General features: G+C 71.3%; 47 protein-coding genes and 1 pseudogene (1 of these 48 running past the window's edge). 24 read left to right on the top strand and 24 right to left on the bottom strand.

Annotation, left to right across the window (positions count from 1 at the left end):
• The 4 genes from ACWIHY_RS02665 to ACWIHY_RS02650 form a co-directional block, all read left to right on the top strand.
• Window positions 1-1313, top strand: partial view of a thiamine pyrophosphate-binding protein gene (locus ACWIHY_RS02665; RefSeq protein WP_454373718.1) — the 3' portion only. Its footprint begins 370 nt before the window's first position; 1313 of the gene's 1683 nt are visible here — the last part of the coding sequence; its start codon lies off the left edge, out of view; its stop codon occupies window positions 1311-1313.
• 12 nt (window positions 1314-1325) lie between these two features.
• Window positions 1326-2555: a formyl-CoA transferase gene (gene frc / locus ACWIHY_RS02660; protein ID WP_454373717.1), complete on the top strand. Its 1230-nt coding sequence runs from the start codon at window positions 1326-1328 to the stop codon at window positions 2553-2555.
• Entirely contained in the window at window positions 2555-4702 is a 2148-nt protein-coding gene (locus ACWIHY_RS02655) for an acetate--CoA ligase family protein (protein WP_454373716.1), read from the top strand. Before frc ends, ACWIHY_RS02655 begins: the two co-directional genes overlap by 1 nt.
• 119 nt (window positions 4703-4821) lie before the next feature.
• Window positions 4822-6210, top strand: a complete 1389-nt coding sequence (locus ACWIHY_RS02650; RefSeq protein ID WP_454373715.1) for an OFA family MFS transporter — start codon at window positions 4822-4824, stop codon at window positions 6208-6210.
• Window positions 6211-6219: 9 nt separating this feature from the next.
• Here ACWIHY_RS02650 and ACWIHY_RS02645 read toward each other — a convergent pair whose 3' ends face one another.
• The 17 genes from ACWIHY_RS02645 to ACWIHY_RS02565 form a co-directional block, all read right to left on the bottom strand.
• Window positions 6220-7248 (bottom strand): sugar phosphate isomerase/epimerase family protein, encoded by a 1029-nt coding sequence (locus ACWIHY_RS02645; protein ID WP_454373872.1) that lies wholly within the window; start codon window positions 7246-7248, stop codon window positions 6220-6222.
• Window positions 7249-7274: 26 nt separating this feature from the next.
• Complete coding sequence (locus tag ACWIHY_RS02640) at window positions 7275-8684, bottom strand: alkaline phosphatase family protein (protein ID WP_454373714.1); 1410 nt, start codon at window positions 8682-8684, stop codon at window positions 7275-7277.
• Complete coding sequence (gene eboE, locus ACWIHY_RS02635) at window positions 8681-9850, bottom strand: metabolite traffic protein EboE (protein ID WP_454373712.1); 1170 nt, start codon at window positions 9848-9850, stop codon at window positions 8681-8683. The genes ACWIHY_RS02640 and eboE overlap by 4 nt, the downstream gene beginning before the upstream one ends.
• 16 nt (window positions 9851-9866) lie before the next feature.
• A complete protein-coding gene (locus ACWIHY_RS02630; protein WP_454373711.1) occupies window positions 9867-10718 on the bottom strand; it encodes a TatD family hydrolase in 852 nt (283 codons plus the stop codon).
• Window positions 10718-11497 (bottom strand): EboA domain-containing protein, encoded by a 780-nt coding sequence (locus ACWIHY_RS02625; protein ID WP_454373710.1) that lies wholly within the window; start codon window positions 11495-11497, stop codon window positions 10718-10720. The genes ACWIHY_RS02630 and ACWIHY_RS02625 overlap by 1 nt, the downstream gene beginning before the upstream one ends.
• Window positions 11491-12408 carry a sugar phosphate isomerase/epimerase family protein gene (locus ACWIHY_RS02620; protein WP_454373709.1) on the bottom strand — a complete coding sequence of 306 codons (918 nt, stop codon included), beginning with the start codon at window positions 12406-12408 and terminating at the stop codon, window positions 11491-11493. Before ACWIHY_RS02620 ends, ACWIHY_RS02625 begins: the two co-directional genes overlap by 7 nt.
• On the bottom strand, window positions 12405-13655 hold the full coding sequence (locus ACWIHY_RS02615) for a UbiA family prenyltransferase (RefSeq protein ID WP_454373708.1): 1251 nt from the start codon (window positions 13653-13655) through the stop codon (window positions 12405-12407). Before ACWIHY_RS02615 ends, ACWIHY_RS02620 begins: the two co-directional genes overlap by 4 nt.
• Window positions 13652-14788, bottom strand: a complete 1137-nt coding sequence (locus ACWIHY_RS02610) for an inositol-3-phosphate synthase (protein WP_454373707.1) — start codon at window positions 14786-14788, stop codon at window positions 13652-13654. The genes ACWIHY_RS02615 and ACWIHY_RS02610 overlap by 4 nt, the downstream gene beginning before the upstream one ends.
• A gap of 147 nt (window positions 14789-14935) precedes the next feature.
• A complete protein-coding gene (locus ACWIHY_RS02605; protein ID WP_454373706.1) occupies window positions 14936-18676 on the bottom strand; it encodes a ThuA domain-containing protein in 3741 nt (1246 codons plus the stop codon).
• Window positions 18677-19043: 367 nt separating this feature from the next.
• Window positions 19044-20048, bottom strand: a complete 1005-nt coding sequence (locus ACWIHY_RS02600) for a sugar phosphate isomerase/epimerase family protein (RefSeq protein ID WP_454373705.1) — start codon at window positions 20046-20048, stop codon at window positions 19044-19046.
• 14 nt (window positions 20049-20062) lie between these two features.
• The gene (locus ACWIHY_RS02595) at window positions 20063-21331 is read right to left on the bottom strand and encodes a Gfo/Idh/MocA family protein (protein ID WP_454373704.1); all 1269 of its coding nucleotides are present in this window, start codon (window positions 21329-21331) and stop codon (window positions 20063-20065) included.
• A 58-nt stretch (window positions 21332-21389) separates the two neighbouring features.
• Window positions 21390-22430, bottom strand: coding sequence for a substrate-binding domain-containing protein (locus ACWIHY_RS02590; protein ID WP_454373703.1), 1041 nt, complete (start codon window positions 22428-22430; stop codon window positions 21390-21392).
• Between the two features lie 82 nt (window positions 22431-22512).
• On the bottom strand, window positions 22513-23556 hold the full coding sequence (locus ACWIHY_RS02585; protein ID WP_454373702.1) for an ABC transporter permease: 1044 nt from the start codon (window positions 23554-23556) through the stop codon (window positions 22513-22515).
• On the bottom strand, window positions 23553-25100 hold the full coding sequence (locus ACWIHY_RS02580) for a sugar ABC transporter ATP-binding protein (RefSeq protein WP_454373701.1): 1548 nt from the start codon (window positions 25098-25100) through the stop codon (window positions 23553-23555). The genes ACWIHY_RS02585 and ACWIHY_RS02580 overlap by 4 nt, the downstream gene beginning before the upstream one ends.
• A gap of 141 nt (window positions 25101-25241) precedes the next feature.
• Window positions 25242-26423, bottom strand: a complete 1182-nt coding sequence (locus tag ACWIHY_RS02575) for an ROK family protein (RefSeq protein ID WP_454373871.1) — start codon at window positions 26421-26423, stop codon at window positions 25242-25244.
• Between the two features lie 188 nt (window positions 26424-26611).
• Window positions 26612-27286 (bottom strand): GntR family transcriptional regulator, encoded by a 675-nt coding sequence (locus ACWIHY_RS02570; RefSeq protein ID WP_454373700.1) that lies wholly within the window; start codon window positions 27284-27286, stop codon window positions 26612-26614.
• Between the two features lie 188 nt (window positions 27287-27474).
• Window positions 27475-28422, bottom strand: a complete 948-nt coding sequence (locus ACWIHY_RS02565) for a beta-ketoacyl-ACP synthase III (RefSeq protein WP_454373699.1) — start codon at window positions 28420-28422, stop codon at window positions 27475-27477.
• A gap of 162 nt (window positions 28423-28584) precedes the next feature.
• Between ACWIHY_RS02565 and ACWIHY_RS02560 the strand changes: the two genes are divergently transcribed.
• From ACWIHY_RS02560 to fdhD, 5 genes are read left to right on the top strand one after another with little or no spacing between them, the layout of a single operon-like run.
• Window positions 28585-29625, top strand: coding sequence for a 2-dehydropantoate 2-reductase (locus ACWIHY_RS02560; protein ID WP_454373870.1), 1041 nt, complete (start codon window positions 28585-28587; stop codon window positions 29623-29625).
• Window positions 29622-31553: a molybdopterin oxidoreductase family protein gene (locus ACWIHY_RS02555; RefSeq protein WP_454373698.1), complete on the top strand. Its 1932-nt coding sequence runs from the start codon at window positions 29622-29624 to the stop codon at window positions 31551-31553. Before ACWIHY_RS02560 ends, ACWIHY_RS02555 begins: the two co-directional genes overlap by 4 nt.
• Window positions 31544-33625 carry an NAD(P)H-dependent oxidoreductase subunit E gene (locus ACWIHY_RS02550; protein ID WP_454373697.1) on the top strand — a complete coding sequence of 694 codons (2082 nt, stop codon included), beginning with the start codon at window positions 31544-31546 and terminating at the stop codon, window positions 33623-33625. The genes ACWIHY_RS02555 and ACWIHY_RS02550 overlap by 10 nt, the downstream gene beginning before the upstream one ends.
• Entirely contained in the window at window positions 33622-34479 is an 858-nt protein-coding gene (locus ACWIHY_RS02545; protein WP_454373696.1) for a 2Fe-2S iron-sulfur cluster-binding protein, read from the top strand. Before ACWIHY_RS02550 ends, ACWIHY_RS02545 begins: the two co-directional genes overlap by 4 nt.
• A gap of 34 nt (window positions 34480-34513) precedes the next feature.
• A complete protein-coding gene (fdhD, locus tag ACWIHY_RS02540) occupies window positions 34514-35353 on the top strand; it encodes a formate dehydrogenase accessory sulfurtransferase FdhD (RefSeq protein ID WP_454373869.1) in 840 nt (279 codons plus the stop codon).
• 199 nt (window positions 35354-35552) lie between these two features.
• Here fdhD and ACWIHY_RS02535 read toward each other — a convergent pair whose 3' ends face one another.
• Together ACWIHY_RS02535 and ACWIHY_RS02530 are read right to left on the bottom strand one after the other, a co-directional pair.
• On the bottom strand, window positions 35553-35966 hold the full coding sequence (locus tag ACWIHY_RS02535; protein ID WP_454373695.1) for a (2Fe-2S) ferredoxin domain-containing protein: 414 nt from the start codon (window positions 35964-35966) through the stop codon (window positions 35553-35555).
• Window positions 35967-36090: 124 nt separating this feature from the next.
• Window positions 36091-37140, bottom strand: a complete 1050-nt coding sequence (locus ACWIHY_RS02530) for a bile acid:sodium symporter family protein (RefSeq protein ID WP_454373694.1) — start codon at window positions 37138-37140, stop codon at window positions 36091-36093.
• A gap of 130 nt (window positions 37141-37270) precedes the next feature.
• Between ACWIHY_RS02530 and ACWIHY_RS02525 the strand changes: the two genes are divergently transcribed.
• The 8 genes from ACWIHY_RS02525 (at window position 37271) to ACWIHY_RS02490 (ending at window position 47642) form a co-directional block, all read left to right on the top strand.
• Window positions 37271-38149 carry a LysR substrate-binding domain-containing protein gene (locus ACWIHY_RS02525; RefSeq protein WP_454373693.1) on the top strand — a complete coding sequence of 293 codons (879 nt, stop codon included), beginning with the start codon at window positions 37271-37273 and terminating at the stop codon, window positions 38147-38149.
• 260 nt (window positions 38150-38409) lie between these two features.
• Window positions 38410-40209, top strand: coding sequence for an AMP-dependent synthetase/ligase (locus ACWIHY_RS02520; protein ID WP_454373692.1), 1800 nt, complete (start codon window positions 38410-38412; stop codon window positions 40207-40209).
• Window positions 40210-40322: 113 nt separating this feature from the next.
• On the top strand, window positions 40323-41591 hold the full coding sequence (locus ACWIHY_RS02515; RefSeq protein ID WP_454373691.1) for an ABC transporter substrate-binding protein: 1269 nt from the start codon (window positions 40323-40325) through the stop codon (window positions 41589-41591).
• A 15-nt stretch (window positions 41592-41606) separates the two neighbouring features.
• A complete protein-coding gene (locus tag ACWIHY_RS02510) occupies window positions 41607-44771 on the top strand; it encodes an ABC transporter permease subunit (protein ID WP_454373690.1) in 3165 nt (1054 codons plus the stop codon).
• Entirely contained in the window at window positions 44768-45574 is an 807-nt protein-coding gene (locus ACWIHY_RS02505; RefSeq protein WP_454373689.1) for an ABC transporter ATP-binding protein, read from the top strand. Before ACWIHY_RS02510 ends, ACWIHY_RS02505 begins: the two co-directional genes overlap by 4 nt.
• Before the next feature lie 47 nt (window positions 45575-45621).
• Window positions 45622-46458: an aldo/keto reductase gene (locus ACWIHY_RS02500; protein ID WP_454373688.1), complete on the top strand. Its 837-nt coding sequence runs from the start codon at window positions 45622-45624 to the stop codon at window positions 46456-46458.
• 399 nt (window positions 46459-46857) lie between these two features.
• Window positions 46858-47163, top strand: coding sequence for an ArsR/SmtB family transcription factor (locus tag ACWIHY_RS02495; RefSeq protein ID WP_454373687.1), 306 nt, complete (start codon window positions 46858-46860; stop codon window positions 47161-47163).
• Window positions 47164-47174: 11 nt separating this feature from the next.
• The gene (locus tag ACWIHY_RS02490) at window positions 47175-47642 is read left to right on the top strand and encodes an RICIN domain-containing protein (protein ID WP_454373686.1); all 468 of its coding nucleotides are present in this window, start codon (window positions 47175-47177) and stop codon (window positions 47640-47642) included.
• 12 nt (window positions 47643-47654) lie between these two features.
• Here the strand turns inward: ACWIHY_RS02490 and ACWIHY_RS02485 are convergent, their stop codons facing one another.
• Both ACWIHY_RS02485 and ACWIHY_RS02480 read right to left on the bottom strand, forming a co-directional pair.
• Complete coding sequence (locus ACWIHY_RS02485; RefSeq protein WP_454373685.1) at window positions 47655-48557, bottom strand: class I SAM-dependent methyltransferase; 903 nt, start codon at window positions 48555-48557, stop codon at window positions 47655-47657.
• Complete coding sequence (locus ACWIHY_RS02480) at window positions 48554-49546, bottom strand: AraC family transcriptional regulator (RefSeq protein ID WP_454373684.1); 993 nt, start codon at window positions 49544-49546, stop codon at window positions 48554-48556. The genes ACWIHY_RS02485 and ACWIHY_RS02480 overlap by 4 nt, the downstream gene beginning before the upstream one ends.
• A gap of 101 nt (window positions 49547-49647) precedes the next feature.
• Here ACWIHY_RS02480 and ACWIHY_RS02475 point away from each other — a divergent pair, with 101 nt between their 5' ends.
• Window positions 49648-50520, top strand: coding sequence for an NmrA family NAD(P)-binding protein (locus ACWIHY_RS02475; RefSeq protein WP_454373683.1), 873 nt, complete (start codon window positions 49648-49650; stop codon window positions 50518-50520).
• A 153-nt stretch (window positions 50521-50673) separates the two neighbouring features.
• Here the strand turns inward: ACWIHY_RS02475 and ACWIHY_RS02470 are convergent, their stop codons facing one another.
• Window positions 50674-50979, bottom strand: coding sequence for a 4a-hydroxytetrahydrobiopterin dehydratase (locus ACWIHY_RS02470; protein ID WP_028813031.1), 306 nt, complete (start codon window positions 50977-50979; stop codon window positions 50674-50676).
• 249 nt (window positions 50980-51228) lie between these two features.
• On the opposite strand from ACWIHY_RS02470, the gene ACWIHY_RS02465 reads away from it, so the two are divergent.
• Window positions 51229-52038 carry a helix-turn-helix domain-containing protein gene (locus tag ACWIHY_RS02465; protein ID WP_454373682.1) on the top strand — a complete coding sequence of 270 codons (810 nt, stop codon included), beginning with the start codon at window positions 51229-51231 and terminating at the stop codon, window positions 52036-52038.
• 5 nt (window positions 52039-52043) lie between these two features.
• On the opposite strand, the gene ACWIHY_RS02460 is transcribed toward ACWIHY_RS02465, so the two are convergent.
• Window positions 52044-52457 (bottom strand): hypothetical protein, encoded by a 414-nt coding sequence (locus tag ACWIHY_RS02460; RefSeq protein WP_454373681.1) that lies wholly within the window; start codon window positions 52455-52457, stop codon window positions 52044-52046.
• Window positions 52458-52597: 140 nt separating this feature from the next.
• Between ACWIHY_RS02460 and ACWIHY_RS02455 the strand changes: the two are divergent.
• The 5 genes and pseudogenes from ACWIHY_RS02455 to ACWIHY_RS02435 all read left to right on the top strand — a co-directional run.
• Window positions 52598-53259: pseudogene (locus ACWIHY_RS02455) on the top strand (sigma factor-like helix-turn-helix DNA-binding protein); the annotation flags it as partial.
• A gap of 71 nt (window positions 53260-53330) precedes the next feature.
• On the top strand, window positions 53331-53624 hold the full coding sequence (locus ACWIHY_RS02450) for a hypothetical protein (RefSeq protein ID WP_454373680.1): 294 nt from the start codon (window positions 53331-53333) through the stop codon (window positions 53622-53624).
• A gap of 227 nt (window positions 53625-53851) precedes the next feature.
• Window positions 53852-54694 carry an ABC transporter substrate-binding protein gene (locus ACWIHY_RS02445; RefSeq protein WP_454373679.1) on the top strand — a complete coding sequence of 281 codons (843 nt, stop codon included), beginning with the start codon at window positions 53852-53854 and terminating at the stop codon, window positions 54692-54694.
• A complete protein-coding gene (locus ACWIHY_RS02440) occupies window positions 54661-55491 on the top strand; it encodes an amino acid ABC transporter permease (protein WP_454373678.1) in 831 nt (276 codons plus the stop codon). The genes ACWIHY_RS02445 and ACWIHY_RS02440 overlap by 34 nt, the downstream gene beginning before the upstream one ends.
• A 10-nt stretch (window positions 55492-55501) precedes the next feature.
• Window positions 55502-56305 (top strand): amino acid ABC transporter ATP-binding protein, encoded by an 804-nt coding sequence (locus tag ACWIHY_RS02435; RefSeq protein WP_454373677.1) that lies wholly within the window; start codon window positions 55502-55504, stop codon window positions 56303-56305.
• Window positions 56306-56339: 34 nt separating this feature from the next.
• Here the strand turns inward: ACWIHY_RS02435 and ACWIHY_RS02430 are convergent, their stop codons facing one another.
• The gene (locus ACWIHY_RS02430) at window positions 56340-56813 is read right to left on the bottom strand and encodes a nucleotide triphosphate diphosphatase NUDT15 (protein WP_454373868.1); all 474 of its coding nucleotides are present in this window, start codon (window positions 56811-56813) and stop codon (window positions 56340-56342) included.
• Between the last annotated feature and the right edge of the window lie 22 nt (window positions 56814-56835).

Genomic DNA, 56835 nt, shown 5'->3' with positions numbered 1-56835 from the left:
ACATGATGACGCCGATCACCAAGTTCTCCGCGACCGTGCCGGACACCGCGCGGGCCGCCGACATGGTGTCCATGGCGTTCCGCGAGTGCTATCACGGCGCCCCGGGACCCTCGTTCCTGGAGATCCCGCGCGACGTGCTCGACGCCAAGGTTCCCGTCGACACGGCGCGCGTGCCGAGGGCCGGGCAGTACCGGGCCTCGACACGCGCCGCCGGCGACCCCGAGGCGATCGAGAAGCTGGCCGATCTGCTCGTACACGCCGAGAAACCCGCGATCCTGCTCGGCAGCCAGGTCTGGACGACGCGTGCGACGGACGCGGCCACCGAGCTGGTACGGACGCTGAACGTGCCCGCGTACATGAACGGCGCGGGACGCGGGACCCTGCCGCCGGGCGACCCGCACCACTTCCAGCTGTCACGGCGCTACGCCTTCGCCAACGCCGACCTCATCATCATCGTCGGCACGCCCTTCGACTTCCGGATGGGATACGGGAAGCGGCTCTCGCCGGCGGCGACCGTCGTACAGATCGACCTGGACTACCGGACCGTCGGCAAGAACAGGGACGTCGATCTGGGGATCGTGGGTGACGCCGGCCTGATCCTCAAGTGTGTCACCGAGTCGGCGTCCGGGCGGCTCAACGGCGGCTCCGTCAAGCGCAAGGCCTGGCTGGAGGAACTGCGTACCGCCGAGCAGACGGCCATCGACAAGCGCCTGCCGCAGCTGAAGTCCGACGCCTCGCCCATCCACCCGTACCGCCTCGTCAGCGAGATCAACGACTTCCTGACGGAGGACTCCATCTACATCGGGGACGGCGGCGACATCGTCACCTTCTCCGGACAGGTCGTACAGCCCAAGTCCCCCGGCCACTGGATGGACCCGGGACCGCTCGGCACGCTCGGCGTCGGAGTGCCCTTCGTGCTCGCCGCGAAGCAGGCACGGCCCGACAAGGAGGTCGTGGCGCTCTTCGGGGACGGCGCGTTCTCACTGACCGGCTGGGACTTCGAGACGCTGGTGCGCTACAACCTGCCCTTCGTCGGGATCGTCGGCAACAACTCCTCGATGAACCAAATCCGTTACGGCCAGAAGGCGAAGTACGGCGACGAGCGCGAGCGGGTCGGCAACACCCTCGGCGACGTCCACTACGACAAGTTCGCGCAGATGCTGGGCGGTTACGGCGAAGAGGTCCGCGACCCCGCCGACATCGCGCCCGCCCTGCGCCGCGCCCGCGAGTCGGGGATGCCGTCGCTCATCAATGTGTGGCTCGACCCGGACGTGTACGCCCCCGGAACCATGAACCAGACCATGTACAAGTAGCGGAGGCCTCCCATGACCAAGGCTCTGGAGGGCGTGCGCGTCCTCGACATGACCCACGTACAGTCCGGCCCCTCCGCCACTCAGCTCCTCGGATGGCTCGGCGCCGACGTCGTGAAGCTGGAGGCGCCGACCGGTGACATCACGCGCAAGCAGCTGCGCGACCTGCCGGACGTCGACTCCCTCTACTTCACGATGCTCAACTGCAACAAGCGGAGCATCACCCTCAACACCAAGACCGAGCGCGGCAAAGAGATCCTGACGGAGCTCATCCGGCGCTCCGACGTGATGGTGGAGAACTTCGGCCCCGGCGCCGTCGACCGGATGGGCTTCACCTGGGAGCGCATCCAGGAGATCAACCCGAGGATCGTGTACGCCTCGATCAAGGGCTTCGGAGACGGCCCGTACACCAACTTCAAGGCGTACGAGGTCGTCGCGCAGGCCATGGGCGGGTCCATGTCCACCACCGGCTTCGAGGACGGACCGCCGCTCGCCACCGGTGCGCAGATAGGCGACTCCGGCACGGGGATCCACGCCGTCGCCGGCATCCTCGCCGCCCTCTTCCAGCGCGAGAACACCGGGCGTGGCCAGCGCGTCAACGTCGCCATGCAGCACGCCGTGCTGAACCTGTGCCGCGTGAAGCTGCGCGACCAGCAGCGCCTCGCGCACGGCCCGCTCGCCGAGTACCCGAACGACGACTTCGGCGACGACGTGCCGCGCAGCGGCAACGCGAGCGGCGGCGGCCAGCCCGGGTGGGCGGTCAAGTGCGCGCCCGGCGGGCCGAACGACTATGTGTACGTCATCGTCCAGCCCGTCGGCTGGCGGCCGCTCGCCGAGCTGATCGGGCGCCCCGAGCTGGCGGACGACCCCGAGTGGGCGACTCCGGCGGACCGGCTGCCCAAGCTCGGCAAGATGTTCCAGCTGATCGAGGAGTGGTCGTCGGCCCTGCCCAAGTGGGAGGTGCTGGAGCAGCTCAACGCCCACAACATCCCGTGCGGGCCGATCCTCTCGACCAAGGAGATCTTCGAGGACGCGTCGCTCGCCGCGAACGAGATGGTCGTCGAGGTCGAGCACCCCGAGCGCGGCACCTTCACCACCGTCGGCAACCCCATCAAGCTGTCCGACTCCCCCTTCGACGTGGTCACCTCACCGCTGCTCGGTGAGCACAACGCGGAGGTGTACGTCGGCGAGCTCGGCCTCGGCGACGAGGAGCTGCGGCTGCTCAAGACGAACGGAGTGATCTGATGGCCGCCCGACGCGATGCCCCGGCCGTACGGGCCGTACTGGACGCGGCGGTCACCGGGGGCCGCAGCGCGCTGACCGCCCCCGAGGCCAAGCTCATCGCCGACGCGTACGGCATACCCGTCCCGGCGGAGGCGCTGGCCGAGACCGTGGACGACGCCGTGGCCTTCGCCGCCCGGATCGGCTTCCCGGTGGCGCTCAAGATCGTCTCACCCGAGATCGTGCACAAGACGGACGCGGGCGGGGTGCGGATCGGGCTGAAGTCGCCCAGCGAAGTGCGGGCGGCGTTCACGGAGATCGTGGCCAACGCGCGTACCTACGATCCGAAGGCGCGCATCCGGGGCGTCCAGGTCCAGCAGATGGTGCCGGCCGGGCAGGAGGTCATCGTCGGGGCCGTCACCGATCCGACCTTCGGGAAGATCGTGGCGTTCGGCCTGGGCGGGGTGCTGGTGGAGGTGCTGAAGGACATCACCTTCCGGCTCGCCCCGGTGTCCGAGGCAGACGCGCTCTCCATGCTCGACTCGATCCGGGCCGCCGAGATCCTGCGGGGCGTGCGGGGCGGGGAGGCCGTCGACCGTACGGCGCTCGCGGAGCTGATCGTGCGGGTGTCCGAACTGGCGGCGGACTTCCCCGAGATCGCGGAGGTCGACCTCAACCCCGTGTTCGCGACGGCTGGCGGGGTGATGGCGGCGGACGTACGCATCCTGCTCGGCGGTTCCTCCCCCGCGCCCCGGCGTCAGTACGGCCGCGAGGAGATCCTGACCTCGATGCGGCGGCTGATGCAGCCGCGTTCGGTGGCCGTCGTGGGCGCGTCCAACGAGCAGGGCAAGATCGGCAATTCGCTGATGCGCAACCTCGTCGACGGCGGTTTTCCCGGCGAGATCCATCCGGTGAACCCCCGGGCCGATGACATCTTGGGCCGCAAGGCGTACAAGAGTGTGACGGATGTCCCGGGTGAGGTGGATGTGGCGGTCTTCGCGATCCCCGCCAGGTTCGTGGCGGCGGCGCTGGAGGAAGTGGGGCGCAAGGGGATCCCCAACGCCGTGCTCATTCCCTCGGGCTTCGCGGAGACCGGCGAGCACGCGCTCCAGGCGGAGATCGTGGCCATCGCGGAGCGGTACGGCGTACGCCTGCTCGGGCCGAACATCTACGGCTACTACTCGACGTGGCACGACCTCTGCGCCACCTTCTGCACCCCGTACGACGTCAGGGGCGGGGTGGCACTGACCTCCCAGTCGGGCGGCATCGGGATGGCGATCCTCGGGTTCGCCCGTACGACGAGGACCGGTGTCTCGGCGATCGTCGGGCTCGGCAACAAGTCGGACCTCGACGAGGACGACCTGCTGACCTGGTTCGGCGAGGATCCCCACACCACGTGCATCGCGATGCACCTGGAGGATCTGAAGGACGGCCGGGCCTTCGTGGAGGCGGCGCGGGCGACCGTACGGAAGAAACCGGTGGTCGTGCTGAAGGCCGGCCGTACGAGCGCGGGCGCGAAGGCCGCCGGTTCGCACACGGGGGCGCTCGCGGGTGACGACGCGGTGTACGAGGACATCCTGCGGCAGGCCGGGGTGATCAGGGCGCCCGGTCTGAACGAGATGCTCGAGTACGCGCGAGCGCTGCCGGTGCTGCCGGTGCCGAAGGGCGACAACGTCGTCGTCATCACGGGCGCGGGCGGGTCGGGGGTGCTCCTGTCGGACGCGATCGTCGACAACGGGATGTCCCTGATGGAGATCCCGGAGGATCTGGACGCGGCGTTCAAGGCCTTCATCCCGCCCTTCGGGGCGGCCGGCAACCCGATCGACATAACGGGGGGCGAACCCCCTTCGACGTACGAGGCCACCATCCGGCTGGGGATGGAGGACCCGCGGATCCACGCGCTGGTGCTCGGCTACTGGCACACGATCGTCACCCCGCCGATGGTCTTCGCGGAGCTGACGGCGCGGGTGGTGGAGGAGTTCCGGGCGCGCGGCGTCGAGAAGCCTGTGGTGGCTTCGCTGGCGGGCGACGTGGAGGTCGAGGAGGCGTGCGCGTACCTCTACGAGCGGGGTGTCGTGGCGTATCCGTACACGACGGAGAGGCCGGTGGAGGTGCTCGGCGCGAAGTACAAGTGGGCGCGCGCGGCCGGGCTGTTGGGGGGCGGTCGATGAGCTGAGCAGCGGCTCGGCCCACGGGGCCCCGCGGCGTCCGCTCGCCGCGCGGCCCCGGCACGAAGAGAACGGACAGGGGGCGCTGCCCAGGCTTCTTCGACGCAAGGGGTTCGATCGACATGGCGACAACAGACATCTCATCGTCCGTCCCCTACCGGGAGGTGACGGACGCCAACGGCCGGATGTACCGGCTGGGCGAGACCGACGTGGACATCATGGGCCGGCCACGCAAGTGGATGGTCATCCTGCCGTGGGTGGGAATGATGGGCATCAGCTCGGCGGAGTACGCGTTCGCGTCCGCCGAGGACACCCTGCACACCGCGCACGGGTGGGGCAGCCAGCACATCTTCTGGATGCTCGGCGTGTGGGTGTTCTTCCAGGCGGCGGTCGCCTTCCCGGCCGGAAAATTGCGGGAGAGCGGGAAGCTGCCGGCCCGCTGGGCGATGATGCTCGGCGCGGTGGGCACGCTGCTCGGCTATCTGTCGCTGGCCTTCGCGCCGCATGTGATCGTGGCGTACGTCGGCTTCGGTATGTTCAGCGGTATGGGCGCCGGCATGGTCTACGCGACCTGCGTGAACATGGTCGGCAAGTGGTATCCGGAGCGCAAGGGCGGCAAGACCGGCTTCGTGAACGGCGGTTTCGCCTACGGCTCGGTGCCGTTCGTGTTCCTCTTCACCGGCTTCATGGACCTGACGAACTTCCGCTGGGTGCTGGTCGGCGTCGGCGTCTTCCTCGCCGGTGTGGTGGCCTTCGCCGGGTACTTCTTCCAGGACCCGCCGAAGAACTGGTGGCCCGCCGAGATCGACCCGCTGCGCAAGCCGGACGACCCGCGTGCGCGGCGCGCGCTGGAGAAGAACCCGCCGGCCGTGAAGCAGTACACGCCGAGGGAGGCATGGCAGACGGGGCGCGTGGGCCTGATGTGGTTCTGCCTGCTCTGTACGTCGGGCGTGAACATCTTCGGCATCGCCTTCCAGGTGCCGTTCGGTGACGAGGCCGGCTTCGCGGGCGGCATCGTGGCCACGGCGATGTCCCTGAAGGCGATCGTGAACGGGACCGGGCGCGGGGTGATCGGCTGGCTGTCGGACCGGTACGGCCGCAAGCAGTGCCTGATCTTCGTCTGCGTCGTACTGGGGCTCTCCCAGTACGGAATCCTCTTCTCCGGGAACATCGGCAACCTGCCGCTGTTCCTGCTGTTCTCCAGCATCTCCGGATTCGGCGGCGGCGCGATCTTCCCGATGTTCGCGGCGATGACGGCGGACTACTTCGGGGAGAACAACAACGCCTCCAACTACGGTCTGGTCTACAGCTCCAAGCTGGTGTCCGGCCTGCTCGGGTCCGGTATGGGCGCCGTGGTCGTGGGCGCCTGGGGGTACGGCGGAGCCTTCGTACTGGCGGGGTCGATCTCCCTGTTCGCCGGCTTCATCGCGATCTTCCTTCACCCGCCGGGGCGGCCACGGGCCCGGCACATCAAGCCGAACCCGCAGCCGATCAGCCGCGACGCGGTCTAGCGAAGGGGCTCAGCAGTCCTTCTCACGCAGCGAGTGCAGATGTGCGGCGGACTTGCGGGCGAAGGCGAACGACTCGGCCGGGTTGTCGTGTTCCGCCTGCCAGTGGTGGTCACGGCGCCCGCCCCGGGTCTTCGAGACCGCCGAGATGAACCGCTTGTAGTCGATGTCTCCGTCCCCGACGTCCACCATCCGGTAGCCGTCGCGGGCGGACTCGTCGTGTTCGCCGTCCTTGACGTGGAAGAGCGGGTAGCGGTCGGGCTGCTCCAGTACGTAGTCGAGCGGCTCGAACGGGGCCGGCGTGCCGTCGGCGCGCTTGCCGAAGCGGAACTGGGCGGCGTACGCCCAGTAGATGTCCATCTCGAGGTAGACCAGGTCGGGGTCGGTCTCGGCAAGGAGTACGTCGTAGAGGCGGACGTCGGGCTTGTCGGTCGCGAAGGAGAACTCCTCGGCGTGGTTGTGCTGGTAGAACTTCATGCCGCGGGCCCTGGCCGCGGCGCCGTACGTGTTGAAGTCCTGCGCGGCCCGCTTCCAGCCGTCGACGGTCGCGCCGTAGCGCCAGGGGCCGGACGCGGTGCCGATGTGCTTGAGGCCGAGAGCCTGGGCGTCGTCGAGGACCTTGGTGAGGTTCTGGGCGAAGCTGTAGGCGGCCGGGTTCCTGTCGTCGTAGTAGTTGACGTGGCTGCCTATGCCGCGCAGGCCGTGGTCGCGGGTGAGTCCGCGGAGCTGGGCGAGGGTGATGGGGCCCGCGGCGCCCTGGGTGTAGCCGGCGTACTCGACCTCGTCGTAGCCGAAGCGCTCCAGCTCGGCGAAGACCTTCGCGAAGCCGAGGGTCGAGACCTTGTCGCGCAGGGAGTAGAGCTGGACGCCGAGGCGGCCGGGGGGCAGGACGGGACGGCCGCGGCCCGTGCTCTGCGCCGCCGCGGTGGGTGCCGCGGCGCCGAGCAGGGCTGCGGCACTCGCCCCGGCGGCCACGCCGAGCATGCCTCGTCTGGAGAGCTTGTGGGTGAGTTCGGGGTCGGTGGTGGTCTTGCGGCTCATGGGGCGCACGGGTGGAACTCCTTTTGTCAGTGCAGTCCGGCAAGCTGAAGGAGCAGGGCTTTCACATCGGTGGCCGCGACGCGGTCACCGACAGCGCGGGGGGTGGAGCACAGGATGAGCGGACCTTCTTCGTCGCGCTCGGGGAGGCGGCCGTGGCTGCCGCGGACGGGTGAGGGGTCGAGGGGGACGACCGCCATGCGGTAGCGCATGCCGAGCTTCTTGCGGGCGAGGGCCTTGGCCGCCTTGACGCGTACGTACGGGTCGAGGGGGTCCATGAACAGCTCGACGGGGTCGTAACCGGGCTTGCGGTGGATCTCGACGAGCTGGGCGAAGTCCGGGGCTTTGGCGTCGTCGAGCCAGTAGTAGTAGGTGAACCAGGCGTCGGGTTCGGCGACGGCGACCAGTTCGCCGGAGCGCGGGTGGTCGAGCCCGTGCTTCTTCTTGCCGTCGTCGTCGAGGAGTTCGGCGATGCCTTCGAGGTCCGCGAGTGCGGCGCGGGTGGCTGCCATGTTCTCGGGGTTCTCGGGGTGTCGTACGTAGACGTGCGCGAGCTGGTGGTCGGCGACGGCGAACGCCCTGGAGGTCACGGGGTCGAGGTACTCCATGCCGTCCTGGGTGTGGACCTCGACGAGCCCGGCGCGGCGCAGGGCGCGGTTGATGTCGACGGCACGCGAGACGCGGGTGATGCCGTACTCGGAAAGCGCCACGACCGTACGGCCCTCGGCCTTCGCGTCGGCGAGCAGCGGTGCGACGGCGGCGTCGAGTTCGGCGGCGGCCCGGTGCGCGCGGGGGTCGTCGGGGCCGTAGCGCTGGAGGTCGTAGTCGAGGTGCGGGAGGTAGCACAGGGCCAGGTCGGGGTGGCGGGTGCGCAGGATGTGACGGGTCGCGTCGATGATCCACTGGGAGGACACGAGATCGGCTCCCGGGCCCCAGAAGTGGAAGAGGGGGAACGTACCGAACTGCTCGGTGAGTTCGTCGTGGAGGGCCGGGGGCCGGGTGTAGCAGTCGGGTTCTTTGCGGCCGTCGGCGTAGTAGACGGGGCGGGGGGTGACGGTGAAGTCGGTGTCGGCGCCCATCGCGTACCACCAGCAGATGTTGGCGACGGTGTAGCCGGGGTGGGCGCGGCGTGCGGCGTCCCAGATCTTGTCGCCGGAGACGAGACCGTTGTGCTGGCGCCACAGGAGTACTTCGCCGAGCTCGCGGAAGTACCAGCCGTTGCCGACGATGCCGTGCTCGGCGGGGGTGGTGCCGGTGAGGAAGGTCGACTGGGCGGCGCAGGTGACGGCGGGCAGGACGGTGCCGAGGGGTGCCTGCGAGCCGGACCGGGCGAGTCGGGTGAGGTGCGGCATGTGGGCGAGCAGCTGCGGGGTGAGGCCGACGACGTCCAGGACGAGGAGAGGGGTGGGGGCGGCGCTGGTGGTGTGCGGCTGCGTCACGGCAGCTCCTTGAGGCCGAGGTCGACCAGGAGGTCGCGGACGAGGGTGAGCTCGGCGGCGATCCCGTCGGCGAGCTGGGTGCGGTTGCGGGGGCGCAGCTCGGGTGGGAGCGCCTGCCAGGTGTACGTCTCCACCTCCAGGTGGCGGGTGAGCGGCGCGCGGCCGCCGACGAGGCGGGTGAGGGCGTCCCGGAGCACGGAGAGGGTGGAGGTGAGCGGCGGGGCCGGTGGGGCGTGGAGGGGGACGTGGAAGTGGGCTCGCCAGGGAGCGCCGTCGGGGAGCACTCCGCCGGTGAGGGCCTCGCCGAGGTCGTCGGTGCCGCGTAGGCCGGCGGCGGTTCGGGTGCGTGTCTGGTGGAGGAAGCGGGGTTCGTCGAAGGCGGCGAGTGCTTCGCGCACCTCGGGGAGGTGCGGGTCTTCGGCGTGCAGGGCGGCGGAGAGCTGCGCCTTGGGGATCGTGACGCCGGCGGCGATGAGCGCGTCGAGTGCGGTCGCCGGGTCCTCGAAGGAAGTGGCGAGGTGGCAGGTGTCGACGCAGACGCCGATGCGCCGCGTGGCCAGGGCGGTGAGCGGGCCGATGGCGTCGGCGGTGGTCTCGACGGTGCAGCCCGGTTCGGGTTCGAGGCCGATACGGACGGACTTGCCCGTCATCTCCTCCAGGGCGTCGAGGCGTTCGGCCAACGTGGCGAGGGCCGCGCGGGCGGTCCGGGCGGCGGCGGCTCCGAAGGGGACGCGCCAGGCGAGCGGGAGGGTAGAGATGGTCCCCTCGGTGACGTCGTCGGGGAGCAACGCGGCGAGGAGGTGGGCGAGATCGGTGGTGTGGTCCAGACGCGCGGGCTCGGTCCAGTCGGGCCGGTAGACGCGGTACTTGACCTCCTCGGCTCCGAAGCCCTCGTACGGGAAGCCGTTGAGGGTGACGACTTCGAGCCCGCGCCGATCCAGCTCGGCGCGCAGGCCGCGCAGGGCCGCCGGGTCGTTGATCAGCGCGTGCGCGGCGTCCCTGGCGAGCCACAGGCCGATGCCGAGGCGGTCCCGGCCGAGGCGTCTGCGTACGGGCTCGCAGTGGTCGCGGAGCTGGGCGAGTACGCCGTCGAGGGTCTCGGCGGGGTGGACGTTGGTGCAGTACGCGAGGTGGACGGTGGAACCGTCGGGGTGGCGGAAGCGCATGGTGGCTCTCCTCCCCTCATTCCCCGCCGCGGAGGATGGAGTTGCCCTCGTGGAGCGGCTGCGGGGCGTCGGACACGTCGAGCCGCAGACGGCCGCTGAGGCCGTAGAAGGCGACGGGGTTTCGCCACAGGACCTGGTCGACGTCGTCCTCGGAGAAGCCCGCGGCGAGCAGTGCGTCGCCGACTCTGCGCGTTGTGAGCGGGTCGCTCTTTCCCCAGTCGGCGGCGGAGTTGACCAGCACCTTTTCCGTGCCGTGGTCCTTGATGACGGCGACCATGCGGTCCTCGTCCATCTTGGTTTCGGGGTAGATGGAGAAGCCGAGCCAGCAGCCGCTGTCAGTGGCGGCCTTTACGGTTGTCTCATTGAGGTGATCGAGCAGGACGCGCTCCGGGGGGAGGTTCGATTCACGGATGACGTCGACGGTGCGGTGGAGACCGGCGAGCTTGTCGCGGTGCGGGGTGTGGACGAGGGCGGGCAGCCCGTGGTCGGCGGCCAGCTGGAGCTGGGCGGCGAGGGCGGTGTCCTCGGCGGGGGTCATGGAGTCGTAGCCGATCTCGCCGACGGCGACGACGGAGTCCTTGACGAGGTAGCGGGGAAGCGCGTCGAGAACGGGGGTGCAGCGGGGGTCGTTCGCCTCCTTGGGGTTGAGGGCGAGCGTGCAGTGGTGGGCGATGCCGTACTGGGAGGCGCGGAAGGGCTCCCAGCCGAGGAGTGCGTCGAAGTAGTCGAAGAAGCTGGCGGGCGAGGTGCGGGGCTGGCCCAGCCAGAAGGAGGGCTCGACAACGGCGCGCACTCCGGCGGCGTACATCGCCTCGTAGTCGTCCGTGGTGCGGGAGGTCATGTGGATGTGGGGGTCGAAGATGCGCATCAGGACTCCTCTGTGGCGGCGGCCGTCGTGTCGGGGCGGTCCGTGAGGGCGAGGACGCGGTGGAGATCGTCCGGTACGGGGCGGCCCGCGGCGGTACGTTCGGCGGCGTAGTCACGGAGCATCCGGGCCAGTTCGGAGTCGGCGCGGGCACGGCGGGACAGGCCGTCGACGGCGTCGACGGGTACGCCGGTGAACAGGCACTTGAGGACGGCGTGCCGCCAGGCGTGCTGGTCGAGATGGTCGGCGGCGTACGGGCCGACGGCGGCTGCGATGAGGCGGGTGTCGTTGGTGCGCAGGGCGTCCTCGACGAGCGGGAGCACGGAATCGGGGGACGCGGCGCCGAGATGCGGCAGGGCGAGCAGGACCGCGCGGCGTTCGGCGGCGGTGCCGTGGTGGTAGAGGCGGGTGGTGGTGTCCTGGCCGGCTCGTACGGTGTGCAGGAGGAGGACGCGGGCGGCGTCGGCGAGGTTCTGGGCGTTCGGGGTGGCCCGGGTGCCGGGGGCAGGCCGGCAGTGGCGGCCCGCTTCGGCGAAGCGGATCTCCCAGGGGGGCAGGGGCCACCGGGGACGGTCCGCCTGCCCGGCCGACGCGGCTTCCGTCCCGGTCCTGGCTCCCGCCTCCGCGCGCGTCTGGGCCTGCGCCTGCGCTTCGGCCTCGGCGAGGGCCTCGTGGAGCCAGCCGCGGGCAGCGTCGGCGAGGTGTTCCTCGAGTGCGGCGCGGATGGCGGGGGGCGGGGCGCCGTCGGTCAGCTCCGTCAGCCCCGTCGGCTCGCTCAGCATCGTGCGTCACCTCCTGCCGGGAGGAGCGGTTCGGCGGGCAGTGCCTCGCGCAGGAAGGCGAGGGACTGTGCGGCCAGGTCGGGGCCCGCGTGCGAGTGGCGGGGCAGCTCGACAACCGTCAGGCCCTGGTAGCCGGTGGCCGCGAGTGCCTCCAGGACGGGCGGGAAGTCGATCTCGCCGTCGCCGAAGGGCAGATGCTCGTGTACGCCGCGGCGCATGTCCTCGATCTGGACGTGCCGCAACCAGGGGGCGGCCTCGCGTACGCAGTCGGCGGGCGAGGACGGTTCCAGGCACTGGCAGTGGCCGATGTCGAGGGTGAGGCCGAGGGGAGACGGGTCGCCGAGGGCGCGGCGCAGGTGGTGGAAGTCGGCCAGGGTGGACAGGAGGTGGCCGGGTTCGGGTTCGACGGCGAGCGGTACGCCGGCGGTGGCGGCGGCGTCGACGACCGGGGCGAGTGACTCCGTCAGCCGCTGCCAGGCGGTGTCGGGCGCGGTCCCGGGCGGGGTGATGCCGCTGAAGCAGTGCACGGCGTGGGCGCCCAGGTCCGCGGCGACGCGTACCGCCGTGACGAGCAGCCCGGCTCGGGCGGCTCGGGCGGCCGGGTCCGGGTCGAGCAGGGACGGGCCGTGCTTGCGGCGCGGGTCGAGGACGTATCGCGCGCCGGTCTCGACGGTCACGCCCAGGCCGAGCTTCGACAGCCTGCGGCCCACGTGGCGGGTGCGGGCCGCGAGTCCGGGGGCGAGGGGGTCGAGGTGCATGTGGTCGAGGGTGAGCCCGACGCCGTCGTATCCGAGGTCGGCGAGGAGGGCGAGGGCGTCGTCCAGGCGGAGGTCGGTGAGACCGTTGGTGCCGTAGCCGAAGCGGAGGGGGGTGGTGCGGGCTTTGGTGGCGCGGGTGGGGGTTCCGGTCATGTGGGGCTCACCTTTCGCGACAGTTTCCGGGCGATGGGTACGAGCCCTATGAGCGCCGCCGCGGTTCCGATGGCGCCGCTGCGCGCGGCGAGCGCGGCCTGCAGCGGGATCATGGCCCGGATACCGCCGCCGACGGCCCGCTGGGTGAGGGGCGGGGAGGGGTTGAGCGCGGCATGGAGGAGGGGTTTGGCGGCGGTCCGGAAGTAGGCGGCGGCCGCGAGGCCGGCGGGGGTGGCGAGATGTGTGGCGACGCGGATCACCCTGTGGCGGATGGGCGGGCGCCCGGCGGTCGGCGCGGGCACGCCGTCCGCTCCCCGGGACGGCAGGGTGGCGCCGGCGCCCTCGCGGCGCTTACGGGCGGCGAGGACGGCCAGTACGGCGGCGGACGCGAGGGCGGCGAGTGGTGCGGCCGTCGAGCCACCCTGCGTTTCGCGGCGCGAGACCGCTGTGACGGCGTACGTGTGCGCGCCGAGCATCGCTGCGGCGGCCAGTGCGTCACGCACCACGGGGCCACCGGCGGCCCCCGCCGGGCCAGGGCGTGTCCTGCGGAGCTGTTCCCCTGCCCGCCCCTTCCCGAACCCGGGGCTCCGCCCCGGAACCCGGTCCTCGGACGCCGGACGCCCTGGGTTCTCCGGGAGTGCCTGGCCGGCCCGGCGCAACCGCACCTCCCGGCGCAGCTCGAAGCGGACCGAGCCGGCAGAGCACACCTCGGCCGCGTCAAGCCCGTCCGGCGATCGAGGACTTCGGGAAGGGGCGGGGTGGGGAGACAACAGCTCCGCCCCCGCGTTGGCCCCCGTCGCCGTCGCGCCCAGGAGCAGGTCCAGGGCCCGGGCCGTGGCCATCGTGGCGGGAGCCGCCGGGGTGTGCTTCAGGTGCAGGTCGTACGCCCAGATCGTGGCGGCCAGCCCAGTCGCCACCGCCAGCGCCGGGCGGCCCGCCCCCGCCGCCAGAGCGAGGCCCGTCGCCGTCAGGGCGCCCGACGCGGCCAGGGCCGCCCGAGGCGTGACGCGGCCCGAAGGGATCGGCCGGTGCGGGCGGTCCACCGCGTCTTCCGCGCGGTCCGCCCAGTCGTTCAGGGCCATGCCCGCCTCGTACAGGCACAGTGAGGCTCCGACGGCCAGCGCCGTGCCCCGGTTGGGACGGGCGCCGATCGCCGCCGCGCCCGCGACCGCGTCACCCGGGACGGTGAACAGGGCGGACACTCGCAGGAGTTCCGCCCACGCGGCGAGCCGGGCCCGCACCGTCATCGGGCGTCCCGCAGCCGCGCCCCGAACGCCAGCAGCGCCTCGTACTGTTCCGCCAGCGCCGCCGGTCCGCCGTCCGGGTCCTTGAAGTAGAAGCCCAGCTCCGGCAACGGGCCCGAGATCCCGACCTCGTGCGCCCGGGCCAGCAGCCGCGCCAGGTCGAGGACCAGCGGCGCCGCGAGGGCGGAGTCGCAGCCCTGCCACGTCGTCTGGAGCGTCATCCGCGAACCCAGAAAGCCCTCGAAGGCGATGTGGTCCCAGGCCGTCTTCCAGTCACCGAGCGCCGGTACGTCGTCGATGTGTACGTCGCCCTGGGGAAGCGCGCCCAGCGTGTCGGTCAGCACGCGGTTCTTGCCCGCGTTCTTGGCCGCGGCGGCGGCCGGGTCGGCCAGCGCTGCCCCGTCCCCGCCGCCGAGGAGATTCGTGCCCGACCACGCCCGCACGGACAGGGCACGCTGCACGAACATCGGGGCGAGTACGGAACGGAGCAGCGTCTGGCCCGTCTTGCCGTCGCGTCCCGCGTGGGGAAGGCCACTGGCCGCGACGGCGTCCTGGAGGGCCGGCGCGCGCAGCCCGGTGGAGGGGGTGAAGTTGACGTACGGGCAGCCGGCCCGCAGGGCGGCGGCCGCGTAGAGGGAGCTGGGCGGGAGTGACGCGGGGTCCCCGGGCGCGGGTTCCGTCGAGGCGACGTTGACGACCACGACCCGGTCGAGGCGCTGTCGGCGTGCGAAGTCCAGCAGGTCGGCGGCGAACGTGGCGACGAGTTCCTCACTGCCGCGCGTCTCGCCGGGCAGCGGTCCGCCGGTCCTGATCTCCCTTTCCGCCGCCGCGAGTTCGCTGCGTACGGCCGAGGACAGACCGTGCGGCAGGACGCCGCCCGTCTCCAGTTCCTCAGCTCGTTTGGGCAGGGGGCAGCTCAGCGTGTCGTGCCCGCCGAAGACGAGCGAGGAGAGCGGCGCGAGGCCGCTGCCGGCGAACGGCGGGGTCTCGGTGACCATGCCGTCCGCCGCGTGGAGGCCCGCGCTGAGCGCCGCGCAGCCCGCGACGGCGGTCGTGGCGACGGAACCGCGCGCTCCGACGAACCACACTCCCGTCCGTGCCGTGTGCGCCGATGTGCCTTCGGATGGGGTGGTCACGGGCTGCCTCCCTGCCAGAGCGATGGAGAGATGGAGAAGTCGAGAAGTCGAGAGGTGGAGAAGTCGGGGGGTGAACTCGGTCAGAAGACGGCGGGCGGGGGCTCGGCGTGCTCCCGCCCGCCGCCGGTCCTGGTGGGTACCGCCGGGCTAGGAGCCGCTTCTCGCCGGCAGCTCCTTGACCTTGATGTTGCGGAACGAGACCTGGTCGTCGGCGCCGTGGTTCTGGATGCCGATGTGGCCCTGGGCCAGGCTGCGTGCGGGGTCGGTGTTGGTGAAGTCATTGATCTTCACGCCGTTGAGGAAGACGCGAAGCCGTTCCCCCTCTACCCGGATCTCGTACGCGTTCCACTCCCCCGGCGGGTTGAGAGCGGCATCCCGGGCGGTGATGTTCGCCGCCTTGAAGCCGTACACGGACCCGGTGGTGCGGTCGGGGGCGTCCGTCGCGTCGATCTGGATCTCGTACCCCTTGTTGACGGCCGACCACGGGTCGTCGGACGCCGGGAAGCCCACGAAGATCCCGGAGTTGTCGTCACCGGTCATCTTCCAGTCGAGCTTGAGGGAGTACGACTTCAGTTCCTTGGCCTGGTGCCACAGGAGACCCATTCCGCCGACGGAGTTCAGCGTGCGGTCCTTCACTTCGAAGGAACCGGGGCCCGCCTGCTTCCACCCGTCGAGCGTCTCGCCGTTGAAGACCGACCGGTATCCCTTGGCGGGTTTGCAGTCGGCCTTGGCGATCCCGGTGGCGTAGAGCATTCCGCCCAGCAGGTGCTTGCGGAAGGCCGCCTCCTCGTACGACTCCTTGGTGTGGCCGCCGCCGGTGTAGAAGGAGCGGCCGCCCTCGTACGGCTGGCACCAGGCGATCGGGTGGTCGCCCTTCATCTTCCCGCCGGTGTAGCTGGTCTCGTCGAGGGTGGCCAGGACGCGGGCCTGCTCACGCGGGTTGGTGCGGTAGTTGTACCACTCGTCGGTGCGCTGCCAGCTGCTGTCCAGATGCGCGGTGGCCGGGTGGTCGTGGTCCTCGACGCGTACGGTCGCGGGCTGGATCTGCGGGTGCGAGTCGAAGTACGCGCCGACGAGTCCGCCGTAGAACTTCCAGTCGTACTCGGTGTCGGCGGCGGCGTGGATGCCCAGGTAGCCGCCGCCGTCGGCGACGTACTGCTCGAAGACCGTCTGCTGGTTGGCGTTCAGCACGTCACCCGTCGTGGAGAGGAACGCCACCGCGTCGTACCGCGCGAGGTTCTCGGGCGTGAACTGCTTCGCCTCCTCCGTGGCGTCCACGGCGAGACCGCGGCCGGCGCCGAGTTCCTTGAGTGCGGTGACGCCCGCCGCGATGGAGTCGTGGCGGAAGCCGGCGGTCTTGGAGAAGACCAGGACCCGCTTCTTGGGGGTGGCGTCGGCCTTCGCCGTGGAGAAAGTGAAGTCGTCGATGTCGTAGAGGGCCCCGGAGCCGCCCTTGAAGACGAGGTAGAGGGTGGTGGTCGCGGCCGGGGGACGCTTGATGGTGGTCGTGACGTTCTGGAAGACGTCCCAGCCGCCGGTCACGGGGACGACAGTGGAGCCGATGAGCCTGCCGTCCGGTGATCCGGTACGGACCTCGAGGGTGCCGCCCGCTCCGCCGGAGGAGACACGGGCGGTGAGGGAGGTGGCGTCGCCGACCCGGTACGGCGAGAAGGCGATCCAGTCGCCGTTCTCGATGTCGCCCACGGTCTTGCCACCGTGTGCGGGGGCCTTGTTGTGGACCGCGACGCCGGACGACTTCGAGAAGTGCTCGGCCTGACGGTGCTTGGGCTGGGCGACGGCCTGGTCGTGGGTCGTCAGCGGAGCCTGTCCGCCGGCGCCCTTGTCGGTGTACTCGGCGTCGAAGGCCCCGAAGATGTTGGCGTTCGGGTCGTGCTCTCCGTCCGCGATGGTCTTGATGGTGCCGCTGCACCCGAACGCCTCGGTGATCTTGTGGCCGTGGCTGTCGTGGCCGAGGAAGTGGGAGATCTTGACCTTCGAGCAGTCGACGGCGCCGTCCTCCGGGTCGGTAACCCTCACCTTGAAGGGCACCTCGTCACCGAAGGTGAAGAGCTGTCCTTCGCCCGGCAGTTCGAGGGTCACCTTGGGAGCGGTGTTGCCGACGACGATCTGCACACTCGCCGACCCGGACCGGCCGGTGACGTCCGTGGCGGTGACGGTCGCCGTGTACGTACCGTTCTTCTTGTACGTGTACGCGGGGCTGGCCGCCGTCGACTTCCCGCCGTCGCCGAAGGTCCAGGAGTACTTCAGGGCGTCGCCGTCCGCGTCGGTGGTCCCCGCCGAGGAGAACCTCACCCGCAGCGGTGCCTGGCCGGACGTCTTGTCGGCCGCGGCTTCGGCGACGGGCGAGTGGCCGCCGGTGGCGTTCTCGACGCGGTAGAGGCCGGAGTGCTCGTCACCGCCGAACCAGGCGGTGCCGTAGTCGAGGACGTACAGCGCGCCGTCGGGTCCGAACGCCGAGTCCATGACTTGGGTACCGGTCCACGGCACCGGGTTGATGGACTGCACGCTGCCGTCCGCGTCCTGCTCGATGCGCTTGATCCAGCGCCGGCCGAACTCGGTGGCGAAGAAGTCGCCGTCGTACGCCTCCGGGAACTTCACCGGGGAGTCGAGGTCCTTTTCGTACCGGTAGACGGGACCGCCCATCGGGGACTCGGAGCCGGTGCCGAACTCGGGGACCGAGCCGCCGTCGTACGGGATCCATGCCTCCTGGGCCGGGGGCAGGTCGGTCTGACCGGTGTTGTGCGGCGAGGTGTTCTTGGGTGCGGCGCAGTCGAACTTCGCGCCGGACTCCTTCGTCGCGAAGTCGTAGTCGACGTAGGCGTCGTTCTTGCCGGTGCAGAAGGGCCAGCCGAAGTTGCCGGGCTCGGTGACGCGGGCGAACTCGACCTGTCCGGCCGGGCCGCGCTTGGGGTCGGCGGCGCCCGCGTCGGGGCCGTAGTCGCCGACGTACAGCACGCCGGTGGGCTTGTCGACGCTGAAGCGGAAGGGGTTGCGGAAGCCCATGGCGTAGATCTCTGGGCGCGTCTTGTCGGTACCGGGAGCGAAAAGGTTACCCTCGGGAACCGCGTACGAGCCGTCCTCGTTCACCTTGATGCGGAGGATCTTCCCGCGCAGGTCGTTCGTGTTGCCGGAGGTGCGGCGCGCGTCGTACGCCGGGTTGCGGTCCGGGCGTTCGTCGATGGGGGTGAAGCCGTCGGAGGCAAAGGGGTTGGAGTCGTCGCCGGTCGACAGATAGAGGTTGCCCTGCGCGTCGAAGTCGATGTCGCCGCCGACGTGGCAGCAGATGCCACGGGTCGCCGGTACGTCGAGGATCTTCTTCTCGCTGGAGTTGTCGAGCGAGCCGTCGGCCTTGAGCACGAAGCGGGAGAGCCGGTTGACACCGTCGAACTTGGCGAAGTCGGCGGCGGTGCCCTCGTTGGGGGCGTCGCCCGCCGGGGTGTCCAGCGGAGGCGCGTAGTAGAGGTAGATCCGCCGGTTCTCGCTGAACTCCGGGTCGATGCCGATGCCCTGGAGACCCTCTTCGTCGTGCGAGTAGACCGGGATGGTGCCGATGACGCGGGTGTTGCCGGCGCTGTCGGTCATCCGGAGCTCGCCGTCGCGCGAGGTGTGCAGGACACTGCGGTCGGGGAGCACGGCGAGCGACATGGGTTCGCCGGTCTCCGGCTCGCCCTTGGCGAGGGTGACCTGCTGGAAGTCCTCGGCCGCGACGGTGCCTTCGCGGGACTCGGCGCCGCTGCCCGACGCGGGCTTCTCGGCGGCGGTGGAGATGACGGGGGTGAGGGCCAGTGAGGTGGCGGCCAGAAGGCTGCCGGTGAGGAGTGCGAGGGTCTTTCGGGCCGATCCGGCTCTGAGCCGTTTCCTGTGCACGAGTGTCCTCCGGGAGTGGGCCGGGCGGTGCTCGTCCTGCACCGGTGCCGGGCGGGGATCTCTCTTTGCGGGAACCGGAACCGGAATGCGCCGTCAGACCGGAACCGGACTCATGTCCTGTACACCTCAGGGACGGTAGCCCCGTTCGTCCGGAACGGAAAGCCCTTGCACGGGAGTCGAGTTGAACTTTCTCTCGCCGCAGGACAAAGCGGCTCGGAGGCAGCCGGGACCGGCCCGGCGACGACGTGTCGCGCCGGGCTGACCCGCGGCTCCCGAGACCGGGCTCCGGCCCCGGACCCCGCTTCTCAGACGCCGAGGGGGCCGGACAGTGCCGCTGAGAACGGAGGCCGGACGGGAGGGGGAACAGCTAGTCCGAGCCCCCGAACGCCGCGTCGAACGACGCGCTCGGCGGGTCGAAGTCGTACCGCTTCAGCGTGGCAAGCGCTTCCGGCGCACCCGTGAGGCGGTCCATACCCGCGTCCTCCCACTCGACCGACACCGGTCCCTCGTACCCGATCGACCGCAGCATCCGGAATACGTCCTCCCAGGGGACGTCTCCGTGTCCGGCGGACACGAAGTCCCACCCGCGCCGAGGGTCGCCCCACGGCAGATGCGAGCCGAGCCGCCCGCTGCGCCCGTCGAGCCGCTTGCGCGCCTCCTTGCAGTCCACGTGGTAGATCCGGTCCCGGAAGTCGTACAGGAAGCCGACCGGATCCAGGTCCTGCCACACGAAATGGCTCGGGTCGAAGTTCAGACCGAAGGCCGGCCGGTGCCCCACCGCATCCAGCGCCCGCTGCGTGGTCCAGTAGTCGTACGCGATCTCACTCGGGTGCACCTCGTGGGCGAAGCGCACGCCCTCCGCGTCGAAGACGTCCAGGACCGGGTTCCACCGCTCCGCGAAGTCCTCGTACCCCCGCTCGATCATGTGCGGCGGCACGGGCGGGAACATCGCCACCAGATGCCAGATCGAAGACCCCGTGAAGCCGATGACCGTACGGACGCCGAAGGCCGCCGCCGCCCTGGCCGTGTCCGCCATCTCGGCCGCGGCGCGCCGCCGTACGCCCTCGGGCTCGCCGTCGCCCCAGATCCGCGCCGGCAGGATGGCCTGGTGCCGCTCGTCGATGGGCGCGTCGCAGACCGCCTGGCCGACCAGATGGTTCGAGATCGCCCAGCACCTCAGGCCGTACTTGTCGAGCAGCTGGTGCCGGCCCGTCAGGTAGCCGGGATCGGCCAGTGCCTTGTCGACCTCGAAGTGGTCTCCCCAGCAGGCGAGTTCGAGGCCGTCGTAGCCGAAGTCGCGGGCGAGGCGGCAGACCTCCTCCAGCGGCAGGTCGGCCCACTGGCCGGTGAAGAGTGTGAATGGTCGTGGCATACGTGACGGCCCTCCTACGGAAGTACGGGGAGTACGGGGGATGCGGGCAGTACGGGCGTGTAGACCGCGTTCTTCTCGGCACTCTCCTCCACCGCGGCCAGCACCCGCTGCACCTGCAGCCCGTCCGCGAACGACGGCTCCGGGTCCGCGCCGGTGGCGATGGCGTGGACCAGGTCGCGTGCCTGGTGCACGAAGGTGTGCTCGTACCCCAGGGCGTGGCCCGGCGGCCACCACGCCTCCAGGTACGGATGCTGTGGCTCGGTCACCAGGATCCGCCGGAAGCCGGAGGAGACGGCGGGCTCGGTGTGGTCGTGGAAGGACAGTTCGTTCAGACGCTCCAGGTCGAAGGCCAGCGAGCCGCGCTCCCCGTTGAGTTCGACGCTGAGCGCGTTCTTGCGGCCCGCCGCCACGCGGGTCGCCTCGAAGGAGGCCAGCGCCCCCGAGGCGAACCGCCCGGTGAACAGTGCCGCGTCGTCGACGGTCACCGCGCCACGGCCGGCGCCCCCTCCCCCGGCCCCCGAAAGCCCCGCCGACGCACCCGCCGGCAACGGCCTCGACCGTACGAACGTCTCCGTCATCGCCGAAACGCCCACTACCTGCTCCCCCGTCAGGTACTGCGCGAGGTCCACGACGTGCGCGCCCAGGTCGCCGAGCGCGCCGGAGCCGGCGTACTCCCGCTGGAGCCGCCACGTCAGCGGGAACTCCGGGTCCACGAGCCAGTCCTGCAGATAGGTGACGCGTACGTGCCTGAGCGCCCCGAGCCTCCCCTCCCCGATCAGCCGCCGGGCGTACGTCATGGCGGGCACCCGGCGGTAGTTGAAGCCGACCATCGCCACCTGGCCCCGCCCGCGGGCGCGCTCGGCGGCGGCGGTCATGGCCTCCGCCTCGGCGACCGAGTTGGCCAGCGGTTTCTCGCACAGCACGTGCTTGCCCGCTTCGAGCGCGGCGATCGCTATCTCCGCGTGGCTGTCCCCCGGCGTGCAGATGTCGACGATCTGCACGTCGTCGCGGGCGACGAGGTCCCGCCAGTCGGTCTCCGCCGCCGCCCACCCGTGCTTGTCCGCCGCGGCCCGCACGGCCGCCGCGTCACGTCCGCAGACGGCCGCGAGGACCGGCCGCGCGGGCAGGTCGAAGACGCGGCCCGCGGTGCGCCAGCCCTGCGAGTGGGCGGCTCCCATGAACGCGTACCCGACCATGCCGACACCCAGCGTCGGCGGCAACACACCGGCCGGCGCTCCTGTCCCGGCGCCTGTCTCCGTCTGCGACTCTTCCCTGCGGGCCATACGGATTCCTCCTCGTCGAACACGTCACTCGCACGGTGGGGGCGGGCGGGCGGCCCGGTCAGCTGAAGCCCGTCGGCAGGTATTCGTCGACGTTGTCCTTGGTGACGACGGCCGAGTAGAGGGTGATCGAGGCCGGGATCTCCAGCTCGGCCATGCCTCCGACGCCCTTGCCCTGCCCGAGCGCGCGCGCCAGGTCGATGGCGGAGGCGGCCATGGTCGGGGGGTAGAGGACGGTGGCCTTGAGCACGCTGTTGTCGGCCTTGATGGCGTCCATCGCGGCCTTGGCGCCGGCTCCGCCGACCATCAGGAAGTCGTCACGCCCGGCCTGCTGGATGGCGCGCAGGGCGCCCACGCCCTGGTCGTCGTCGTGGTTCCACAGGGCGTCGAACTGCTTCTGCGCCTGGAGCAGCTGTGCCATCTTGGCCTGTCCGGACTCGACCGTGAAGTCGGCCGCCTGGCGGGCGACGCGCTTGATGTTGGGGTAGTTCTTGAGGGCGTCCGCGAAGCCCTGGCTGCGCTGCTTGGTCAACTCCAGGTTGTCGAGCCCGGCGAGCTCCACCACCTTGGCGTTCTTCTTGTCCTTGAGCTGCTCGCCGATGTAGTTGCCGGCGTTGAGGCCCATGCCGTAGTTGTCGCCGCCGATCCAGCAGCGGTAGGCCTGCGGCGAGGCGAAGATCCGGTCCAGGTTGATGACGGGGATGCCCGCCTTCATCGCCTGGAGGCCGACCTGGGTGAGCGCCTTGCCGTCGGCCGGCAGGATCACCAGGACGTCGACCTTCTTGTTGATCAGCGTCTGGACCTGGCCGATCTGCGCCGCGGTGTCGTTCGACCCCTCGGTGATCTCCAGGGTCACCTCGGAGTACTTCCCGGCCCGCGACTTGGCGTTCTCGTTGATGGCGTTGAGCCAGCCGTGGTCGGCCTGCGGCCCCGCGAAGCCGATGGTGACCTTCTTGCCAGGCTTGTCGTCGGGGGCGGCCGGCTCGTTGTCGGCGGCCGGTTCCTTCTTCTTGGGCTCGTTGCTGGTGCAGGCGGTGAGCAGGGCGCCCGCGGACACGGCCGCGGTGCCGAAGAGCAGTCCTCTGCGACTGGTTTCTGGCATGACGGTTTCCAACCCTTCAGGTCGGGGCTTGCGGACAGGTGGGAGAGAAGTGGCGGGGAGGTGGGAGGAAGGCGGTGCGAGGTCAGGCCTCGCCGTCGCGCGCGGTGCGGCGCTGGACCAGTACGGCGGCGACGATGATCGCGCCCTTGGCGATCTGCTGTACGTCGCTCTGCAGGTTGTTGAGCGCGAAGATGTTGGTGATCGTGGTGAAGACCAGGACTCCGAGTACGGAACCGACGATGGTGCCCCGGCCGCCGCTGAGCAGCGTCCCGCCGATGATCGCCGCCGCGATGGCGTCGAGCTCGTACAGATTCCCATTGGTGTTCTGTCCCGAGCCGGACAGAATGATGAGGAGGAAGGCGGCGATTCCGCAGCACAGTCCGGACAGCAGGTAGAGGTAGAGGCGCTGGCGCCGTACGTCGATGCCGGCGAGCCTGGCCGCCTCCGCGTTGCCGCCGACCGCCACCGTGCGCCGCCCGAAGGTGGTGCGGTTGAGCAGCAGCCAGCCGACGACGGTGACGACCGCGAAGACCAGGACGAGGGGCGGTATGCCGAGGACGTACGAGTCCGGGATGCCGAGGTCGAGCACGGACTCGACGGTGACGATCTGGGTCTTGCCGTCGGTTATCTGGAGGGCGAGGCCGCGGGCCGACGCCAGCATGGCGAGGGTCGCGATGAACGGCACCATCCCGCCGTACGCGATGAGCAGCCCGTTGACGAGACCGCAGGCGAGGCCGACGACCACGGCCGTGAAGAGGATGCCCGCGAAGCCGTACTCCTGGGTCGCGAGCGTCGTCGCCCACACCGAGGCGAGCGCCACGATCGCGCCCACCGAGAGGTCGATGCCGCCGCTGGTGATGACGAAGGTCATGCCGACGGTGACGACGCCGATGACGGACGCCTGGGTGAGGACGAGCTGGAGGTTGCTGCTGTCCAGGAACTGTTCGGGCTTGGTGAAGCCGCCGACCGCGACGAGGACGGCGAGTACGCCGAGCAGCGACAGGTTGCGTACGTCCAGGCGCAGCCCGAGCCTGCGCCAAGCCGACTGCCGGGTAGGCGTCTTGGCGGTGGTGACGACCGGTCCGTCCTGCTGATGCCGCTGCGCCGGTGAGACAGGCTGCGTCATGGCGTCGGGCTCCCTTCCATCACGAGGTCGAGTACGCGGTGCTCGTCCAGCTCCCGGGCGGGCGCCGTGTGGACGACGCGCCCCTCCCTGAGCACCAGCACCCGGTCGGCGAGGCCCAGGACTTCGGGGACCTCGCTGGATACGAGAAGTACGGCGAGGCCTTCGTCGGCCAGCCTGCGGATCACGGCGTACAGCTCCGCGCGCGCCCCGACGTCCACGCCGCGCGTCGGCTCGTCGAGCAGCAGAACGCGGCAGCCGCGCAGCAGCCAGCGGGCGAGTACGGCCTTTTGCTGGTTTCCGCCGGAGAGGGTGCGGATGCGGGCGTCGGGGTTGTCGGGTCGCACGGACAGTTCGCGGGTGGCGGCCCGGGCCGCGTCGCGTTCGGCCGTACGGTCGAGCCAGCCGCCGCGCGAGAAGCGGGACAGGGTGGACACGGACACGTTGCGGGTGACGGATTCGAGCATCAGCAGGCCCTGGGCCTTGCGCTCTTCGGGGGCGAGCCCGATGCCGGCGCGAACGGCGGCGCGGACGCTGCCGGGGCGCAGCGGGCGCCCGTCGACCAGTACGCGCCCGGCAGTGGGTTTGCGCGCCCCGTAGATCGTCTCCAGGACCTCGGAGCGCCCGGATCCGACGAGCCCCGCCAGACCGACGATCTCGCCGGGGCGGAGGTCGAGGTCGAGCGCCGCGAACTCCCCGTTCCTGGCGAGTCCTTCGACCCGCAGGACCGGGCCGGCGGCGTCCGGAGCGCCGTCCGCGCGCCGCCGGGGGAAGACGTACTCGACGTCGCGGCCGGTCATCAGCGCGACGACCTCGCGCGTCGGGGTGCTCTTGGCGGGCAGTCCGACCGCGACCGCGCGTCCGTCCTTGAGTACGGTCACGCGGTCGCCGATGCGCCGGATCTCTTCGAGCCGGTGCGAGATGTAGACGACGGCGACGCCGTCCGCGGTCAGTCCGGCGACGATCCGGAAGAGGTTGTCGACCTCGTCGGGGTCGAGGGCGGCGGACGGCTCGTCCATCACGATGAGGCGTACGTCGTGGGAGAGAGCCCGGGCCATCGAGACGATCTGCTGCTGGGCGGCAGAGAGCGAGCCGACGAGGCTGCCGGAGTCGATCTCGGGGTGCCCGAGGCGCTTGAGCAGGGCGGTCGCCGACGCGCGGGCCTCCCTGCCGCGGATGACGAAGCCGGCGGTGGTGGGCTCGTGGCCGAGGAAGACGTTCTCGGCGACCGACAGTCCTTCCACCAGGTCGAGTTCCTGGTAGATGGTGGCGATGCCGAGGCGCATGGCGGCGATGGGTGATTTGAGGGTGACCGTGGCCCCCTGCCAGGTGATCTCACCGTCGTCGGGCTGGTGCGCGCCGGCGAGCACCTTGATGAGGGTGGACTTGCCGGCGCCGTTCTGGCCGAGCAGGCAGTGGACCTCGCCCGCCTGGACCTCCAGGTCCACGCCGTCGAGGGCGCGGACGCCGGGGAAGGACTTGGTGATGCCGGACATGGTGAGAAGAAGGGGTGGGGCTGCTGAGGCTGCTGGCGGTGGTGGTGCCATGACGGTTCCCCTCGGCTGGTGCGGCGGCCGGTGAGCGAGCAGGGCGGGAGCGGAGCAGGACGAATCCGGGCACGGCGAAGCCGGCCCTGTGCGGTGGTGCTGTTGCGGGTCGTACGGGGTCGTACGGGCGCCGGCCGGGGATCAGGCAGGCGAGAACAGGTGGTCGCTGATGAGCCTGGCCGCGCCGATCACGCCGGCGGCGGGCCCCAGCTCGCCCAGGACGATGGGCAGATTCCCGGTCGCGAGGGGCAGCGACTGGCGGTAGACCTGGGTGCGGACGCTGGCGAGCAGGGTGTGGCCGAGGCCGGTCACCCCGCCGCCGATCACCACGAGCCCGGGGTTGAAGAAGCTGACGAGTCCGGCGATGACCTGGCCGACGCGGTTGCCGCCCTCGCGGATGAGGTCGAGCGAGGTGGCGTCGCCCGCGGCCGCGGCCGCGGCGACGTCGACGGCCGTGAGCCGCCCCGCCGCTTCGAGCCGTGCGGCAAGTTCGGGTGAGCGGCCGGAGCGGGCCGCGTCCTCGGCGTCGCGGGCGAGCGCGGCGCCGCTGAAGTGGGCTTCCAGGCAGCCCTTGTTGCCGCAGGCGCAGGCGCGGCCCTCCGGTTCGACCTGGATGTGGCCGATGTCGCCGGCGCTGCCGGTCGTGCCCCGGTAGACCTCGCCGCCGACCACGATGCCGCAGCCGATGCCGGTGCCGATCTTGACGCAGAGGAAGTCGCCCACCGAGCGTGCCACGCCCGCGTGCTGCTCCCCCATCGCCATCAGGTTCACGTCGTTGTCGACCATGACGGGACAGCCCAGCTCCTGGCTGAGTGCCTCGCGTACGGGAAACCCGTCCCAGCCCGGCATGATCGGGGGCGCGACCGGCACACCCTCCGGGAAGCGGACCGGGCCCGGCACACCTATGCCCGCCCCGTCGAAGCCCTCGGCGAGGCCGGACGCCCTGAGCTTGGCCGCCAGGGCGAGGGCCTGCTCGAAGACCGCGACCGGCCCCTCCCGTACGTCCATGGGGTGGTTGAGGTGGCCGAGTACCTCCAGCTCCGCGTTGGTGACGGCCACGTCGATCGAGGTGGCGCCGATGTCGATGCCCAGGAAGCGCAGGGCGGGCGCGAGCCGGATGTTGTGCGAACGGCGGCCGCCGCGCGAGGCGGCGAGACCGTCGGCGACGACCAGTCCGGTGTCGAGGAGCCGGTCGACCTCGACGGCGAGTTTGGAACGGGAGAGATCGATCTGGTCACCGAGCTGGGCCCGGGAGTTGGGTCCGCCGTCACGCAGCAGCCGGAGCAGTCGCGCCTGATGCGCGTTCGCGGGTCGAGCCGTCATCCGTCTCACGTGCCCCTCCCTGCCTCATCGGCCGTTCTCCGTCGGGCTTTGGAGGGGAACGTAGCAGCGGCTGCCGGGAGTGGGAAGAAGTTGCGCAGGAATCCACTACAACTTTCTCCACACCGAGGACAAAGCTGGTTCCTCGGCGAAATGACCGCACGGTGCGGCGAGTTGGCCGACGCCTTCCGCTAGGCCACGCGCTCGTGGTAGGTCGTGCGGGTGTGTTCCGTATGGGCCCGCATGATCTCGGTGGCGCGCCGCTCGTCACGGTCCGAGATCGCGGCGATCAGCGCGCGGTGCTCGATCCAGGACTGCTTCCCGCGCTGCCGGGCGACCGGGGTGTAGTACCAACGGACCCGCCGGCCGACCTGCGCGGCCAGTTCGGTGAGGACGACGTTGCCCGCCAGTTCCATGACCTTGGCGTGGAACTGGGCGTTGAGCGACACGGCGAGGTCGACGTCGTCGTCCGCGACGGCCTGCTCGCCCTTCGCGCACACCTCTTCGAGCGCGGCGATGCCGGCCGACCCTGCGTTGGCGGCGGCGAGTCGGGCCGCCTCCGCCTCGAGAAGGGTGCGCACGGAGAGCAGCTGGTCGGCCTCCTCCTCCGTGGGCTCGTGCACGAACGCGCCCTGCGCGGGCCGCAGATCGACCCACCCCTCGGTGTTGAGCCGCTGCAACGCCTCGCGCACCGGCTGCCGCGACACGCCGAGGTGCCCGGCGAGCTCGCTCTCGATCAGGTGCTGGCCGGGGCGCAGGGCCCGGGTCGTGATGAGCTCGAGCAGCGCCTCGTACACGCGCTCACGGAGCGGTCCCGGCCTCTCCAGCTTGGGCACGGTCCCTTGCGGCAGTCCTGCGGACAACATCGCGGTGTCCCCCTTCGGGCCAACATCGACGAGCGCTGACGGTGATTGGTTATCGTCTACAGTCTACCGACCGCCGTCCTGCCCATGCCGAGATCCTCGTCACCCCCGGCGCGGGTACGGCCCTGCGGACACAGGCGCGGGCCCCGGCGCGACAGCGCCGAGGCCCGGGAATCACCGTACGGGGGCCGTCAGGGGCAGCGGATGACCTGGCCGGCGTACGAGAGGTTCCCGCCGAAACCGAAGAGCAGCACGGGCGCGCCGGACTCGATCTCGCCTCGCTCGATGAGCTTGGACAGTGCCATGGGAATGCTGGCCGCCGAGGTGTTGCCGGACTCGACCACGTCGCGGGCGATCACCGCGTTCACCGCGCCGATCTTCTGCGCGACGGGCTCGATGATCCGCAGGTTCGCCTGGTGCAGGACGACCGCCGCCAGCTCCTCGGGTGTCACGCCGGCCCGCTCGCACACCTTGCGCGCGATGGGCGGCAGCTGGGTGGTGGCCCAGCGGTAGACGGACTGGCCCTCCTGGGCGAAGAGCGGGGGCGTCCCTTCGATGCGTACGGCGTGACCCATCTCCGGCACCGACCCCCACAGCACCGGCCCGATGCCCGGCTCCTCGTCGTCCGCGCAGGCCTCGACGACCGCGGCGCCCGCGCCGTCGCCGACGAGCACGCAGGTGGTGCGGTCGGTCCAGTCGGCGATCTCGGCCATCTTGTCGGCGCCGATGACCAGGGCCCGGGTGGCGGAACCGGCCCGTACGGCGTGGTCGGCCGTCGCCAGGGCGTGTGTGAAGCCCGAGCAGACGACGTTGAGGTCCATCACGGCCGGCGAGACCATGCCGAGGCGGGCGGCGACGCGCGCCGCCATGTTCGGGGAGCGGTTGATCGCCGTGGACGTGGCGACCAGGACGAGATCGACGTCCGCGGGGGTGAGGCCCGCGGCGGCGAGGGCCTTGGCCCCGGCGTGCGCGGCCAGCTCGTCCACGGGCTCGTCGGGGCCCGCGACGTGGCGGGTCCTGATGCCGACCCGGCTGGTGATCCACTCGTCGCTGGTGTCGACGATGGCCGCCAGATCGTCGTTCGTGAGCACCTTGGCAGGCTGATAGTGCCCGAGCGCGACGACTCGTGAGCCGGTCATTGGCGGTTCCACCCCTCTTTGCGGACAGTCGGAACGGTCCAGTCTTCTTTGTGACTCACCGGTACGAGGGCAGGTGAACCGACAGGATTCGCTCCCGACTCTTTGGAGCTTCCTGCTGACGGCGACCCTTGACCCGCCCAAAGGCATACTGTAGACAATATTCTGTCGACCCCTCCTGCTCCCCCTTGCTCGGTCCCTCACCGATCGGAGAGCCCCGTGAAAGTCGCAGTTGTCGGCGCCGGAGCCATCGGCGCGTATGTCGGGGCCGCGCTCCACCGCGCGGGCGCCGAGGTCCACCTGATCGCCCGCGGCCCGCACCTCACGGCCATGCGCCGGGGCGGCGTACGGGTGCTCAGCCCGCGCGGCGACTTCACCGCGCGGCCCGCCGCGACCGACGACCCGGCCGAGGTCGGGCCCGTCGACTACGTCTTCCTGGGCCTCAAGGCCAACTCGTACGCGGCCTCCGGCCCCCTGGTGCACCCACTCCTGCACGACCGTACGGCGGTGATCGCCGCCCAGAACGGCATCCCCTGGTGGTACTTCCACGGCCTGCCGGGACCGTACGCGGGCCGCCGCATCGAGAGCGTCGACCCGGCGGGCGCGGTCAGCGCGACACTGCCGCCGGCGCGCGCCATAGGGTGCGTCGTGTACGCCGCGACCGAGCTGGAGGCACCCGGCGTCGTACGCCACCTCGAAGGCACCCGCTTCTCCATCGGCGAGCCGGGGCGTGAGGTGTCGCGCCGCTGCCTGGACTTCAGCGAGGCCATGCGGGCGGGCGGCCTGAAGTGCCCCGTCGAGCCCGATCTCCGCAACGACATCTGGATCAAGCTGCTCGGCAATATCTCCTTCAACCCGATCAGCGCGCTGGCCAGGGCGACCATGGGCCAGATCTGCCGCCATCCGGACACCCGCGCGCTCGTCGAGTCGATGATGCGCGAGACGCTCGCGGTCGCCGCCGCTGTCGGCTGCCACCCCGAGATCTCCGTGGCGCGGCGCATCGCGGGCGCCGAGCGCGTCGGCGACCACAAGACGTCCACCCTCCAGGACCTGGAGAAGGGCAAGCCGCTGGAACTCGACGTACTGCTCGCCGCCGTCGTCGAACTGGCGCGTCTGACGGACACCTCCGTACCGACGCTGCGCGCGGTGCACGCGCTGGCGGACCTGCTGGCCACCCACTCCTCCTCAGCTGGGAGCGCACAGTGAAGAAGAAGGACAGGCAGCCGAAGCAGTACCCGCGGCTGACCCACCCGCTCGTACGCGACGCGGCCGGCACGCTGCGGCGGGCGACCTGGGACGAAGCGCTGGAGCGGGCCGCGGCCGGCTTCCGGCGGGCAACGGACACGTACGGCCCGGACGCCTTCGCCATGCTGTCGTGCGCCCGCGCGACCAACGAGATGAACTACGTCGCCCAGAAGTTCACCCGGGTCGTCATGGGCACCAACAACGTCGACTCGTGCAACCGGACGTGCCACGCGCCGAGCGTGGCCGGTCTCTCGGCGGCATTCGGCTCGGGCGGCGGCACCTCGTCGTACGAGGAGGTCGAACACACCGACCTGATCCTGATGTGGGGCTCCAACGCGCGCTTCGCGCACCCGATCTTCTTCCACCACGTCCTGAAGGGCATCAGGAACGGCGCGCGCATGTACGCCGTCGACCCGCGCCGCACCTCGACCGCCGAATGGGCCGAGGGCTGGCTGGGCCTGAACGTCGGGACGGACATCCCGCTGGCCCACGCGATCGGCCGGGAGATCATCCACGCGGGGCTGGTGAACCGGGCGTTTGTGGACCGTGCGACGAGCGGATTCGCTCAGTACGCCGCACTGGTCGAACCGTGGACCCTGTCGGCGGCGGAGAAGGTGACGGGCGTTCCGGCGGCCGCGATCCGGGAGCTGGCGCGCGCGTACGCGACGGCCGAACGGGCCCAGCTCTGCTGGACGCTGGGCATCACCGAACACCACAACGGCACCGACAACGTGCGCGCCCTCATCAACCTGTCCCTGCTGACCGGCCATGTCGGCCGGTACGGCGCGGGCGTCCAGCCACTGCGCGGCCAGAACAACGTGCAGGGCGGTGGCGACATGGGCGCGATCCCGAACCGGCTGCCCGGCTTCCAGGACATCCTCGACCCGGTGGCGCGGGGCAAGTTCGAACGTACCTGGGAGACGGTCGTCCAGCCTCGGTACGGCATGACGCTCACGGAGATGTTCGAGGCGATGGAGAGCGGCGAACTGCGGGCGGTCTACTGCATCGGCGAGAACCCGGCCCAGTCGGAGGCCGACAGCGAACAGGCGATGCGGCGGCTGGCGGCGCTCGACCACCTGGTGGTGCAGGACATCTTCCTGACGAAGACCGCGCAGATGGCGGACGTGGTGCTGCCGGCCACGGCCGCGTGGGCGGAGACGGACGGCACGACGACGAACAGTGAGCGGCGCGTGCAGCGGGTGCGGGCCGCGGTGAAGCCACCGGGCGAGGCGCGCGAGGACATCGACATCATCTGCGCACTGGCCGGACGGCTGGGCCACGAATGGAAGTTCGCAGACTCGGAAGCGGTCTGGAACGAGCTGCGGGCGCTGTCGCCCGACCACTACGGCATGACGTACGACCGTCTGGAGGAACACCAGGGCCTGCAGTGGCCGTGCCCCGACACGGACCACCTCCCGTCCGGTTACCTGCACGCGCGGCTGTGGGAGACGGCCCCGGAGCGGCGGGGCCCGGCGGCGCCGTTCGGCCTGGTGGCGCACGATCCGCCGGTCGACCTGACGGACGAGAACTATCCGCTGCGGCTGACGACGGGCCGACGGCTCGACTCGTACAACACCGGCGTTCAGAGCGGAAGTTTCGCCTCCCCGCTGCGGCGCGGCGAGTACATCGAGCTGTGTCCGGAGGACGCGGCGGCGTACGGCGTCGAGGTGGGGGAGGAGGTCCGGGTCTCGTCACGGCGGGGCGCGGTGACCGCCCCGGTGTGGGTGGATCCGGGACTGCGGCCGGGACTGGCCTTCATGACGATGCACTTCCCCGACGAGGTCGACACGAACCAGCTCACGATCGAGGCGAACTGCCCGATCGCGGGGACGGCGGAGTTCAAGGCCTCGGCGATACGGATCGAGAAGCTGGTGCCGGCATGGACCTGAGGTACACGGACGCGAAGCCGTCGGACGACGAGCGGGCGGCGGTGGACGAGCTCCTGGGCCCCCCGGAATCGGGCTGGGAGGGCGCCGACCGGTCGGAAACCGATCTGCGGTGGGCGCGGGGCGGTGCGGCGGCACGCGACCGCCGTGACCTTCTCCTCCCGGCGCTGCACGCGGTCAACGACCGGGTGGGGTGGCTGAGCGAGGGCGCGCTGGACTACATCTGCCGCCGGCTGACGGTGCCGCCGGCCGAGGCGTACGGGGTGGCGACGTTCTACGCGATGTTCTCCGTGAAGCCCCGCCCGGCGAAGGTGCTGTACGTCTGCACGGATCTGGCGTGTGCGGCGCGGGGGTCGGCGGCCGTGTGCGCGGGCCTGGAGGAACGACTGGCCGCACCGGGCACGGCCGGACCGGGGGGTGCGGTGTGGCAGCCGAGCCCATGCCTGGGCCTGTGCGAACGGGCCCCGGCGGCGTTGCTGTTGCAGGCGGGGGCGGCACCGACGGCGGGCGGAGCGGCGGCGCCGCCCGTGGCGGCGACAGGTGACGGGCACCTGCCCACCACTCCTGCCCGCCCGAGGCCTCCGGCACTCGAGGACCCGGAGCACCCGACGACCGGCCCAGCCAGTCCGGCCCTCGACGACCGGGGGCCCAGGGGGCGCGGCCCCGTGGTTCCGGGAAGGGGCGGGGTGGGGGAAGAGCCCCCTGCGGGCACCGGAGCGTCAGGGGCCGGGGAGCGGCGGCGGGCCTTCGCCGTCGTCGCGCCGGCCACCGTGGACGGCCTGCTCGCGACCGTCGCCGCGCCGGAGCGCGCCGCCCAGGAGCCCCCGGCCACCACCGCCGTACCCCAGGCCGGCGACCCGGGCCTCGTCCTCCTGCGCCGGATCGGAGTCGTCGACCCGTACAGCCTCGACGACTACCGGGCCGCCGGCGGATACTCCGCCCTGCGCCGCGCCTTCGCCCTCGGCCCCGCCCGTGTCATCCGGGAGGTGCTCGACGCCGGTCTCGTGGGAAGGGGCGGCGCCGCGTTCCCGACGGGCCGCAAGTGGGAGGCGACCGCCCGTCAGCCCGACCGTCCCCATTACCTCGTGTGCAACGCCGACGAGAGCGAGCCCGGTACCTTCAAGGACCGTGTCCTGATGGAGGGCGATCCGTACGCCCTCGTCGAGGCGATGACCATCGCCGGGTACGCCACCGGAGCCCACCAGGGCTACCTCTACCTCCGCGGCGAATACCCCCGCGCCTACGAACGCCTCACACACGCCCTCACTCAGGCCAGGCTCCGTTGCCTCCTCGGCCCCGACGTGCTCGGCCACGGATACGCCTTCGACATCGAGATCCGGCGGGGCGCGGGCGCGTACATCTGCGGCGAGGAGACCGCGATCTTCAACTCGATCGAGGGGCAGCGCGGCGAACCCCGCAGCAAGCCGCCCTTCCCGGTCGAGAAGGGCCTGTTCGGAAAGCCGACCGCCGTCAACAACGTCGAGACGCTGGTCAACGTCCTGCCGATCCTCACCGACGGGGCCGAGGCGTACGCCCGTACCGGCACCGGATCGTCCACCGGGACCAAGCTCTTCTGCGTCTCCGGGCAGGTCGACCGGCCCGGGATCTACGAACTCCCCTTCGGCGCCCGCCTGCGCGACCTGCTCGGACTCGCCGGCCCGCCGCCCCGTCTCCGCGCCGTGCTTCTCGGCGGAGCGGCCGGCGGCTTCGTACGCCCGGACGAGCTCGACATCCCGCTCACCTTCGAAGGCACGCGCGCCGCCGGTGCCACCCTCGGTTCCGGCGTGGTCCTAGTCCTGGACGACAGCGTGGAACTGCCCGCCGTCCTGCTGCGCATCGCCGAGTTCTTCCGCGACGAATCGTGCGGGCAGTGCGTGCCCTGCCGCGTCGGCACCGTACGCCAGGAGGAGGCGCTGCACCGGATCAAGGACCGTACGGGCGCTGCCGCCGCCGGTGACATCGCGCTGCTCCGCGAGGTCGGCGGGGCCATGCGGGACGCCTCGATCTGCGGTCTCGGACAGACCGCGTGGAACGCCGTCGAGTCCGCCATCGACCGTCTGGGAGCCTTCGAATGACCGCCATCCCGCTGCAACCGCCCCGCAGGCTGATCGAGTTCACGCTCGACGGGACCGAGACCCGGGTCCCGGAGGGTGCGACGATCCTCGACGCCTGCCGGGCTGCCGGCAAGGACATCCCGACCCTGTGCGAGGGCGACACGCTCACCCCCAAGAACGCCTGCCGTGTGTGCGTCGTCGAGGTCGAGGGGGCCCGTACGCTCGCACCGGCCTGCTCGCGCCGGGCCGAGCCCGAGATGGTCGTACGTACGGACACCGGGCGCGCCCGGCGCAGCCGGAAGATCGTGCTGGAACTGCTCGCCTCGTCGACCGACCTCTCCACGACGCCGCGCGCCGCCGAGTGGATCAAGGAGTACGAGGCGAAGCCGGAGCGCTTCGGCCCTGTCGCGGCGCGCCTCAACGAGCAGCCCAGGATCGACAACGAGCTGTACGTCCGCGACTACGACAAGTGCATCCTCTGCTACAAGTGCGTCGACGCGTGCGGCGAGCAGTGGCAGAACACCTTCGCCATCGCCGTCGCGGGCCGCGGCTTCGACGCCCGCATCTCGGTCGAGCAGGACGCCCCGCTGACGGACTCGGCGTGCGTGTACTGCGGGAACTGCATCGAGGTCTGCCCGACCGGCGCGCTCAGTTTCAAGTCGGAGTTCGACATGCGTGCGGCCGGGACCTGGGACGAGGAGGCCCAGACGGAGACGACGACCGTGTGCGCGTACTGCGGCGTCGGCTGCAACGTCACCCTGCACGTGCAGGACAATGAGATCGTCAAGGTCACCTCGCCGCACGACAACCCGGTGACCCACGGCAACCTCTGCATCAAGGGCCGGTTCGGCTACCAGCACGTACAACAGCGCTGATCATGAAGATCACGAAGAAGTGGGACTGATCACCATGGGACGGGTCACCGAGCGCCGCCGCGTCATCCGCGTCAGGGACGGGGTGGTGACCTCCCGGCCGGACACGCTGGTCGCCGAGGAGCCACTGGAGATCCGTCTGAACGGCAAGCCGCTCGCCATCACGATGCGGACACCGGGCGACGACTTCGCGCTGGCGGCCGGGTTCCTGGTGAGCGAGGGAGTGCTGGCCGCCGCCGATGACGTGCAGTCGATCGTGTACTGCGCGGGGGCGACGGCGGACGGGGTCAACTCGTACAACGTGGTGGACGTGAAACTCGCCCCCGGCGTCCCGGTCCCCGACATCTCCCTGGAACGCAACGTCTACACGACGTCGTCGTGCGGCCTGTGCGGCAAGGCGAGTCTCGACGCCGTGCGGACGGCCACCCGCTTCCCGATCGCCGACACTCCCCCGGTCCGGCTGACGCCCGAGCTCCTCGCCGGCCTCCCCGACCGGCTGCGGGCGGCGCAGCAGGTGTTCGACAGGACCGGGGGCCTGCACGCGGCCGCGCTGTTCTCGGAAACGGGCGAGCTGCTCGACGTACGGGAGGACGTGGGCCGGCACAACGCGGTCGACAAGCTCGTGGGCCGGGCGCTGACGGACGGGCGGCTGCCGCTGTCCCGCGCGGTGCTGCTGGTCTCGGGGCGGGCGTCGTTCGAGCTGGCGCAGAAGGCGGTGATGGCCGGGATCCCGGTTCTCGCGGCGGTGTCGGCGCCTTCTTCACTGGCCGTGGACCTGGCGGCCGAGACGGGTCTGACGCTGGTCGGTTTCCTGCGCGGACCCAACATGAACGTGTACGCGGGCGACGAGCGCATCGCCCTGCACTCCGGGGTCTGACGCGCCCCGCGACACGGGATACGGGCCCGGTCGGCGGGGAGCGCCCCCTGCGCCGGCCGGGCCTCTCCGCGGGCCGGCGCGAGTCTCTTCGCTCCGGTCCTCGCAGCCCTGAGATCCGTCGCCGGGGCGGCGCGTCGCAGCGGCGGGACGGCGGCGGAGCAGGGCCCGGTCCGCAGGATGTACGGTCACCGGTTCCGCGTCACCGCTTCCCGCGCCGGGCCCGCTGCCTCGCCTCCGCCGGGGGCGGGATGAACTGGAGCGCGAGGGTGGCGGGGGGCTTCGCGACGCCGGGCCCGCCGGCCTCGACCCAGGCCAGGATGTCGTCCGTACAGTCGTCGTCCAGCGCCCATCCGACCCAGGCGGCGCGGCCGCCTCTGCGGCGGCCCTCGGTGGAGGGCTGGACGACCACGACGTTGGCCTGGCCGCACGGGCCGAGGCAGTCGCTGGTCCGCACGAGGAGCCGCCCGTCGGAAGCGGCGGCCGCGTCGCGCAGGCGGCGCAGCTGGCCTTCGTGGTCCGTACCGGGGTTCTTGCGGGCGTCGCCGCAGCAGCAGCCCCGGCACACGGTGAGGGCGCAGGGGCGGGGCCCGAAGGGACGTATCGCGGAGGTCACTTGACGATCTTGCCAGGCGGGGCCGGTGGGTCGGCAGCGCGGGGCGCGAGGGGTTCGTCACGTCGCGGGTGCGGTTGCGCGGGGGTACGGGTGCGGTGAACAGGGGGTTTGTTGGACGCTCGGTCTATCCCGCCGCCGTCACCGTTGCCGTCACCTGAGGCCCGGACGGCGGGCCCTCCCTCTCCGCCGGCACCGCGACCTCACGCGAGCGCCGTTTCGGCATCACCGCGCACACCATCAACTGCATCTGGTGGAACAGCATCAGCGGCAGTACGGCCGTCCCAGCCCCCGCCCCGAACAGCACGCTCGCCATGGGCAGTCCCGCTGCCAGCGACTTCTTCGACCCGGCGAACTGGATCGCGACCCGGTCCGCCCGGCCGAAGCCGAGCCGCTTCGCCCCGTACCAGCTCACCGTGAGCATTGCCGCGAGCAGCACCGCCTCCACCGCCACCAGCGCCCCCAGCCGGCCGGGGCTGGCCTGGTGCCAGATGCCCTCGGTCACCCCGTGGCTGAACGCCGTGTAGACGACGAGCAGGATCGAGCCGCGGTCGGCATAACCCAGCGCCTTCTTGTGCCGCACCAGAAACCCGCCGACCCACCGGCGCAGCGACTGGCCGGCCAGGAACGGGACCAGCAGCTGGAGAGCGATCCTCGGCAGCGTGTCCGCGGAGAAGACGCCGCCCGCGCCGCCGATCAGCAGCGCGGCGAGCAGCGGGGTGAGGACGATGCCGATGAGGCTGGAGAAGGAGCCCGCGCAGATCGCCGCCGGGACGTTGCCGCGCGCGAGCGAAGTGAAGGCGATCGAGGACTGGATGGTCGAGGGCACGAGGCAGAGGAACAGCAGGCCGGCGTACAGCTCGGGTGTGAGGACGTACGGGACCAGTCCCCTCGCCGCGAGCCCGAGCAGCGGGAAGAGCGCGAACGTACAGAGGAGGACGGTCAGGTGCAGCCGCCAGTGACGCAGACCGTCGAGCGCCTCGCGGGTGGAGAGCCGCGCGCCGTACAGGAAGAAGAGGAGCGCCACGGCGCCGGCCGAGGCCCCGCCGACAGCATCGGCGGCCGCGCCGGACGCCGGAAGCACCGTCGCGAGGACGACCGTCCCGATCAGCAGCAGGATGTACGGATCGACCGGCAGCCAGGACGGGAACCGAAACTGCGACGTGCGGCTGCTCATCTGCTCCACTTGCTCGCTCTCGGTCGGTACGTGCCCTCCCCATGTTCCACCTGGTACCGGCGATCGGGAATCCCGTACGCCGAACTCACTGCCATCGCGATCCGTGATGACCGCGCGCTACGCTCGCCGCATGTACGACCCTGCCCAGCTCCGTACGTTCCTCGCCGTCGCCCAGACGCTGAGCTTCACGCAGGCCGCCCGCCGCCTCGGGGTGCGTCAGTCCACGGTGAGCCAGCACGTGCGCCGGCTGGAGGAGGCGACCGGGCGTCGGCTCTTCACCCGCGACACGCACCGCGTGGAGCTCACCGAGGACGGCGAGGCGATGCTCGGTTTCGCCCGTACGATCCTGCGCGCCCACGAGCGGGCCGCTGCCTTCTTCACCGGGACCCGGCTGCGGGGACGGCTGCGCTTCGGCGCCTCCGAGGACTTCGTGCTGACCCGGCTGCCCGAGATCCTGGAGTCGTTCCGCCGCGAGAATCCCGAGGTCGATCTGGAGCTGACCGTCGAACTCTCCGGCACCCTGCACCGCCAGCTGGAAGCCGGCCGGCTCGACCTGGTCCTGGCCAAGCGGCGGCCCGGCGACACCCACGGCGAGCTGGTGTGGCAGTCGACGCTCACGTGGATCGGCGCGCCGTCGCTGCGTCTCGATCCCGGCCGCCCGGTGCCACTGATCGTCTTTCCGCCGCCCGGCATCACCCGGGCCCGCGCCCTCGATGTCCTGGAGGAGGACGGCCGTCCCTGGCGCATCGCCTGTACGAGCGGCAGCCTCAGCGGACTGATCGCGGCGGCCCGCGCGGGCCTGGGCGTCATGCCTCACACCCGGGGCCTGATCCCGCCGGGTCTGGCGCCCGTACCCGCGAAGGCGGGCCTGCCGGATCTCGGCGAGGTGGACTTCGTGCTGCTGCACGGCCGCCGGCGGGCCGCCGCCCAGGACGCGGCGGACGCGCTGGCCGCGGCGATCCTCGCGGGCGGCGACCGGCTGCACCGGCCGCCGGGCGGACGACGGTGACGCTTCGGAGCTGACCGCCTGAATAATGCGTAGTACACGTACAGATTCCGTGGAGATTCCCGCGCGCCTTACTTACTCCACGGTCAGGAGTGCGCCCGCACCTTCCCCCTGTGACCGCATTTCACCTGTTGAGCTGTGCATATGCACAGTAATTCGGATTCCGCGACCCCCTGCCGCGTTCAGAAACCTTGGGGTAGCGTCACGGCGCTGTGCGGAGCGTCACAAGGAGCAGGTCATTGCGCGAGTTCACTGTCCCACCCATGGCGACGGCGCCTCAGGTCGGCGGGCTGGCGGACGTCGTCTTCGATCACGCCGAGCAGGACCCGCACCGCGTCGTACTCGGGCGCAAGGGCCAGGACGGGCTCTGGCACCACGTGTCGGCGGGCCGGTTCCGTGACGAGGTTCTGGCCGTCGCCAAGGGGCTGCTGGCCCACGGCGTACGGTTCGGCGACCGGGTCGCGATCATGTCCCGTACCCGCTACGAGTGGACCCTCTTCGACTTCGCGTTGTGGACGGTCGGGGCTCAGCCCGTGCCGATCTATCCCACCGCCTCCGCCGACCAGGTCTTCTGGACCCTGTACGACGCCGGGGTCACGGCCTGCGTGGTCGAGCACGAGGACCACGCGATGACCATCGGCTCGGTCGTCGACCGGCTGCCGATGCTCAAGCGGCTGTGGCAGCTCGACGCGGGCGCGGAGGCCGAGCTCGTGCAGGCGGGCACGCACATCGACGACGACGTCGTGCACCGCCACCGGCGCGCGGTCACGCCGGATTCCGTGGCGACCGTGATCTACACATCGGGGACCACGGGGCGGCCCAAGGGCTGTGTGCTCACGCACGCCAATTTCATGTACGAGACCGACACCGTGCTGGCCCGCTGGGAGTCGGTGTTCCACTCCAAGCCGGGCGACGAGCCGGCCACGCTGCTGTTCCTGCCGCTCGCGCATGTCTTCGGGCGGATGGTCGAGGTCGCGGCGGTGCGCGGCGGGGTCAAGCTGGGGCATCAGCCGGTGCTGGCGGCGCATGCGCTGATGCCCGATCTGGTGATGTTTCGGCCGACGTTCATCCTGGCCGTGCCGTACATCTTCGAGAAGGTCTTCAGCGGGGCGCGGCGCAAGGCGGAGGCGGACGGGAAGGCCGGAGCCTTCGACAAGGCCGTCGAGGTGGCGGTGCGGTACGCCGAGGCGCAGGAGCACCGCGCGTTCGGCACCGGACCCGGGCCTTCCGCCGCGCTGCGGCTCCAGCACCAGTTCTTCGAGAAGGCCGTGTACGCGAAGGTGCGCGAGGCCATGGGCGGGCGGGTGCGGCACGCGATGTCCGGCGGTTCGGCGATGGAGCGGCGGCTCGGCCTGTTCTTCGCGGGCGCCGGCGTGACGATCTTCGAGGGGTACGGGCTGACCGAGTCGACGGCGGCCGCGACCGCCAATCCGCCCGAGCGCACCCGCTTCGGCACGGTGGGGCTGCCGCTCCCGGGCACCACCGTGCACATCGCCGACGACGGTGAGATCTGGCTGCACGGCGGCCAGATCTTCTCGGGTTACCTGAACAACCCCAAGTCCACCGACGCCGTTCTGCACGACGGCTGGCTGGCCACAGGCGACATCGGCGCGCTGGACGAGGACGGCTATCTGACGATCACGGGACGGAAGAAGGAGATCCTGGTGACGTCGGGCGGCAAGAGCGTGTCGCCGACGGGGCTCGAGGAGCGGATCCGGTCGCATCCACTGGTGGCCCAGTGCATCGTCGTCGGCAATGACAGGCCGTACATCGCAGCGCTCATCACGCTCGACCAGGAGGCCGTGGACCACTGGCTCCAGATGCGCGACAAGCCGCCCCTGAGCTCGGCCGACCTGGTGCGGGACCCGGATCTGGAGATGGAGGTGCGGCGTGCGGTGGTGGCCGCGAACACGCTGGTCTCGCAGGCGGAGTCGATCCGCACGTTCCGGATACTGGCCCACCAGTTCAGCGAGGAGCACGGGCTGCTGACGCCCTCCCTCAAGCTGAAGCGCAAGGCGATCGAGGCGGCGTACAAGGTGGAGGTCGACGCGCTCTACCGGTGACGCGGGTACGGATTCCGTAGAGTTCTGACGGGTCGTCATTTTTCTGTGCGTCAGTTATTGACGGTTCGTCAGGTCACTCACAGAATGCGGGCATCCCACGGGAGGGGCCCACTGTGTCGCGACCGATCCGCACCATCGCCGCAGCTGCCGCAGCGCTGCTGTTCGCCACCGCCTGCAACTCCGCGTCGACCGGCGCCTCCGGCGACGACGCCACGGGGAAGGACGGCGGCTCCGTACGCGGAGTGAGCGCCGGTACGGTCAAGGTCGGCGGCATCGTCTCCATGACCACCGCGAGCGGGTACTCCAAGAAGGACACCGACCTCGGCGCGAAGGCCCGTTACGACCGGGCGAACGCGGAGGGCGGTGTCAACGGGCGGAAGATCGACTACCTGGCGGCGGAGGACGACGGGCAGGACCCCGCGAAGAACCTGGCGGCGGCGCGGAAGCTCGTCCAGCGGGAGAAGGTCTTCGCCATCGCCCCGATGAGTTCGGTGACCTTCTCGGGCGCCGACTTCCTGGAGCAGCAGAAGGTGCCGACGTTCGGCTGGGGCACGCTGCCTTCGTTCTGCGGGCCGAAGCACATCTACGGCTTCAACGGGTGCCTCGTCCCCACGCCCGGAGGCACCCTCAACCAGACCTGGCCCGAGGGGCTCGCCAACCTGCTCGGCGGGACCAGGGGCAGATCGGTGGCGCTGCTCGCCAATGACAACGACGCCGGCAAGTTCGGCATCCGTACCTTCACGCAGGGCTTCAGGGCGGCCGGCTACGAGGTGTCGTACGCCAAGGCCGTGGTGCCGGCGACTTCGGTGCCGAGCGACTGGTCTGCGTACACCAAGGAGATCCTGCGCAGCGACGGCGGGAAGGCACCGGACGTCGTGATCTCCGTGATGCAGACGCCGTACAACATCGGCCTGTTCACGACGCTCAAGCGCGGCGGCTTCAAGGGCGTGCTGTCGGACCCGACCGACTACGACCCGGGGCTGCTGGCCAAGGACGCGACGCGCCAGGCGCTGGACGGGGTGCATGTGCTGGTGCAGTTCGAGCCGTTCGAGTCGGACAGTGCGGGGATGCGGCAGTTCAAGGAGGACATCAGGAAGGCGGCCGGCGGCAGGGATGTGCCCCTGAACATGCACATGGTCACCGGATACATGTCGGCCGATCTCTTCCTCGCCATCGCGCAGAAGGCGGGCAGGAACCTGACCGTCGAGTCCTTCCAGAAAGCGGCGTCGTCGTTCTCGGACAGCGGGACGCTGGTGGGTGACCGGAGCGAGCCGAAGGGACAGCGGGAGAGCTTCGGCTGCGGGGCGCTGGTGCGGCTGAAGGACGGGCAGTACGAGGTGTCGTCGCCGTTCAGGTGCTATCCGCCCGTCCCCTTCGGGTAGGGGTGGGCTTCCCGCATGGGTGATCTGCTGGGTTTCGTGCTGAGCGGGCTGGTCTCGGGTGCGCTGTACGCGCTGCTGGCCACGGGACTTGTCCTCTCGTACTCCGCTTCCGGGCTCTTCAACTTCGCGCACGGCGCGACCGCCTATCTGTGCGCGCTCGCGTTCTACGAACTGCACTCGGGGTTCGGATGGCCGGCCCTGCCGACGGCGGTGCTGCTCGTGTGCGGCGTCGCACCGGGGCTCGGGTGGGGGCTCGACCGGCTGATGTTCCGCAAGCTCGCGCGGGTCGGCGAGACAGCGCAGATCGTGGCGACCGTCGGACTGCTCGTCGCGCTGCCGGCGGCGGGGCTGTGGGTGGTGGAGCTGCTGGCGGACGCGGGGGCTCCGGTGCTGCCCGCGGAGAACCAGTTCGGGCTGCCGGGGGTCGGGCCGAGCCCGGCCGCGTCGTGGCAGCTCGCGGACGGTGTCGGGATCGACTCCGACCAGCTGATCACGTGGCTCGCGACGGCCGTGGTGGCGGTGGGGCTGTGGGTGCTGATGCGGCACACCCGGCTCGGGCTACGGCTACGGGCCGCCGTCGACAACCGCACGCTGGTGGAGCTGCGCGGCATCAGCGCGGACCGGCTGTCGTCGGTCGCGTGGATGCTGTCCTCGGGGCTGGCGGGTCTCGCCGGCGTCCTGGCCACGCCGCTGCTCGGGCTCTCCGCCCACGACTACACCCTGTTTCTGTTCGTGTCGGCGACGGCCGCGGTGCTGGGGCGGTTCGCGTCCGTCCCGCTGGCGTTCGCGGGCGGGCTGGGGCTGGGCGTACTGCAGAACCTCACGGCGGGGTACGCGTCCTTCGCCGACGGCATCACCGGATTCCGTACGGCGGTCCCCTTCCTGATCCTCTTCGCGGGACTGCTGGTCATGACGCGTCGGCGGCGCGCGGCAGGAATGTCGGCGGTGGACACACCGCCGGTCGACTACCTGGCGGGGCGGTCGTGGGGACGGCGGTGGGGGCCGTGGGCGGCGGGCGCGGTACTGATGGCGGTGGCCTTCTATACGGTCACGACGCCGTTCTGGAGCGGGATGCTCGCGCAGGGGCTCGCGATCTCGCTCGTCTTCATCTCCTTCACGGTCGTGACGGGGCTCGGCGCGATGGTCAGCCTGGCGCAGGCCACATTCGTGACGTGCGCGGCGCTGGTCGCCGGGCTGCTGATGAGCCACGGCTGGCCGTTCGCGGCAGCCGCGCTGGTGGGAACCTGCGGTGCGGCGGTACTGGGGGCACTGGTGGCCCTTCCCGCGCTGCGCCTGGGCGGCCGCTCGCTGGCACTGGCGACGCTGGCCCTCGCCTTCCTGGCCGACCAGGTCCTGTTCCAGCTGCGGTGGCTGAGGAACGGTGACACGGGGTGGGAGATCCCGCGCCCGGTGGTCGGCCCCGTGGACCTGTCCGACGACCGGGCACTGGGCGTGGCGCTGGTCGTGCTGGTGACGGCCGCGGTGGCCTCGCTGAGCGCGCTGCGGAACTCGGCGTCGGGGCGGGCGATGCTGGCGGTACGGTCGGCTCCCGAGGCGGCGCTGGCATCGGGTGTCTCGGTGATCCGCACGAAGCTGACGCTGTTCACGCTGTCCGCGGGGATCGCGGGGTTCGGGGGTGTGATGCTGGCGTCGTACAACACCCGCGTCACGGCTACAGACTTCACCGCGATGACGGGGCTGATCTGGCTGGCGGTGGTGGTCGCGGCGGGCGTGCGGCGGCCGCAGTTCGCGGTGGTGGCCGGGCTCGTCTTCGCCCTGGTCCCGCACCTGTTCGCGGAGTACGTCACGGAGTCGGCCCAGCTGCCCGTCATCCTCTTCGGCCTGGCCGGCCTGGCCCTGGCGAACGACCCGGACGGCTACTGCGCGGCGGTCTCGGTACGGAGGCACCGGAGACGGACGGCGGCAGCGGTGGCGGCGAACCCGACGGCTGGTGCGCGGGGCGGCGCGAGGGTTGGCGCGCAGGCGGCTGGGCGGACACATGACACACGGGGGACGGCGAGCGACGCGACACCGGGCGCGAGCCCCACGCAGCCGGGCGTGACACCGGGCGCGGGTCTGGACGCGGCGGGGCCGGCACCCGTTGCCGGTGCGGGCCCCGCCCGGCCAGGCCCGTCACCGTGTGCAACGGCGCCGGATGCCGGGCCCGGGGCGGGGCGGGGTGCGGCGCCCGCTCCGGGTTCGGGGGCCGGTGGTGGCGGGCTGCTTCCCGCGCCTCGCGCCTTCCCGGCTCCTGACGGCACGGCGCGACCGGCCGGCACCCCCGCCGTCCCACCGTCCGAAGGCGCGTCCGACGACGTACCGGCCGTGCGCCGTGGGCGTGTGGCACGGGCAGTCGACGGCTTCGACGGGTTCCGGCGCGGGCAACGGCCGGGCGGAAGCCCGTCCGTCGGCGCGACGGGGACGGGAAGGACCGCCCCCGCGCTCTCGCTGCGCGGGGTGCGGGCCGGATACGACGGGGCTTCCGTTCTGCACGGGGTCGATCTGACCGTACGGGCAGGGGAGATTGTCGCCCTCCTCGGGCCCAACGGGGCCGGAAAGACGACCACTTGCCAGGTCGCCGCCGGGCTGCTCGCCCCCACCGCCGGCGCCGTCCGCGTCGGCGACCGCGACGCCACCCGGGACGGCGCGGTACGGCGTTCGCGCGCGGGGGTCGTCCTCGCGCCCGAGGGGCGCGGGATCTTCCCCTCACTCTCCATCGAGGAGAACCTCGCCCTCCGACTCCCCGACCCGTCCGCCCGCGAGGCCGTGTACGAACGTTTCCCCGCTCTCGCCGGCCGGCGGCGCAACGTCCCCGCCGGTTCGCTGTCCGGAGGGGAGCAGCAGATGCTGGCCCTCGCGCCGCTGCTCCAGCTCCCGCCGGCCGTACTCGTCGCCGACGAGCCGTCGCTCGGCCTCGCGCCGCGCGTCGTGGACGAGGTGTTCCGCCTGCTCACGGAGTTGCGCGAGGCGGGCACCGCTCTGCTGCTGGTGGAGGAGAAGGCCGCCGAGGTGCTCGGCATCGCCGACACCGTGGCGTACCTGGCGCAGGGACGCGTCTCCTGGTGCGGGCCGCGCGAGGACGTGGAGGCCGACCGGCTCACCGAGGCGTACCTGGGCATCGGGACAGGGGCAGGGGCAGGGGCAGGGAACGGCGACGCGGCGGAGGTGTCACCCCCATGAACGGGCCCAGCAGCGACACATACGTACTCGAGGCAGCCGGCATCGGTGTCCGCTTCGGGGGCGTCACCGCCCTGGACGGCGTGCGCATCGGCGTCCGCCCCGGCGAGGTGTGCGGCCTCATCGGCCCGAACGGAGCGGGCAAGACGACCCTGTTCGACGTCCTGTCCGGCATCCGCCGCCCCGACACCGGCCGCGTCCTCCTCGACGGTACGGACATCACCCGCCGCTCCCCCGTGTGGCGCGCCCGTCACGGCATGCGCCGCACGTTCCAGCGCCGGCAGCTCTTCGGCCCGCTGACCGTCGCCGAACACCTCCTGGTCGCCCAGGAGTGGCGCGGCGGCGGTGGCGGCCTGGCCGCCGATCTGCTGGCGTCGCCCGCCCGGCGTACCCGTGAGGCCGCGCGCCGCGACCGCGCCACCGCCGTTCTGCGCTCGTGCGGACTCGACGCGCTGGCCGGGCAGTACGCCGGGGCGCTCCCCGTCGGCCGCGCCCGGATGGCCGAACTGGCCCGCGCCGTGGCCGACCTGCCCCGCGTCCTGCTGCTCGACGAGCCCGCGTCCGGCATGTCACGGGAGGAGGCCCGGCAACTTGCCGACGTCATAAGGCGGTTGGCAGCCGAGGAGAACTGCGCCGTGCTGCTCGTGGAACACGATGTCGCCTTCGTGATGGAGCTCTGCTCCCGTGTCGTCGTCCTCGACCTCGGCGCGGTTCTCGCCGAGGGCGGCGCCACCGAGGTGCGGCAGGACCCCGCTGTCCGTGACGCGTATCTCGGCACGGTCGCGGGAATGCGCCGGGCCCCCTGATCGTTGACGCTGGGAGTACCAACCGACGACGTAAGGATCGATCGCTCGTGAGCAAGGCCCCCTCCCTCACCCTGAACAACGGCGTCGAGATGCCCCAGCTCGGCTTCGGCGTCTGGCAGGTGCCTGACGACGAGGCCGAGAAGGCTGTCGGCACCGCCATCCAGGCCGGGTACCGATCCATCGACACGGCCGCGATCTACGAGAACGAGACCGGCACCGGAAAGGCCATCGCCGCCTCCGGAGTCGCTCGCGACGAGCTGTTCGTCACGACGAAGCTCTGGAATTCCGAGCAGGGGTTCGACTCCACGCTGCGCGCCTTCGACGATTCGCTGGCGAAGCTCGGCCTGGACTACGTCGACCTCTACCTGATCCACTGGCCGCTGCCCGTCAAGGACGCGTACGTGGACACGTACAGGGCCTTCGAGAAGATCTACGCGGACGGCCGCGCCCGGGCGATCGGCGTCTCCAACTTCCTTCCGGAGCACCTGGAGCGCCTGATCGGTGAGACCTCGGTCGTCCCGGTCGTCAACCAGATCGAGCTCCACCCGCAGCTTCAGCAGGCGCAGTCCCGTGCCTTCCACGCGCAGCACGGCATCGCGACCGAGGCCTGGTCGCCGCTCGGCCAGGGCAAGGGCCTGCTCCAGGTACCGACGGTCGTCGCCGTCGCGCGCAAGCACGGCAAGACCCCGGCCCAGGCGGTGCTGCGCTGGCACCTCCAGACCGGGAACGTCGTGATCCCCAAGTCCGTGACGCCGTCGCGGATCGCGGAGAACCTCGACGTGTTCGACTTCGAGCTGGACGCCGACGACCTGGCGGCCTTCGCCGCGCTCGACGAGGGCAAGCGTCTGGGTCCCGACCCTGCGACCTTCGACTCCGGCGCCTGACGTACTGCGCCTGACGTCCGACGCCCGGCCTCCGGCCGCGCGACGCGGCCAGAACGGCGAAGAGGCCGAAGACGGCGCCAACCGGCTTCCTCCGGTTGGCGCCGTTCGCCGTGAGCGGGTCGGAGCGAGCGCGCCGCGCCGCCCTCGATGCCGATGCTCTCCCCGTTGACGTACGCCGCGTCCCCCGAGACCAGGCGGGCGAGGTCGGCCGGCTCGGGGAGCGAGCCGACGGTGGGCGTCCCGCCGCGCTCCTCGGCCGGGCCGGCCACCGAGGGGTCGATGTCGAACAGGGACACCTTGTGACCCGCCCTGGCCGGCTCGGAGGCGATGCCCCCGCCGTACGGTCGACTCCCGAGCGGGCAAATCGGTCAGTACGAGGTCCGTCATACAATCGCCCCCATGGCCACGTACCACCCCGACCGCGACCAGCTGCCGATCGAGGACGTCCTCGCCGCGCTGGGCAACCCGGTCCGCCTCGGCATCGTCCGGGAGCTCGCCGCCTCCGTCGGCGAACGCACCTGCGGCAGCCTCCCCCTCGCAGTCACCAAGGCCACCGCAACCCACCATTGGCGGGTTCTGCGCGAGTCCGGCATCACCCGCGACCACAAGGTGGGCCGCTGCACAGCCGTCGAACTGGGCCGCGACGGACTCGACCACCGCTTCCCGGGACTGCGGACCGCCGTCCTCGACGCCCCCACCAGCTGAAGGAGCAAGGAATGTCGCAGCCCCAGCCCATCGAGGAAGGCCCGTACCGGCTGCGCAATGTCGGCAGTGGGCTGTTGCTCGAGGTGTACGGCGGCCACAAGGGCAGCGGCGCCAACGTCCAGCAGGGCAAGGACAGCGGCGCCCCGGCGCAGCAGTGGGAGGTGTCCGCGGTGCACAGCGGCGGCGGCCTCTACCACCTGGTGAACGCCGCCAGCGGCAAGCGGCTCGACGTGGCCGGGGCCTCCACCGAGAACGGCGCCAACGTCCAGCAGTGGAAGGCCAACAACTTCGGCGCCCAGGAGTGGATCGTCGAGCAGCACCTCGACGCGCCGGGAACGGTCACCCTGATCAGTTACGTCAGCGGGCTGCTGCTCGAAGTCGCGGACGGCAGCATGGACGACGGCGCGAACGTGCAGCAGTGGGAGGACACCGACTCCCCCGCCCAGTGGTGGCAGTTGGAGCCGGTGATCAACCTCTAGCCGGGTCGTGCGTCAGGCGCGGTGCGCGATGTGCACGGTGCGCGCCCGCAGCAGGAACACGTCGGGGCGCTGGGCGAGCCCCGCCGCGTCCTGCCGGTCCAGCAGTCGCTCCAGCGTCGACACGTCGTCGGCCGTCAGCCGGTCCGCGAACACCTCCCGCTGCCGCGCGAAGGTCTCGACGACCAGCTCGCGCGCCGCGTCCGGCAGTGGCGCCGGCAGGTCGAGCAGGAAGGAGCGGCTGCCGCCCGGAGTCAGCCCGGCGGCGGCCAGCAGCGCACTCCAGTCCTCCACCTCGGACTTCGCGCCGGGCAGTTCCTCCCGCATCTGCGTGAACCGCTCGGTCCACGCGACCTCCAGCCGGGCCTCCAGGCCCGGCCTGCCGATCCCGATGTCGCGGGGCAGGTGACGCGGCGACAGCCCGCCCTCGAACAGGGCCACGGTCCCGCCGGGGCGCAGCAGCCCGGCGAAGCTGGTGAGGGCCGCGCGCTGATCGCCGACATGGTGCAGGGAATTGGCGGCCCAGACCAGGTCGGCGTCGCCCAACGAGCCGAGCTCGTCCGGGACTTCGGCCACTACGGTACGTACCCTCTCCCCCAGACCGGACCGCTCCGCCCGCGCCCGGGCGCGCTCGAGCAGTGCCGGCGAACTGTCCACGGCCACGACCTCCGCGTCCGGGAACGCCTCGGCGAGCATGCAGGTGATGAGTCCGGGGCCGCTGCCGATGTCCAGGATGCGGCGTACGCCCTGCGGCCCCCGGAAGCGCTCGGCGATCCACGCCGCGGCCTGCTCGTACACGGGGCGGTGCACCTGGGCCTCGTGCTCCAGGTGTGTGCCGAGCGCGTCCCAGTCGAAGTCGGTGCCGTGGTGGCTGTGGTCGTGGCTGTGCGTGTCATGGGTGCTGTGGCTGTGGGTCATACGTCCACTTTCTCGCCGGACCGCTCTGCTGGCGAACGTTCTTGCCGTTCCGGCAAAGCGCCGCCCCTGCGGAACTCCTGCGGGCTGACCCCGCGCACCCGTTTGAAGGCCGCGCTCAGCGCGAAGGACCCGCTGTAGCCGACCTGGCGCGCCACCGCCCCCACCGTGGCTTCCGTCTCCCGCAGCAGATCCGCGGCGAGCGCCAGCCGCCATCCCGTGAGGTACGCCATGGGCGGCTCCCCCACCAGCTCGGTGAAGCGCCGGGCGAGACCCGCCCGCGAGACCCCGGCCTTCGCGGCGAGGCCGGCGACCGTCCACGGGTGGGCGGGGTCGTTCTGCATCAGCCGCAGGGCCCGGCCGACCACCGGGTCCCCCATCGCCAGGTACCAGGCGGGTGCCGCCGCCTCGGGGCGCGAGAACCACGACCGCAGCGTCGCGATCAGCAGCAGGTCGAGCAGCCGGTCCAGCATCACGCTCTGCCCCGGTTCGTCCCTGCTGATCTCGTCGTCCAGGGCCGGCATCAGCGGGCAGTTCCACAGCTCGGCGGGCAGATGAACGAGCGGCGGCAGCGCGTCGAGCAGTCGCCCGCTGACCTCGCCCGCCATCCGGTACGTGCCGATGAGCATCGCCGAAGCGCCGTCCGGGCTGTCGCCCCACGTCCGTACGCCGAGATGCATCGTCTCGGACAGCGGCTCCCCCTGGAGCGTGCCGCACACCCCGCCGGGCCCGATCACGGCCCGCGTCGGGCTCGCCGGATCGTCGGCGCAGGTGTACGGGTCGGGGCCGCGCGCGATGGCCACGTCACCGGGGCGCAGCAGCACCGGGTCACCGGCGTCGGGGATCACCCAGGCGTTGCCGCGGCTCATGCACATCAGCGAGAGCGGCGCCCGGTCCTCGATCCGCACCGCCCAGGGCGGGTTCAGCACGGCCCGGAGGAGGAAGGCGCCCCGGGCGCGCGGCCCGTCGAGCAGACCCGCGAGTACGTCCATGGGTCCAGCCTAGGACGGCCGCACGTCGGCTTGGACGCAGACGCATGGAGTTGAGCCTCTGCAGCATGGCCCGTCCAGGCGCGCGCCGCGAACCTTGAGGCATGACAGAAGACAAGAAGCAGGAAACGGTGTTGGTGACGAACGGTACGGGCAAGACCGGCCACCGGGTCGTCGAGCGGCTGACCGCCCTCGGTGTGACGGTGCGGGCGGGGTCGCGGAGGGGCGAGGTGCGGTTCGACTGGGAGGACGGGTCGACGTGGGGCCCGGCACTGCGGGGCGCGGACGCCGCGTATGTGTCGTACTACCCGGACCTGGCCGCTCCCGGGGCGGTGGACGCGGTGCGGACGTTCGGACGGATCGCTCACGAGAACGGAGTGCGGCGGCTGGTGCTGCTGTCGGGGCGCGGTGAGCCCGAGGCGGTCGCCGCCGAGGAGGCACTGCGCGCGTCGGGCGCCGAACTGACCGTCGTACGCAGCAGTTTCTTCGCCCAGAATTTCAGCGAGGGCGCCATGGCCGAGGGCGTGGTCGCCGGTGAGGTCGCCTTCCCGGGAGGGCGGACGGCGGAGCCGTGGGTGCACGTCGACGATCTGGCGGACGTCGTGGTCTCGGTGCTCACACGGGACGGGCACGCCGGTCTGGTGCACGAGCTGACGGGCCCCCGGCTGCTCACCTTCGACGAGGTGGCGGCCGAGATCTCGAAGGCGGCGGGCCGCGACGTGCGGTACGTGCCGGTGTCCGGTCCCGAGTACGCCGGGCTCCTTCAGCAGTACGGGATGCCGGAGCCGGAGGCCGAGTGGCTCGCCGGGCTGTTCACGACGCTGCTCGACGGCCACAACGCGTCGGTGACGGACGGGGTCGAGCGCGTGCTGGGCCGCGCGCCCAGGGACTTCACCGACTTCGCGCGGGAGGCGGCAGCGGCCGGCGCGTGGGACGGCCGAGGGGCGTTCGGCGATCAGGTCGCCCCGGTGGCATAGCGCGCCCGGTTCGCCAACCGGATCATGGAGTTCGCTCACCGCGTCGACGGACCCGGCGGCGAGCGGCAGCCGGCGGACGTCCGCGAGCACGCCCGCCGCTCCCGTCCCCAGGGGGCCGACCCGACGGCGTCGTAGTCCAGCACCGTACGGAGCTCAGCTCGCTCCGTGCCCCGGGGCGATGTCCTCGACCCGGCGCGCGAGCTCGAAGTCGAGGTCGGTGACGGCACCTCCCGCGCTGTGGGTGTTCACGGTGAGCGCCACGGTGTTGTACCCGAGTGTCAGGTCCGAGTGGTGGTCCAGTTCGTCCTGGATCCCGGCCACGTGGACGACCAGCGCGGCGGCGGCGAAGTGCGTGCCGAGCCGGTACGTGCGGGCGATCCGGTTGTCGTCCAGCGACCAGCCGGGGAGTTCGCGGAGACGGTCCTCGATCTCCTTCTGCGACAGCGGCTCAGTGGCCATGGCGAAGCTCCCTCCAAGATGCGGTGTCGCAGATCAGCCTCCCACCTTCCGGCCGGAATCGGCGCTCAGGCGGCGCCGTGAATTCTCCTCGGGGTTGATCCGCGGTGCTCGGCGGTCCTCGGCAGGCAGGCGCCCCCCGGTACACGTGCAGGGGCGCCGCGGTGCGATCCCTCGGCCGGGTGTCGGGCGCTCCCCGTGCCACCGGTTGGTCAATTCACCTTGCCCACGGGTCGGTTACCGTCTTGACCCATGACAACTGTCGCAGTCGACAAGGGTGTGGGTGCGCTGGTGCGCGGCTGGCGGGAGCAGCGCCGGCTGAGCCAGCTGGAGCTGGCGCTGCGCGCCGATTCGTCCGCCCGGCACATCAGCTTCATCGAGACGGGCAGGTCACGTCCGAGCCAGGAGATGGTGCTGCGCCTGGCCGAACACCTCGACGTACCGGTGCGCGAGCGCAACGCCCTTCTGCTGGCGGCGGGATACGCCCCCCGGTTCGCCGAGACGTCGCTCGACGACCCGGCGCTCGGCGCCCTGCGCGAGGGCATCGAGCGGCTGCTGGCGGGCTACGAGCCGTACCCCGCCCTGGTCGTCGACGGTTCGTACACCGTGGTCGCCGCGAATCGCGGGATCGCGATGCTGCTCGACGGCCTGCCCGAGCACCTCCTCACGCCCCCGCTGAACGCGATGCGGATCACCCTCCACCCGGAGGGACTCGCCCCGCGGATCCGCAATCTGCGGGAGTGGCGCGGGCACCTCAAGGCCCAGATGGAGCGCCAGATCGGGCTGGCCAGGTCGGAGGCGTTGCGCGCGGTGTACGACGAGGTGTCGGCCTATCCCGTACCGGAGCCGGAGGCGGCGGACGCGCGGCGCCCGGAGGATCCGCCGTACCCCTACTTCGCGCTGCCGCTCCAGATCGAGCACGACGGCCGGGTGCTGTCGTTCGTTTCCTCGATCTCGACGTTCAATACGCCGATGGACGTGACGGTCGCCGAGCTGGCCATCGAGACGTTCCTCCCGGCCGACCCGGCGACGGTCAAGTACCTCCAGTCGCTGGCCCTCTGAGCCACTCACCCCCGGGCGCGCAGCGCGAGGTGCTGCAGCCCGGCGAAGCCGGCGACGGTCGCGGCCTGCATCGGGATCCAGAACGTCCCGGCCGTCGTCGGCGAGAACCAGAGCACGAGCGCGGCGAGACTCGCCACCGCCCACACCAGGTTCGCCTCGATGACGCCCTTGACGGGGAACGCGGCGGGCTCCCGCCGGGACGCCAGATACCCGACACCGGCGCCGAACACCACCAGGAACACCCCCAGTGCGAGCAGCAGCCCGGCATCGACGCCTAGCAGCCGTCCGACAGGGCCGGAGGCGGCGACGTACACGAGCCCGTTGGTGATGGTGACCAGGGCGTCGAGCGCGAGGAAGCGGCGCAGCACCGCCTGCGGGTCGGTGGTCCGGGAAAGAGTGGCGAGCATGGTTGCGGACACGGCGAATCAGCCTCCGTCGAGGTCGTACGGGCTGGAAGTGACCCGGGGCCCGGACGGAGTGCGCCGCCCGGCCCCCGGTAACGGCAACGATGCCGGGCTCGCGGGAGAGCGTCGATTACTCCGGAGGTAATGCCGGGGGTGGCGTGCCCCGTATGGCACCGGGCGCCTGGCTCATGGCCACCGCCAGGCACCGGGCGATCGATCTCGTACACCGCAAGGAGACCTACGCGCGCAAGCTGGCGGAGGTCGGGCGGACGCTGGAGGACGCGGCGCCGCCCGAGCCCGCCGACACCGAGGACATCGACGACGATCTGCTGCGGCTTATTTCACCGCCTGCCATCCCGTGCTGTCGACGGAGGCGCGGGTCGCGCTCACGCTGCGGCTGCTGGGCGGGCTGACGACGCAGGAGATCGCCCGCGCCTTCCTGGCCTCCGAACCGGCGGTCGCCCAGCGCGTCGTCCGCGCGAAACGGGCGCTCGCGAAGGCAGGGGTCCCCTTCGAGGTCCCGTACGGCGCCGACCGGGCGGCCCGTGTCGCGTCCCCTTCTCTGAACCGCGCGGTCGCCGTCTCCATGGCGGACGGGCCGGCGGCCGCGCTTGCTCTGGTGGACGCCCTGGCGGACGAACCTGCCCTCAAGGACTACCACTTGCTGCCGAGCGTCCGGGGCAACCTGCCGGACCGCCTGGGCCGGGCGGCGGAAGCGCGTGCGGAGTTCGAGCGGGCGGCTTCCCTGACGCGGAACGCGCGTGAGCGGGAACTGCTGCTGAGGCGGGCCACCGCTGCCGACGCCGCGGAAAGGTAGCGCGAGCACAAGATCACTTCATATATAGTTACTGACAGGTAATGACCAACCTGCACCAGGGGGAAGCTCTCATGCTTCGACGTATTTCCACGATCGCCGTGACCGCCGCGATGACCGGTGGCGTTCTCTTCGCGGCTCTGCCCGCTCACGCCGCTCCGTCCACCGGCCAGCAGACGATGGCCGCTCGCGGCGGCGCCATCACCGTCAACATCAACGAACTGCGCCAGCAGTCCGCCGATCTGAAGACCAAGGCCGAGAAGCTGGACCGGCTGGGCGAGCGTGAGGCGGCGAAGCGCGCCCGCGCCCAGGCCGCGGCGATCGACCGGCGCATCCAGCAGTTCATCGACGCCGAGAACAACATGTAGTCCGCACCCCGCGGACTTCCGCCCGCCCCGAAGCCGTCGGGGCGGGCGTTGCGCTGTTCCCAGGCGGTCCCGCACGCCGCGCATGACACCCGCCAGGACGGGAATGGGACACCGGCATGGTCCAGGCGTCGAGAAGAGTTCCGCGAAGGCCGGGTCGCTGGCTTACGATCACCGCTGACGACTCGGTTCCCCCGCCGACGTCCGCCCCCGCCCCATGGAGGTCAACCGTGTCCAGGACGGCCAAGGGCCATCGCGCCCGCCGCATCCGTACCCTCGCCATCGCCGGTTCCACCGCGGCCGGGCTGTTCCTCGCCGTCGGCTGTTCCTCGGGCGACGAAGGGCCCGCCGAGGCCGCGGGCGGCGTACCCGTGGTCGAGAAGGGCAAGCTGACCACCTGCACGCACCTGCCCTACCCGCCGTTCCAGTCCGAGCAGAACGGCAAGGTCGTCGGCTTCGACGTGGCCCTCATCGACCTCGTGGCCAAGAACCTCGAGGTCGAGCAGGAGATCCTCGACACGCCCTTCGAGAACTTCAAGACCGGCGCGTTCCTCAACTCCGGCGAGTGCGACCTCGCCGCCGCCGGCATGACCATCACCGACGAGCGCGAGAAGAACGTCGACTTCTCCGTCCCGTACTTCGACGCCACCCAGGCGCTGCTGGCGACGAAGAAGAGCGGCGTCACCACGCTGGACGAGGTCAAGTCCGGGAAGAAGAAGCTCGGCGCGCAGGCGGAGACGACCGGCGAGAGCTACGCCACGAGCAAGGGCTTCGACCCGGTGGCCTTCGAGAGTTCGGACGCCGTACTGAACGGACTGCGCACCGGTCAGGTCGACGCCGTCGTGATCGACTACCCCGTCGTACAGGGGTGGCTGAAGGACAAGGCGAACGCCGACGAGTTCGTCCTCGGTCAGAACATCGAGACCGGTGAGGAGTACGGGTTCTCGGTGAAGAAGGGCAACACCAAGCTGAAGACCGCCATCGACAAGGCCATCACGGACGCCAAGGCCGACGGCACGTACGAGAAGCTCTACGAGAAGTGGATCGGACCGCTGCCCAAGGTCCAGTCGTGACCTCTCGCCTCTCCAGGCGGCAGCGGCGCCGTATTTCGCAGGGCATCCAGTACGCCCTCTTCGTGGCGGTCCTGGTCCTGATCGGCCTCCTGGCCGACTGGGACCGGCTGCAGAACCAGTTCGCCCAGAAGGACCTGGTCAGCGAGCTCTTCCCGGAGATCATCACCACCGCTCTGCGCAACACGGTGGTGTACACGCTCTCCGGCTTCGCGTTCGGGCTCGTACTCGGCCTGGTCGTCGCACTGATGCGGCTGTCGTCCGTGGCCCCCTACCGGTGGGTCGCGAGCGTCTACATCGAGTTCTTCCGCGGCCTGCCCGCCCTGCTGATCTTCATCTTCGTGGGTGTCGCCGTGCCGCTGGCGTTCCCGGGGACGGAGATTCCCGGCGGTACGTACGGCAAGGTCGCCCTCGGGCTCGGTCTGGTCGCGGCCGCCTACATGGCCGAGACCATCAGGGCGGGCATCCAGGCCGTGCCCAAGGGGCAGATGGAGGCCGCGCGTTCGCTGGGCTTCTCGCATGCCCGGGCGATGGTGTCGGTGATCATTCCGCAGGCGTTCCGCATCGTCATCCCGCCGCTCACGAACGAACTCGTCCTGCTGTTCAAGGACTCCTCGCTGGTGCTGTTCCTCGGCGTGACCCTGAACGAGCGGGAGCTGACCAAGTTCGGCAGGGACCTGGCCAGCCAGACCGCCAACTCCACCCCGATCCTGGTCGCGGGGCTCTGCTACCTGATCGTGACGGTGCCGCTGAGCTTCGTGGTGCGCCGCCTCGAGGCCCGTGCCGACAAGGCCAAGTGAGGACGAGCAGATGCCACAGCACGAGATCGAGATCCGCGGTCTGCACAAGTCGTTCGGGGACAACCACGTCCTGCGCGGCATCGACCTGGACGTCGCCCGTGGCGACGTGGTGTGCGTCATCGGGCCTTCGGGGTCCGGCAAGTCGACGCTGCTGCGCTGCGTGAACCTGCTGGAGGAGCCCAGCTCGGGGCAGGTCTTCGTCGGCGGTACGGAAGTCACCGACATCGAGGTCGACATCGATGCGGTACGCCGCCGGATCGGCATGGTCTTCCAGCAGTTCAACCTCTTCCCGCACGTCACCGTGACGGAGAACCTGATCCTGCCCCAGCGGCGTGTGCTGGGCCGGGGCAAGGCCGAGGCCGCCAAGGTGGCCCGGGAGAACCTGGAGCGCGTCGGGCTCGCCGACAAGGCCGACGCCTACCCGGCGCAGCTGTCCGGCGGGCAGCAGCAGCGGGTCGCCATCGCACGGGCGCTGTCCATGGGGCCCGAGGTGATGCTCTTCGACGAGCCGACCTCCGCGCTGGACCCGGAGCTCGTCGGCGACGTACTCGCCGTCATGAGGGTGCTCGCCTCCGAGGGCATGACGATGATGGTCGTCACCCACGAGATGAGCTTCGCCCGGGAGGTCGCCGACCGCGTCGTGTTCATGGACGGCGGGGTGATCGTGGAGGAGGGGCCGGCGGCGCAGGTCGTGGGTGATCCCCGGCACGAGCGCACCCGGAACTTCCTCAACCGCATCCTGGACCCGTCCGCCGCCGAGGCGCCGGGCACCGAAGCGCCGGGCACCGAGGCCGCGGGCCCCGCGGCCGGCTGACCGCCGGGGGCGGAGCCGGTGTCCGGGTGCCGGTTCAGCGGGCGGTCGGATAGCAGTGCGCCGGGGCGTCCGGGAGGTCCAGCTCCGGGCACCAGGTGCGCAGTACGGACGCCGACGGCACGAAGAGGTCCTTGGGCACCTCGTCCGTCCCGAACCACTCCCACCGCACGATCTTGTGCGGTTCGGTGACGCGCGGGGTGCCCGTGGCGCCCTCCAGCACCGCCGCGGCCGTGACACGGGTGACGCCGCGGGCTCCGTCCATCAGTACGGCGACGATGCGGACGCCGCCGGCTCCGGCGCGCAGTGACGTCTCCTCTTCCAGCTCGCGCACGGCGGCCTCCTCGAAGCTCTCGCCGGCGTCGACCTTGCCGCCGGGCAGTTCCCAGCGGCCGTCGTGTCCCAGTCCGAGCAGGACACGGTCGCGGGGGCCGACGACAACAACGCCTACGCCGGTCAGGCCGTTCGGCGTGGGGAAAGCCCGCTCGGGGCGCTCGGCCGTGGCCGTCATGTGTTCTGCCTCCAGTTCTCGA

The sequence above is a fragment of the Streptomyces sp. NPDC055287 genome, from assembly GCF_053646035.1.
Note: the sequence above shows the minus strand (reverse complement) of the source record. Positions and strands in the feature narration are given on the sequence as shown.

What these genes read in the sequence shown, in the direction of transcription:
- frc (WP_454373717.1), top strand. Translation starts at nt 1,326, where the DNA reads ATGACCAAGGCTCTGGAGGGCGTGCGCGTCCTCGACATGACCCACGTA.
- ACWIHY_RS02655 (WP_454373716.1), top strand. Translation starts at nt 2,555, where the DNA reads ATGGCCGCCCGACGCGATGCCCCGGCCGTACGGGCCGTACTGGACGCG.
- ACWIHY_RS02650 (WP_454373715.1), top strand. Translation starts at nt 4,822, where the DNA reads ATGGCGACAACAGACATCTCATCGTCCGTCCCCTACCGGGAGGTGACG.
- ACWIHY_RS02645 (WP_454373872.1), bottom strand. Translation starts at nt 7,248, where the DNA reads ATGAGCCGCAAGACCACCACCGACCCCGAACTCACCCACAAGCTCTCC.
- eboE (WP_454373712.1), bottom strand. Translation starts at nt 9,850, where the DNA reads ATGCGCTTCCGCCACCCCGACGGTTCCACCGTCCACCTCGCGTACTGC.
- ACWIHY_RS02630 (WP_454373711.1), bottom strand. Translation starts at nt 10,718, where the DNA reads ATGCGCATCTTCGACCCCCACATCCACATGACCTCCCGCACCACGGAC.
- ACWIHY_RS02625 (WP_454373710.1), bottom strand. Translation starts at nt 11,497, where the DNA reads ATGCTGAGCGAGCCGACGGGGCTGACGGAGCTGACCGACGGCGCCCCG.
- ACWIHY_RS02620 (WP_454373709.1), bottom strand. Translation starts at nt 12,408, where the DNA reads ATGACCGGAACCCCCACCCGCGCCACCAAAGCCCGCACCACCCCCCTC.
- ACWIHY_RS02615 (WP_454373708.1), bottom strand. Translation starts at nt 13,655, where the DNA reads ATGACGGTGCGGGCCCGGCTCGCCGCGTGGGCGGAACTCCTGCGAGTG.
- ACWIHY_RS02600 (WP_454373705.1), bottom strand. Translation starts at nt 20,048, where the DNA reads ATGCCACGACCATTCACACTCTTCACCGGCCAGTGGGCCGACCTGCCG.
- ACWIHY_RS02595 (WP_454373704.1), bottom strand. Translation starts at nt 21,331, where the DNA reads ATGGCCCGCAGGGAAGAGTCGCAGACGGAGACAGGCGCCGGGACAGGA.
- ACWIHY_RS02590 (WP_454373703.1), bottom strand. Translation starts at nt 22,430, where the DNA reads ATGCCAGAAACCAGTCGCAGAGGACTGCTCTTCGGCACCGCGGCCGTG.
- ACWIHY_RS02585 (WP_454373702.1), bottom strand. Translation starts at nt 23,556, where the DNA reads ATGACGCAGCCTGTCTCACCGGCGCAGCGGCATCAGCAGGACGGACCG.
- ACWIHY_RS02580 (WP_454373701.1), bottom strand. Translation starts at nt 25,100, where the DNA reads ATGGCACCACCACCGCCAGCAGCCTCAGCAGCCCCACCCCTTCTTCTC.
- ACWIHY_RS02575 (WP_454373871.1), bottom strand. Translation starts at nt 26,423, where the DNA reads ATGACGGCTCGACCCGCGAACGCGCATCAGGCGCGACTGCTCCGGCTG.
- ACWIHY_RS02570 (WP_454373700.1), bottom strand. Translation starts at nt 27,286, where the DNA reads ATGTTGTCCGCAGGACTGCCGCAAGGGACCGTGCCCAAGCTGGAGAGG.
- ACWIHY_RS02565 (WP_454373699.1), bottom strand. Translation starts at nt 28,422, where the DNA reads ATGACCGGCTCACGAGTCGTCGCGCTCGGGCACTATCAGCCTGCCAAG.
- ACWIHY_RS02550 (WP_454373697.1), top strand. Translation starts at nt 31,544, where the DNA reads ATGGACCTGAGGTACACGGACGCGAAGCCGTCGGACGACGAGCGGGCG.
- ACWIHY_RS02545 (WP_454373696.1), top strand. Translation starts at nt 33,622, where the DNA reads ATGACCGCCATCCCGCTGCAACCGCCCCGCAGGCTGATCGAGTTCACG.
- fdhD (WP_454373869.1), top strand. Translation starts at nt 34,514, where the DNA reads ATGGGACGGGTCACCGAGCGCCGCCGCGTCATCCGCGTCAGGGACGGG.
- ACWIHY_RS02530 (WP_454373694.1), bottom strand. Translation starts at nt 37,140, where the DNA reads ATGAGCAGCCGCACGTCGCAGTTTCGGTTCCCGTCCTGGCTGCCGGTC.
- ACWIHY_RS02525 (WP_454373693.1), top strand. Translation starts at nt 37,271, where the DNA reads ATGTACGACCCTGCCCAGCTCCGTACGTTCCTCGCCGTCGCCCAGACG.
- ACWIHY_RS02520 (WP_454373692.1), top strand. Translation starts at nt 38,410, where the DNA reads ATGGCGACGGCGCCTCAGGTCGGCGGGCTGGCGGACGTCGTCTTCGAT.
- ACWIHY_RS02510 (WP_454373690.1), top strand. Translation starts at nt 41,607, where the DNA reads ATGGGTGATCTGCTGGGTTTCGTGCTGAGCGGGCTGGTCTCGGGTGCG.
- ACWIHY_RS02505 (WP_454373689.1), top strand. Translation starts at nt 44,768, where the DNA reads ATGAACGGGCCCAGCAGCGACACATACGTACTCGAGGCAGCCGGCATC.
- ACWIHY_RS02495 (WP_454373687.1), top strand. Translation starts at nt 46,858, where the DNA reads ATGGCCACGTACCACCCCGACCGCGACCAGCTGCCGATCGAGGACGTC.
- ACWIHY_RS02490 (WP_454373686.1), top strand. Translation starts at nt 47,175, where the DNA reads ATGTCGCAGCCCCAGCCCATCGAGGAAGGCCCGTACCGGCTGCGCAAT.
- ACWIHY_RS02485 (WP_454373685.1), bottom strand. Translation starts at nt 48,557, where the DNA reads ATGACCCACAGCCACAGCACCCATGACACGCACAGCCACGACCACAGC.
- ACWIHY_RS02480 (WP_454373684.1), bottom strand. Translation starts at nt 49,546, where the DNA reads ATGGACGTACTCGCGGGTCTGCTCGACGGGCCGCGCGCCCGGGGCGCC.
- ACWIHY_RS02475 (WP_454373683.1), top strand. Translation starts at nt 49,648, where the DNA reads ATGACAGAAGACAAGAAGCAGGAAACGGTGTTGGTGACGAACGGTACG.
- ACWIHY_RS02470 (WP_028813031.1), bottom strand. Translation starts at nt 50,979, where the DNA reads ATGGCCACTGAGCCGCTGTCGCAGAAGGAGATCGAGGACCGTCTCCGC.
- ACWIHY_RS02465 (WP_454373682.1), top strand. Translation starts at nt 51,229, where the DNA reads ATGACAACTGTCGCAGTCGACAAGGGTGTGGGTGCGCTGGTGCGCGGC.
- ACWIHY_RS02450 (WP_454373680.1), top strand. Translation starts at nt 53,331, where the DNA reads ATGCTTCGACGTATTTCCACGATCGCCGTGACCGCCGCGATGACCGGT.
- ACWIHY_RS02435 (WP_454373677.1), top strand. Translation starts at nt 55,502, where the DNA reads ATGCCACAGCACGAGATCGAGATCCGCGGTCTGCACAAGTCGTTCGGG.
- ACWIHY_RS02430 (WP_454373868.1), bottom strand. Translation starts at nt 56,813, where the DNA reads ATGACGGCCACGGCCGAGCGCCCCGAGCGGGCTTTCCCCACGCCGAAC.